The organism is Nocardia sp. NPDC050435 (assembly GCF_040655395.1).
In the GTDB taxonomy this organism is placed as follows: domain Bacteria; phylum Actinomycetota; class Actinomycetes; order Mycobacteriales; family Mycobacteriaceae; genus Nocardia.
Window position 1 is genome coordinate 115,344 of the sequence record NZ_JBFAJW010000009.1, and the last position, 56,066, is coordinate 171,409.

General features: G+C 70.0%; 55 protein-coding genes (2 of these 55 cut by a window edge). 27 read left to right on the top strand and 28 right to left on the bottom strand.

The window, feature by feature from the left end; all coding sequences use genetic code 11:
• The 5 genes from AB0I43_RS26390 to AB0I43_RS26410 all read right to left on the bottom strand — a co-directional run.
• On the bottom strand, window positions 1-1,368 hold the 5' portion of the coding sequence (locus AB0I43_RS26390; protein WP_356975159.1) for a carboxyl transferase domain-containing protein. 129 nt of this gene lie to the left of the window's left edge; 1,368 of the gene's 1,497 nt are visible here — the first part of the coding sequence; its start codon is at window positions 1,366-1,368; the stop codon falls past the left edge of the window.
• 91 nt (window positions 1,369-1,459) lie between these two features.
• A complete protein-coding gene (locus tag AB0I43_RS26395; RefSeq protein WP_356975158.1) occupies window positions 1,460-2,062 on the bottom strand; it encodes an ATP/GTP-binding protein in 603 nt (200 codons plus the stop codon).
• Window positions 2,043-2,417, bottom strand: a complete 375-nt coding sequence (locus AB0I43_RS26400) for a DUF742 domain-containing protein (protein WP_356975156.1) — start codon at window positions 2,415-2,417, stop codon at window positions 2,043-2,045. The genes AB0I43_RS26395 and AB0I43_RS26400 overlap by 20 nt, the downstream gene beginning before the upstream one ends.
• Window positions 2,418-2,424: 7 nt before the next feature.
• A complete protein-coding gene (locus tag AB0I43_RS26405; protein ID WP_011207200.1) occupies window positions 2,425-2,838 on the bottom strand; it encodes a roadblock/LC7 domain-containing protein in 414 nt (137 codons plus the stop codon).
• A complete protein-coding gene (locus tag AB0I43_RS26410; protein WP_356975155.1) occupies window positions 2,835-6,500 on the bottom strand; it encodes an ATP-binding protein in 3,666 nt (1,221 codons plus the stop codon). The genes AB0I43_RS26405 and AB0I43_RS26410 overlap by 4 nt, the downstream gene beginning before the upstream one ends.
• A 302-nt stretch (window positions 6,501-6,802) precedes the next feature.
• Here AB0I43_RS26410 and AB0I43_RS26415 point away from each other — a divergent pair, with 302 nt between their 5' ends.
• The 6 genes from AB0I43_RS26415 to AB0I43_RS26440 all read left to right on the top strand — a co-directional run bounded on the left by AB0I43_RS26415 (window position 6,803) and on the right by AB0I43_RS26440 (window position 12,598).
• The gene (locus AB0I43_RS26415) at window positions 6,803-8,806 is read left to right on the top strand and encodes an AMP-binding protein (protein ID WP_356975153.1); all 2,004 of its coding nucleotides are present in this window, start codon (window positions 6,803-6,805) and stop codon (window positions 8,804-8,806) included.
• Window positions 8,807-8,913: 107 nt separating this feature from the next.
• Window positions 8,914-9,297: a hemophore-related protein gene (locus tag AB0I43_RS26420; protein WP_356975151.1), complete on the top strand. Its 384-nt coding sequence runs from the start codon at window positions 8,914-8,916 to the stop codon at window positions 9,295-9,297.
• Window positions 9,298-9,344: 47 nt separating this feature from the next.
• Entirely contained in the window at window positions 9,345-10,043 is a 699-nt protein-coding gene (locus AB0I43_RS26425; RefSeq protein ID WP_356975150.1) for a response regulator transcription factor, read from the top strand.
• Entirely contained in the window at window positions 10,040-11,374 is a 1,335-nt protein-coding gene (locus AB0I43_RS26430; RefSeq protein WP_356975148.1) for a HAMP domain-containing sensor histidine kinase, read from the top strand. The genes AB0I43_RS26425 and AB0I43_RS26430 overlap by 4 nt, the downstream gene beginning before the upstream one ends.
• Before the next feature lie 39 nt (window positions 11,375-11,413).
• Window positions 11,414-12,115 (top strand): YafY family protein, encoded by a 702-nt coding sequence (locus tag AB0I43_RS26435; protein ID WP_356975146.1) that lies wholly within the window; start codon window positions 11,414-11,416, stop codon window positions 12,113-12,115.
• 105 nt (window positions 12,116-12,220) lie between these two features.
• Window positions 12,221-12,598 (top strand): VOC family protein, encoded by a 378-nt coding sequence (locus AB0I43_RS26440; protein ID WP_356975144.1) that lies wholly within the window; start codon window positions 12,221-12,223, stop codon window positions 12,596-12,598.
• Window positions 12,599-12,668: 70 nt separating this feature from the next.
• On the opposite strand, the gene AB0I43_RS26445 is transcribed toward AB0I43_RS26440, so the two are convergent.
• Window positions 12,669-13,790 (bottom strand): citrate synthase 2, encoded by a 1,122-nt coding sequence (locus tag AB0I43_RS26445; protein ID WP_356975142.1) that lies wholly within the window; start codon window positions 13,788-13,790, stop codon window positions 12,669-12,671.
• A 154-nt stretch (window positions 13,791-13,944) separates the two neighbouring features.
• Between AB0I43_RS26445 and pdxH the strand changes: the two genes are divergently transcribed.
• From pdxH to AB0I43_RS26465, 4 genes are all read left to right on the top strand, one after another.
• On the top strand, window positions 13,945-14,673 hold the full coding sequence (pdxH, locus tag AB0I43_RS26450; protein WP_356975140.1) for a pyridoxamine 5'-phosphate oxidase: 729 nt from the start codon (window positions 13,945-13,947) through the stop codon (window positions 14,671-14,673).
• A gap of 48 nt (window positions 14,674-14,721) precedes the next feature.
• Complete coding sequence (locus tag AB0I43_RS26455) at window positions 14,722-16,005, top strand: MFS transporter (RefSeq protein ID WP_356975138.1); 1,284 nt, start codon at window positions 14,722-14,724, stop codon at window positions 16,003-16,005.
• Between the two features lie 156 nt (window positions 16,006-16,161).
• Window positions 16,162-17,466 (top strand): citrate synthase, encoded by a 1,305-nt coding sequence (locus tag AB0I43_RS26460; protein ID WP_356975136.1) that lies wholly within the window; start codon window positions 16,162-16,164, stop codon window positions 17,464-17,466.
• A 38-nt stretch (window positions 17,467-17,504) separates the two neighbouring features.
• Window positions 17,505-17,864, top strand: coding sequence for an FKBP-type peptidyl-prolyl cis-trans isomerase (locus AB0I43_RS26465; RefSeq protein WP_356975134.1), 360 nt, complete (start codon window positions 17,505-17,507; stop codon window positions 17,862-17,864).
• A gap of 58 nt (window positions 17,865-17,922) precedes the next feature.
• Here the strand turns inward: AB0I43_RS26465 and AB0I43_RS26470 are convergent, their stop codons facing one another.
• Window positions 17,923-19,098: a hypothetical protein gene (locus AB0I43_RS26470; RefSeq protein ID WP_356975132.1), complete on the bottom strand. Its 1,176-nt coding sequence runs from the start codon at window positions 19,096-19,098 to the stop codon at window positions 17,923-17,925.
• Between the two features lie 64 nt (window positions 19,099-19,162).
• Complete coding sequence (locus AB0I43_RS26475; RefSeq protein ID WP_356975130.1) at window positions 19,163-19,816, bottom strand: hypothetical protein; 654 nt, start codon at window positions 19,814-19,816, stop codon at window positions 19,163-19,165.
• 105 nt (window positions 19,817-19,921) lie between these two features.
• On the opposite strand from AB0I43_RS26475, the gene serC reads away from it, so the two are divergent.
• The 3 genes from serC (at window position 19,922) to AB0I43_RS26490 (ending at window position 23,483) form a co-directional block, all read left to right on the top strand.
• The gene (gene serC, locus AB0I43_RS26480; protein WP_356975128.1) at window positions 19,922-21,046 is read left to right on the top strand and encodes a phosphoserine transaminase; all 1,125 of its coding nucleotides are present in this window, start codon (window positions 19,922-19,924) and stop codon (window positions 21,044-21,046) included.
• Window positions 21,047-21,267: 221 nt separating this feature from the next.
• Window positions 21,268-22,557 carry a septation protein SepH gene (sepH, locus tag AB0I43_RS26485; RefSeq protein WP_356975127.1) on the top strand — a complete coding sequence of 430 codons (1,290 nt, stop codon included), beginning with the start codon at window positions 21,268-21,270 and terminating at the stop codon, window positions 22,555-22,557.
• A gap of 179 nt (window positions 22,558-22,736) precedes the next feature.
• A complete protein-coding gene (locus tag AB0I43_RS26490) occupies window positions 22,737-23,483 on the top strand; it encodes a hypothetical protein (protein ID WP_356975125.1) in 747 nt (248 codons plus the stop codon).
• 2 nt (window positions 23,484-23,485) lie between these two features.
• Here AB0I43_RS26490 and AB0I43_RS26495 read toward each other — a convergent pair whose 3' ends face one another.
• Together AB0I43_RS26495 and AB0I43_RS26500 are read right to left on the bottom strand one after the other, a co-directional pair.
• Window positions 23,486-23,770: a DUF2537 domain-containing protein gene (locus AB0I43_RS26495; RefSeq protein WP_356975123.1), complete on the bottom strand. Its 285-nt coding sequence runs from the start codon at window positions 23,768-23,770 to the stop codon at window positions 23,486-23,488.
• Window positions 23,767-24,570, bottom strand: coding sequence for an RNA methyltransferase (locus tag AB0I43_RS26500; protein WP_356975121.1), 804 nt, complete (start codon window positions 24,568-24,570; stop codon window positions 23,767-23,769). The genes AB0I43_RS26495 and AB0I43_RS26500 overlap by 4 nt, the downstream gene beginning before the upstream one ends.
• A 109-nt stretch (window positions 24,571-24,679) precedes the next feature.
• Here AB0I43_RS26500 and AB0I43_RS26505 point away from each other — a divergent pair, with 109 nt between their 5' ends.
• On the top strand, window positions 24,680-25,888 hold the full coding sequence (locus tag AB0I43_RS26505) for a GNAT family N-acetyltransferase (protein WP_356975119.1): 1,209 nt from the start codon (window positions 24,680-24,682) through the stop codon (window positions 25,886-25,888).
• Between the two features lie 36 nt (window positions 25,889-25,924).
• Entirely contained in the window at window positions 25,925-26,335 is a 411-nt protein-coding gene (locus tag AB0I43_RS26510) for a YccF domain-containing protein (RefSeq protein WP_356975117.1), read from the top strand.
• Window positions 26,336-26,338: 3 nt separating this feature from the next.
• Here AB0I43_RS26510 and AB0I43_RS26515 read toward each other — a convergent pair whose 3' ends face one another.
• On the bottom strand, window positions 26,339-26,770 hold the full coding sequence (locus tag AB0I43_RS26515) for a MarR family transcriptional regulator (protein WP_356975283.1): 432 nt from the start codon (window positions 26,768-26,770) through the stop codon (window positions 26,339-26,341).
• Window positions 26,771-26,888: 118 nt separating this feature from the next.
• Here AB0I43_RS26515 and AB0I43_RS26520 point away from each other — a divergent pair, with 118 nt between their 5' ends.
• On the top strand, window positions 26,889-27,128 hold the full coding sequence (locus AB0I43_RS26520) for a DUF2530 domain-containing protein (RefSeq protein ID WP_356975115.1): 240 nt from the start codon (window positions 26,889-26,891) through the stop codon (window positions 27,126-27,128).
• Here AB0I43_RS26520 and AB0I43_RS26525 read toward each other — a convergent pair.
• Window positions 27,125-29,179, bottom strand: coding sequence for a neutral/alkaline ceramidase (locus AB0I43_RS26525; protein WP_356975113.1), 2,055 nt, complete (start codon window positions 29,177-29,179; stop codon window positions 27,125-27,127). The genes AB0I43_RS26520 and AB0I43_RS26525 overlap by 4 nt on opposite strands.
• Window positions 29,180-29,307: 128 nt before the next feature.
• On the opposite strand from AB0I43_RS26525, the gene AB0I43_RS26530 reads away from it, so the two are divergent.
• On the top strand, window positions 29,308-29,928 hold the full coding sequence (locus AB0I43_RS26530; RefSeq protein WP_356975111.1) for a TetR/AcrR family transcriptional regulator: 621 nt from the start codon (window positions 29,308-29,310) through the stop codon (window positions 29,926-29,928).
• A gap of 2 nt (window positions 29,929-29,930) precedes the next feature.
• Here AB0I43_RS26530 and AB0I43_RS26535 read toward each other — a convergent pair whose 3' ends face one another.
• Window positions 29,931-33,041, bottom strand: a complete 3,111-nt coding sequence (locus AB0I43_RS26535) for an ATP-binding protein (RefSeq protein WP_356975110.1) — start codon at window positions 33,039-33,041, stop codon at window positions 29,931-29,933.
• Entirely contained in the window at window positions 33,038-34,711 is a 1,674-nt protein-coding gene (locus tag AB0I43_RS26540) for a DUF3027 domain-containing protein (protein WP_356975108.1), read from the bottom strand. Before AB0I43_RS26540 ends, AB0I43_RS26535 begins: the two co-directional genes overlap by 4 nt.
• 47 nt (window positions 34,712-34,758) lie before the next feature.
• Between AB0I43_RS26540 and AB0I43_RS26545 the strand changes: the two genes are divergently transcribed.
• The 3 genes from AB0I43_RS26545 to AB0I43_RS26555 are packed head-to-tail and all read left to right on the top strand — an operon-like array spanning window position 34,759 to window position 37,940.
• Window positions 34,759-35,532 carry a glutaminyl-peptide cyclotransferase gene (locus tag AB0I43_RS26545; protein ID WP_356975106.1) on the top strand — a complete coding sequence of 258 codons (774 nt, stop codon included), beginning with the start codon at window positions 34,759-34,761 and terminating at the stop codon, window positions 35,530-35,532.
• Between the two features lie 58 nt (window positions 35,533-35,590).
• On the top strand, window positions 35,591-37,357 hold the full coding sequence (locus AB0I43_RS26550) for an MFS transporter (RefSeq protein ID WP_357432745.1): 1,767 nt from the start codon (window positions 35,591-35,593) through the stop codon (window positions 37,355-37,357).
• Window positions 37,350-37,940 (top strand): DUF2771 domain-containing protein, encoded by a 591-nt coding sequence (locus AB0I43_RS26555; RefSeq protein ID WP_356975102.1) that lies wholly within the window; start codon window positions 37,350-37,352, stop codon window positions 37,938-37,940. The genes AB0I43_RS26550 and AB0I43_RS26555 overlap by 8 nt, the downstream gene beginning before the upstream one ends.
• Here the strand turns inward: AB0I43_RS26555 and AB0I43_RS26560 are convergent.
• Window positions 37,927-38,706 (bottom strand): alpha/beta hydrolase, encoded by a 780-nt coding sequence (locus tag AB0I43_RS26560; RefSeq protein WP_357432746.1) that lies wholly within the window; start codon window positions 38,704-38,706, stop codon window positions 37,927-37,929. The two genes, AB0I43_RS26555 and AB0I43_RS26560, sit on opposite strands and share 14 nt — an antisense overlap.
• A 48-nt stretch (window positions 38,707-38,754) precedes the next feature.
• Between AB0I43_RS26560 and AB0I43_RS26565 the strand changes: the two genes are divergently transcribed.
• On the top strand, window positions 38,755-39,102 hold the full coding sequence (locus tag AB0I43_RS26565; RefSeq protein ID WP_357432747.1) for a MerR family transcriptional regulator: 348 nt from the start codon (window positions 38,755-38,757) through the stop codon (window positions 39,100-39,102).
• Between the two features lie 51 nt (window positions 39,103-39,153).
• Here the strand turns inward: AB0I43_RS26565 and AB0I43_RS26570 are convergent, their stop codons facing one another.
• The gene (locus AB0I43_RS26570) at window positions 39,154-39,579 is read right to left on the bottom strand and encodes a cold-shock protein (protein ID WP_356975281.1); all 426 of its coding nucleotides are present in this window, start codon (window positions 39,577-39,579) and stop codon (window positions 39,154-39,156) included.
• Between the two features lie 157 nt (window positions 39,580-39,736).
• Between AB0I43_RS26570 and AB0I43_RS26575 the strand changes: the two genes are divergently transcribed.
• Window positions 39,737-39,967: a hypothetical protein gene (locus AB0I43_RS26575; RefSeq protein ID WP_357432748.1), complete on the top strand. Its 231-nt coding sequence runs from the start codon at window positions 39,737-39,739 to the stop codon at window positions 39,965-39,967.
• A 384-nt stretch (window positions 39,968-40,351) separates the two neighbouring features.
• Window positions 40,352-40,969 carry a resuscitation-promoting factor Rpf1 domain-containing protein gene (locus tag AB0I43_RS26580; RefSeq protein ID WP_356975094.1) on the top strand — a complete coding sequence of 206 codons (618 nt, stop codon included), beginning with the start codon at window positions 40,352-40,354 and terminating at the stop codon, window positions 40,967-40,969.
• A 121-nt stretch (window positions 40,970-41,090) separates the two neighbouring features.
• Here the strand turns inward: AB0I43_RS26580 and AB0I43_RS26585 are convergent, their stop codons facing one another.
• A complete protein-coding gene (locus AB0I43_RS26585; protein ID WP_356975092.1) occupies window positions 41,091-41,279 on the bottom strand; it encodes a hypothetical protein in 189 nt (62 codons plus the stop codon).
• A 175-nt stretch (window positions 41,280-41,454) separates the two neighbouring features.
• Here AB0I43_RS26585 and AB0I43_RS26590 point away from each other — a divergent pair, with 175 nt between their 5' ends.
• Complete coding sequence (locus tag AB0I43_RS26590) at window positions 41,455-43,740, top strand: helicase-associated domain-containing protein (RefSeq protein WP_357432749.1); 2,286 nt, start codon at window positions 41,455-41,457, stop codon at window positions 43,738-43,740.
• Here AB0I43_RS26590 and AB0I43_RS26595 read toward each other — a convergent pair.
• Window positions 43,737-44,237: a hypothetical protein gene (locus AB0I43_RS26595; RefSeq protein ID WP_356975088.1), complete on the bottom strand. Its 501-nt coding sequence runs from the start codon at window positions 44,235-44,237 to the stop codon at window positions 43,737-43,739. The genes AB0I43_RS26590 and AB0I43_RS26595 overlap by 4 nt on opposite strands.
• A 283-nt stretch (window positions 44,238-44,520) precedes the next feature.
• Between AB0I43_RS26595 and AB0I43_RS26600 the strand changes: the two genes are divergently transcribed.
• Window positions 44,521-45,336, top strand: coding sequence for a hypothetical protein (locus tag AB0I43_RS26600; protein WP_357432750.1), 816 nt, complete (start codon window positions 44,521-44,523; stop codon window positions 45,334-45,336).
• 3 nt (window positions 45,337-45,339) lie between these two features.
• Here the strand turns inward: AB0I43_RS26600 and AB0I43_RS26605 are convergent, their stop codons facing one another.
• The 6 genes from AB0I43_RS26605 to AB0I43_RS26630 form a co-directional block, all read right to left on the bottom strand.
• On the bottom strand, window positions 45,340-46,734 hold the full coding sequence (locus AB0I43_RS26605) for a M1 family metallopeptidase (RefSeq protein ID WP_357432751.1): 1,395 nt from the start codon (window positions 46,732-46,734) through the stop codon (window positions 45,340-45,342).
• Between the two features lie 79 nt (window positions 46,735-46,813).
• Window positions 46,814-47,452: a LysE family translocator gene (locus AB0I43_RS26610; RefSeq protein WP_357432752.1), complete on the bottom strand. Its 639-nt coding sequence runs from the start codon at window positions 47,450-47,452 to the stop codon at window positions 46,814-46,816.
• A 47-nt stretch (window positions 47,453-47,499) separates the two neighbouring features.
• The gene (locus AB0I43_RS26615; protein ID WP_357432753.1) at window positions 47,500-48,168 is read right to left on the bottom strand and encodes a DUF3239 domain-containing protein; all 669 of its coding nucleotides are present in this window, start codon (window positions 48,166-48,168) and stop codon (window positions 47,500-47,502) included.
• Window positions 48,169-48,178: 10 nt separating this feature from the next.
• Window positions 48,179-49,837, bottom strand: coding sequence for a DNA repair helicase XPB (locus AB0I43_RS26620; protein ID WP_357432754.1), 1,659 nt, complete (start codon window positions 49,835-49,837; stop codon window positions 48,179-48,181).
• A 234-nt stretch (window positions 49,838-50,071) separates the two neighbouring features.
• Window positions 50,072-51,163: a 3-deoxy-7-phosphoheptulonate synthase gene (locus AB0I43_RS26625; RefSeq protein ID WP_357432755.1), complete on the bottom strand. Its 1,092-nt coding sequence runs from the start codon at window positions 51,161-51,163 to the stop codon at window positions 50,072-50,074.
• Between the two features lie 298 nt (window positions 51,164-51,461).
• The gene (locus tag AB0I43_RS26630) at window positions 51,462-51,932 is read right to left on the bottom strand and encodes a carboxymuconolactone decarboxylase family protein (RefSeq protein ID WP_357432756.1); all 471 of its coding nucleotides are present in this window, start codon (window positions 51,930-51,932) and stop codon (window positions 51,462-51,464) included.
• Between the two features lie 139 nt (window positions 51,933-52,071).
• Here AB0I43_RS26630 and AB0I43_RS26635 point away from each other — a divergent pair, with 139 nt between their 5' ends.
• A complete protein-coding gene (locus AB0I43_RS26635; RefSeq protein ID WP_356975075.1) occupies window positions 52,072-52,236 on the top strand; it encodes a DUF5993 family protein in 165 nt (54 codons plus the stop codon).
• Window positions 52,237-52,240: 4 nt separating this feature from the next.
• Complete coding sequence (locus AB0I43_RS26640; protein ID WP_357432757.1) at window positions 52,241-52,870, top strand: disulfide bond formation protein B; 630 nt, start codon at window positions 52,241-52,243, stop codon at window positions 52,868-52,870.
• Between the two features lie 22 nt (window positions 52,871-52,892).
• Here AB0I43_RS26640 and AB0I43_RS26645 read toward each other — a convergent pair whose 3' ends face one another.
• From AB0I43_RS26645 to AB0I43_RS26660, 4 genes are all read right to left on the bottom strand, one after another.
• Window positions 52,893-53,771: an oxidoreductase gene (locus AB0I43_RS26645; RefSeq protein WP_357432758.1), complete on the bottom strand. Its 879-nt coding sequence runs from the start codon at window positions 53,769-53,771 to the stop codon at window positions 52,893-52,895.
• A 13-nt stretch (window positions 53,772-53,784) separates the two neighbouring features.
• Window positions 53,785-54,915 carry an alpha/beta fold hydrolase gene (locus tag AB0I43_RS26650; protein ID WP_357432759.1) on the bottom strand — a complete coding sequence of 377 codons (1,131 nt, stop codon included), beginning with the start codon at window positions 54,913-54,915 and terminating at the stop codon, window positions 53,785-53,787.
• 157 nt (window positions 54,916-55,072) lie between these two features.
• Window positions 55,073-55,615, bottom strand: a complete 543-nt coding sequence (locus AB0I43_RS26655; RefSeq protein WP_357432760.1) for a class I SAM-dependent methyltransferase — start codon at window positions 55,613-55,615, stop codon at window positions 55,073-55,075.
• 48 nt (window positions 55,616-55,663) lie between these two features.
• Window positions 55,664-56,066, bottom strand: partial view of a GNAT family N-acetyltransferase gene (locus AB0I43_RS26660; RefSeq protein ID WP_356975065.1) — the 3' portion only. Its footprint extends 161 nt past the window's final position; only the last 403 of its 564 coding nucleotides appear in the window; the start codon falls outside the window, past its right edge; the stop codon is at window positions 55,664-55,666.

Here is a 56,066-nt window from a genome sequence, read left to right on the forward strand (position 1 = left end):
GACGGGTTCGTCTGCGGCGTCCGGGTTTTCCGGGACGATGCGATCCACGATGCCGTCGGCGAGCAGATCCGCGGACCGAATACGCTGGGCGGCAGCGAGATCTGGTGCGTGATCGGTGTCGCGGTAGACGATCGCGCTGGCGCCCTCCGGCGGCAGCGGGGCGAGCCAGGCGTGGGTCGCGGCGAGGACGCGGTCGGCGGGCAGTAGCGCCAGCGCTCCCCCGCCGGTGCCCTGGCCCAGCAGAACCGAGACGGTCGGGGTGCGCAGGGTGGTGAGATCGGCCAGGCAACGGGCGATTTCGGGAGCCAGGCCGCGCTCCTCCGCCTCCTTGGACAGAGCCGCGCCGACGGTGTCGATCACGAGTACCAGCGGAACCCGGAGTTCCTGCGCGAGAGCCATGCTGCGGCGGGCCTCGCGCAAGGCAGCCGGGCCCATGGTGTTCTCGCCCCGCTGGCCCGAGCGGTCGTGACCGAAGACGACGCAGGGCTGGCCGCGGAACCGGGCCAGGGCGTGCACCACGGTGCGATCGGCCTCGCCCTGTCCGGTGCCGCTGAGCGGAACCCGTTGCGTCACATGACGTAAGAGGTCACGGATGCCCGGCCGGTCGGGACGGCGAGAGGCGAGCACCGAGGTCCACGCCGGAACATCCTCCGGCGGAACCGCCGGAATTCGTTGGGCCGCAGGCTCACTCGGAAACGGAATACCGCCCAGTACGCTCAGCGCCCGGTGCGCGATACGCCGGAAGACCGAGATCGGCACCACGCCATCGATCACACCGTTGCGATACAGGTTCTCGGCGGTCTGCACACCTTCCGGAAAAGGCTTGTCGTACAACGCTTTATAGACGCGCGGACCGAGGAACCCGATCAGCGCCCCCGGCTGCGCGAACGTGATGTGCCCCAGCGAACCCCAGGACGCGAACACCCCACCCATGGTCGGGTCGCGCAGATAGACGAGATACGGGTGCCCGGCAGCCTTGTGCACCGCGACGGCGGCTGCGATCTTCACCATCTGCACGAAGGCGACGGTGCCCTCCTGCATCCGGGTCCCGCCGGAGGTGGGCGAGGCGACCAGCGGCAGCCCGAGTTCGGTCGCACGCTCCACGGCCGTGACGATGCGCTCCGCCGCCGCCACACCGATCGAGCCCGCGAGAAAGCCGAACTCGCAGGCGATGACCGCGACCCGGCGACCGCGCAGCAGACCCTCGCCCGTGCGCACCGCCTCGTCGGTGCCCGCCACCTCGGCAGCCCGGCGCAGCTCGCCGCGATACCGCGTCGAACCGGCCACCTCCAGCGGTGGCCGGTCCCAGCTGACGAAAGATCCCGCGTCGAGCAGCTGTTCGAGTAGTTCCTCGGCCGAAATGCGCACCGAGGGAGCGTACTCAGTACCCGATGGCGGTGTTCGCGACGCCCTGCATGGTCACGCCGCGCTACCACCTCCGGGCAACGAGCTCACACCGCTAGTACCCCTGCATCACCTTGCGCAGGGCGTACTCGGTGAGCGAGACCAGCGCCTGCTTGGCGGGCTCGCGGCGGCGGGCATCGATCGAGAGGATCGGCACGTCCGCGGAGACCGCGAGGGCCTGGCGGATGTCCTCGATCGGATACCGCGGCGCGTCGTCGAACTCGTTGAGCGCCACCAGGAACGGTAGGTTGCGCGCCTCGAAGTAGTCGACAGCCGCGAAACTGTCTTCCAGCCGGCGGGTGTCGACCAGGACCACGGCGCCGATGGCACCGCGGATCAGGTCGTCCCACATGAACCAGAACCGGTACTGGCCCGGGGTGCCGAACAGATACAGCACCAGGTCGTCGGCGAGACTGATCCGGCCGAAGTCCATCGCCACCGTGGTGGTCGACTTCATCGGAATGCCGGTCAGGTTGTCGATTCCCGTACTGGCGTTGGTGACCAAGGCCTCGGTGCGCAGCGGAACGATCTCCGAGACGGCACCGACCAGCGTGGTCTTGCCGACACCGAAACCACCCGCGACCACGATCTTCGCCGAGGTCGGCTTGCTGGTCCGAGTATCGACATGCGCCGTCGAATCATATACGCCGGAGTCCACTGAGAACCCTTTCGATCAGCTCGCGACGTTCATCGTCGCTGGAATCGTCTTTCAAAGTCGCCGATACGCGGACATGCCCGGCTTCGATCAGGTCGGCCACGAGAACTCGGGCCACTCCGATCGGAATGCTCAGACGCGCCGAAAGTTCGGCAACGGAGGGCGATTCTCTGCACAACTCCACGATTGACGTCTCGATGTTGGTCAGTTCGAACTGCCGCTCCAGGGCGACCGGATGCGACGCGACGAGAGCTTCCAAAGCCAACTCGACCGCCGGCCGGGTGCGGCCGCCAGTCAGCGAGTATGGGCGGACGAGGCTCGGCTCGGCGCTCCCCACGCGGTGATCTTCTATGTCCATCCCACCATCAGGAACCCATCGTGACGCGTGGCGTGGCCTGCACTGTCTGGCCCACACGCTCGACCAACAAGGCCATTTCGTAGCCGACCTGTCCGATGTCGCAGGACGTGTTGGTCAGCACCGCGAGGTAGGAGCCGTCACCAACCGCCATGAGCAGCAGGTAACCGTGCTCCATCTCGACAACCGACTGCAGCACGGTGCCGCCCTCGAACAGGTTCGAGACACCCACCGAGAGGCTGGCGAGCCCCGCGGTCACCGCCGAGAGCTGCTCGGCGCGGTCGACGGGCAGCTGTGCGCTCGCGGCCATGAGTAGGCCGTCAGCCGAAACCAGGACGGCATGGGCTACGCCAGGAACCTCGTTGGCGAAGTTCGAAACCAGCCAATCCAGTTGACGATTCGTACCACCTAGATCGGGGTTCATCGGTCTCCTTCTCCGGTTAGGGGTGCTTTCATTGAGCGGCCATCCCGGACGCCCTGCTGGTGACGACTCAAGCTGGACCTGATCATTTCCGGATCGCGACGGGGCGCCCGTTCCCTGGCGGCACCGGTGACACCGCCGGGGACCAGCCTTCCGCCCGGATCGCGTTGCGGCAACCCGGCAGCGGTCTTTTTCTCGGATTGTGCTTCCGCCGCCTTGCGGGCGGCCTGCCAGCCTTCGTCACCCGGTGATTCGAAGGCAGCGGCAACCTGGGACCGGTCCGGATTCGGATCCGACAGCCACGCCGACATCATCTCGGCGAAAATCGGGCTGTCCATCGTGGATCCGGTTTCGACCGCGGGCTGCAACCGAGTCTGGAAGAACGAGGCGGCCTTGGCCGGGTCGGACCGCATGCTGTGCTTGCCCGGATCCCGGGCGGGCGCCTGCGGGTCGATCGAGCCGGAGGACAGCGCGCTGTCCGCGACATCGGCCGCGCCCCGTTCCCGTTGCGGCAGACCGGCGGTGCGCTGCGGCAGCTCCGTGGAGGCGGCTTCCCGCCGGGACAGGCCACCGCCCAGCGGCGAGGCGCCGGGCTCACGCTGCGGCAGGCCACCGCCGAGCGGCGAGGTGCCCGGCTGACGCTGCGGCAGACCACCGGCCTCACGCTGCGGCAGCGCACTGGGTTCGCGTTGCGGCAAACCACCGGCCGCCGGATCGCGCTGGGGCAGGCCACCGGCCGAAGGCTCACGCTGCGGGAGACCACCGGCGGTCGGCTCACGCTGCGGCAGACCACCAGCGAGCGGATCGCGCTGGGACAGACCACCGGCCGAAGGCTCACGCTGCGGCAAACCACCCGCGAGTGGATCCCGCTGCGGCAGACCACCGGCCGTCGGCTCACGCTGCGGCAGACCACCGGCCAGCGGATCCCGCTGCGGCAAACCACCCGACGAAGGCTCACGCTGTGGCAAACCAGTGGCAGAGTCACGCTGCGGCAGACCGGACGGCTGACGCTGCGGCAGACCGGTCGACGCGGCCGGACGCTGCGGCACCGCGCCGGTGCCCGAATCACGCTGCGGCGCGGGCGGGTTCACTCGCGGCGGCGGCACCGTCGCGCCCTTCACCGTCGGGCCGTTCACGCCCGGCTCGCGCTGCGGCAGACCGCTGGCGGTGCTCGGCGTCGCGTCACGGGACGGCAGGCTCGGCGCCTGCCGCTGCGACAGGCCGGCCTCGGCAGGCCGCCCGGGTGCGCCGTTGGCGCCGGGCTGACGCTGCGGCAGACCGCCCGTGCCCGTGGGCTGGGGCGCGCCGTTGCCGCCCGGCTGGCGCTGCGGCAGACCGGCATTGGCGTCGCGCGGCGGCAGGCCGCCGGAAGCGCTGGAAACCGATGGCTCGGACGTACCCGGCTGACGCGGCGGCGGGCCACCCGCGAGGTTGCGTTTGGGCAGGCTCGCAGCGGCGAGCTTGCCGCGCTGCGGGCCGTTCTGTGCCTGGCCCGAGGCCGAGCGCAAGGTCGGCCCCGAAGGCTGGCCTTCCTGGCGCATGCCCGCGGCGGCCGCGGCCGAACCCGGCTGGCGCTGCGGCAGGCCGCCCGCGCCGGCGGGCGCGCTCGGCGGCGGGGCGTCGCGATTCTGGATCGGGCCGCTGACACCGGGATCCACCGTCACCATGACGTTGCCCTGCGGCGTCCGGGTGACCGAGCGCATCTGCATCGACGACGGGTTCGACGGACGCGGACGCTCGGCGGCCGCGGCGGGAACCGCCGGAGCCGCGGTTTGCTGGACGCTTGCTTTGCCGTGCACGATCAGGCCTACCGGGACGTGCACCGTCACCGTTACACCCGGATCGCGCGCGGTGTCGAAGGTCGGGCGCAGCCGCACGGTGAGACCGTGCCGCTCGGCCAACCGGCCGACCACGAACAGACCCATGTGACGGGCGGTGTCGGGGCCCGGCTCTGCCGTCTGCTCCAGACGGCGGTTGATCTCGACCATCTCGGCCGGCGGCATACCGATGCCGCGGTCGGCGACCTCGATCAGCAGACCCTGGTCGTGCGCCTGCGCGAAGGTGAACTTCACGTCCGTCTCCGGCGGCGAGGCACGCAGGGCGTTGTCCAGCAGCTCGGCGAACAGGTGCGCGAGGTCGGAGGCGGCGGGCTCGATCAGCGAACCGCGCGGCGTCGCGCCCAGTTTCACGCGCTCGTAATCCTCCACCTCGGAGATCGCGGCGCGCAGCACGTCGGCGATCTCGACCGGGGCGGACTTGGCGCGGCGCTGCTTGGTGCCGGCCAGAATCAGCAGGTTGTCGCCGTTTCGGCGCATACGCGCGGCGAGGTGGTCCAGCCGGAAGAGGTTCTCCAGCAGGCGTGGGTCCTTCTCGTCGTACTCCATCGCCTCGATCAGGCTGAGCTGATGGTCGACGAGCGACTTGGAGCGGCGTGCCAGCGTCTCGAACATGTCGTTGACCTGGGAACGCATCTGCGCCTGGTCACTGGCCAGACGCAGCGCCTGGCCGTGGATGTCGTCGACGGCGCGGGCGAGCTGACCGATTTCCTCGGAGCTGCGCACCGGCATCGGTTCCAGCGGCACGTCTTCCGGGGCGGCGCCGTTACGCAGCTGGGCGACCTCGTGCGGCAGGTCGCTCTCGGCGACGCGCAGGGCGGCCAGGCGCAGGCGGTGCAGCGGAACGATCATCGAGCGCGCGACGAACACGGCGAGCAACAGCGCCGCCAGGATGGTGGCGAGCACGACCGCGGTGTAGGTCCACGCGTCGGTATTGGCCTTGGACGACAGCCGCGACATGGCGGCGTCGATGTCCTTGGTGGCCTTGGCGATCACCCGGTCGTAGACGTCCAGGCTGGTCGTCATCGAGTTCTTGAGGTCGCCGATCGGGAGCTTGCCCAGCGCCACCTCGGGGCTGCTGACCAGCGAGACGCGGGTGTCGACACCGGCGCGCAGGTCGGCGATGGCCGGGTCGCCGTCGGGGAAGCGGTGCGCGAGCATGTTGAGCAGCTGACGCTCGGTGCTGGCGCTGGTGTAGAAGTTCGTCAGGGCGGTCTGCGAGCCGCGCAGGAAGTCGCTGAAGGCCGCCAGCTCGGGCAGCAGGGTGCCTCGGGTGTTGATCGAATCGACAAGGCGCAGCTTCGCGGCATCCATCGCCGGGTCGCTGACCTGCGAGACGGCGGTCTCCAAGATGGTGACCGACTCGTTGGTCGCCTTGTCGATCTGGGCTAGTGCCTCCGCCGTGTTGGGCGTGGGCGCCTTGCCCTGGGCCCGAGTGGCTTTCGCCTGGGTGATCATGCTCTCGAAGGCGGCGCGCGCCTTCGGCAGATTATCCAGGTCGCTCACCGAGCTCTCGGCTACGACCAGCGCTTTGTCCAGATCGGCCAGGTTCTGGTCGGTCACGATGGACGTGCCCGGAGCCAGCGAAATCAACTGCGAACCCACAACGGTGTTGTAGGTCGAACGTAACCCGGTCACCGCCGGGATGACCTCGATGTTCTCCGAAACGGCCTTCAGCCGACCGGCTTCGGAGAACTCTGAGGTAATCCTCGACACGCCGAGCCCGACCGCGACCGCCAGCGGCACGGCGAGGACCGCCGTAACCTTCCAGCGCAGGTCCCAATTGCCAAGCGCCCAGCGCTTCTTGCCGGACCTAGCGGCGTCACGCATCTCCCACTCACTTTCCAAACTGGCCCCAACCATGCGCCATCACATGCTGGCTCGACAGGCGAAGCTGGCCGAGAACTGCGGCTGGCCGAGAAATTGCGTCTATGACGGCCGAAATAAGTGACATCAGATTCTAACGGATCAATAACTTCTTGGGTGACTCCGAGGTGGACTACGGGCCTTGACCAGCCCATTCCAGGCAAAACCAAAGGTCACGACACCCACCCGGGTGTCGCGTGAAGTCTGCCACAATCATCCAGATCTATCGAGGCGGGTATCGAGGCGAGGGCTAGGGAGTCACAGCAGTGGGTGCGCAGAGCGACTACCGACGGGTCTATCAGACCAGCTTGGTGGATCCCGCCGAGTTCTGGAGCAGCGCTGCCACGGCCATCGACTGGGACGTGCCGCCGACCCAAATCGTCGACACCGCAGCCCGACCGGTACCCCGATGGTTCCCGGATGCTCGCCTCAACACCTCCTACAACGCCCTCGACCGGCACGTGCACGGCGGGAGCGACGACCGGGCGAACCAGACGGCCCTAATATACGACTCGGCTATGACCGACACCAGGGGTCAGTACAGCTACGCCGAATTGCTGGACGCGGTGGCCGAATTCGCCGGGGCGATGGCCCGGCTCGGGGTCGGGGTGGGCGACCGCGTGGTGATCTACCTGCCGATGATCCCCGAAGCCGTGATCGCCATGCTGGCCTGCGCGCGCATCGGCGCGGTGCACTCGGTGGTCTTCGGCGGCTTCGCCGCACCGGAGCTCGCGGCCCGCATCGACGACGCCGAGCCCGTGTTGCTCATCACTGCCTCCGGCGGCCTCGAGCCCGGTCGCAAGATCGATTACCCGCCGATCGTGCTGCAGGCGTTGGATCTTGCCGAGACCGCCGTGCCTCGTCATGTGATCGTCAAACAGCGGCCGCAGTTCCCGACCATGAAATTCGGCGAGTGGCAGGAGGCGACGGAGTCGCTGCCCGCCTCGGCCGCGACGGTCGCGGTGCGGTGGCTGGACTGGGACGACGCGGTGCGCGACGCGCCCCGCGCGGATCCGGTCGCGGTGGCCGCGACCGACCCGCTCTACATCCTCTACACCTCCGGCACCACCGGAAAGCCCAAGGGCGTGGTGCGCGACAACGGCGGGCACGCGGTGGCCCTGGCCTGGTCCATGCGCAATATCTATGACGTCGGCCCGGGCGAGGTGATGTGGGCGGCCTCCGATGTCGGCTGGGTCGTCGGGCACTCCTACATCGTGTACGCGCCCCTGCTGGTCGGCGCGACGACGCTGCTCTACGAGGGCAAGCCGGTCGGCACCCCGGACGCGGGCGCGTTCTGGCGGATCGTGGAGCAGCATCGGGTCAAGGTGCTGTTCACCGCGCCGACCGCGCTGCGCGCCATCCGCAAGGCCGACGCCGCGGCGACCCTGGCCCACCGCTACGACCTGTCCGGGCTGCGCGCGCTGTTCTGCGCGGGCGAGCGGCTGGACCCGGCGACCTACCAGTGGGCCACCGAGGTGCTGCTCGCCGGCCGCGCCGACTGCCCCGTGGTCGATCACTGGTGGCAGACCGAGACCGGCTGGCCGATCTGCGCCAATCCCCTGGGCCTGCAACAACTTCCGATCAAATCCGGCTCGGCCTCGGTGCCGGTGCCCGGCTACCGGCTGCGGGTGCTCGACGCCGAGGGCAACCCCGTCGCGGCGGGTGTCGAGGGCAATATCGTGATCGGGCTGCCGATGCCGCCGGGCACCCTGACCGGCCTGTGGCAGGACGACACCCGCTTCACGCGCTCCTACATGTCGGCCTTCCCCGGCCACTACCTGACCGGCGACTCCGGCTACTTCGACGAGGACGGCTACCTGTTCGTCCTCGGCCGCAGCGACGACGTGATCAACATGGCCGGGCACCGGCTCTCGGCGGGCAGCATCGAGGCGGCGATCGCCGGGCATCCCGCGGTCGCCGAGTGCGCGGTCGTCGGGCTGCCCGACGAACTCAAGGGCCAGCGGCCGATCGCGTACGTCGTGCTCAAGGAAGACGTCGCGGTGGACCCGGAGCGGCTGCGCGCGGAACTCACCCAGCGGGTGCGCGACCAGGTCGGCGCCATCGCGCAGCTGGCCGACGCGGTGATCGTGGCCGGGCTGCCCAAGACCCGCTCGGGCAAGATCCTGCGCAAGACGATCCGCCAGATCAGCACCGGCGACGACTACGACATTCCCTCCACGATCGAGGACCCGGCGGTGCTGGTGGCGCTCGCCGATCAGATCATCACCACCAAGGCCGACACCGGCGAATTCCCGCGCATCACACCCTGATCGCAGGCTCTCCTCAGAGGTTTCTCATCCTCGGCTAAGACACGGGCCAGAGCGGGGTAATAGCGTCGAGGGCGTCTCAGCAACCCTCGATTTTCGGGAGTGACTTCATGAAGCGTTTCTCTGCTCGCTCTGCTACCGCCCTGCTCGCCGGCGGTGCGGGCGCGGTAGCCGTGCTGCTCGCGCCGGGTGTGGCGAACGCGGGCCCGCTGGAATTGGCCGCGCCGCTGCTGAACTCGACCTGCACCTTCGCGCAGGTGGACGCGGCGCTGCACGACAAGGCTCCGGCCCTGGCCAACATCCTGGACAACAACCCGGCGCAGAAGGCCGAGCTGAAGGCCAAGTTCGATCTGCCGGTGGAACAGCGGCGCGCCGAATTCCAGCGCATCGTCGAGGAGAACCCGGACGCCGCCGCCCAGGCCCAGAACGATCCGCGGGCCGCCGGCATCGGCAACACGATCGCCGAGGTCGCGGCCGTTTGCCACAACTACTGATCCCGGCCTTGACCGATCCGGCCGAGTCGGCGCGGCACAATGACCCTGTGACGGCTAACCCCACGGTGCTTGTGGTCGACGACGACGAAGACGTGCTCGCCTCGGTCGAGCGCGGACTGCGGCTGTCCGGTTTCCGGGTGCTCGTCGCCCGGGACGGGGCAGCCGCCCTGCGCAGCGTGAACGAGCACGCGCCCGACGCCATCGTGCTGGACATGAACATGCCGGTGCTCGACGGCGCGGGCGTGGTGACCGCGCTGCGGGCCATGGGCAACGAGGTGCCGATCTGCGTGCTCAGCGCCCGCGCCTCGGTCGACGACCGGATCTCCGGCCTGGAGTCCGGCGCGGACGACTACCTGGTGAAACCGTTCGTGCTGGCCGAACTGGTGGCCCGGATCCGGGCGCTGCTGCGGCGGCGCTCGGACGCGCCCGTGCCGGAGACTCCCGGGGCCATCTGCGTCGGGCCGCTCGAGGTGGACGAGGCCGGCTACCGCGCGCTGCTGCACGGACAGGAAATCGAGCTCACCAAAAGGGAATTCGAGCTGCTGTCCACCCTGGCCCGCAACGCGGGCGTGGTGCTGAGCCGGGAGCGGTTACTGGAATTGGTGTGGGGCTACGATTTCGCGGCCGACACCAATGTGGTGGACGTGTTCGTCGGATATCTGCGCCGGAAACTCGAAATCGAGGACACCCCAAGGCTTCTGCACACGATCCGGGGCGTCGGATTCGTGCTGCGTCCGCCGAAATGAGGGCGTTCTCGCTGCGCACGCGGGTCGCGGCCGCGGCGGCGATGGGCGCGATCATCATCGTCACCCTGTTGAGCCTGATCAGTATTCGCGCGATCGAGCGGATCAATCTGCAGCAGAGCGACCAGCAGCTGCGGATGGCCTCGCGCCTGGTGCTGATCGATCCGGTGGTGGCGGTCCGGCTGATCAGCCTGACCGGGCTCAACAACGACATCGCCGTCACCGTGCGCGACAGCGGCACCGTGGTGGCCAGCAGCCAGGTCCGATTGCCCGAGGAGGCAACGGGTTTCCACACCGCCATGGTGGACGGCAGTTCCTACCGGCTGCTCACCACCACCGAAAAACAGCCCGCCGGGCGAGTCGTCACCCTCGGCATCCCGGCCGAAGAGGCCGCGCGCGCGACCGCCGAACAGCGCCAGTGGGTGCTGGGCGGCGCGCTCATCGCCATCGCCGCGGCCGCCGCGCTGGGCTGGTTGTTCGCCGGGCGCGCGGTCCGGCCGATCGTGCGCCTGACCCGGCAGGTCGCCGGGCGCAGCGGCTTCGCCGATCCCGCCAATCCGACCACGCCCGTGGACGGTTCGGGCGTGCGCGAGGCCGAGCAGCTGGCCGACGCGGTGAACACCATGCTGGACCGCGTCGACGAGGCGCAGGCCGAGACCGCGGCCGCGCTGGAGACGGCCCGCGATTTCGCCGCCGTCTCCGCGCACGAGCTGCGCACCCCGCTCACCGCCATGCGCACCGACCTGGAGGTGCTGCGCACCCTGGACCTGGACGAGGCGCAGCGCACCGAGATCCTCACCGACCTGCAACGCAGCCAGGGCCGGGTGGAGACCACCCTCGGCGCGCTGGAGCGCCTGGCCACCGGCGATCTCACCAACGAGCGCGATCACGTCGCCACCGACGTCGGCGACCTGTGCGATCAGGCCGCGCACGACGCCATGCGGCACTTCCCCGACCTGCGGGTCAGCATCGAATGCGACGCCGAGCTGATCACCCGCGGCCTGCCCGCCGGGCTGCGGCTGGCGGTGGACAACGCGCTGGCCAACTCGGTCAAGCACGGCCGCGCGAAGAACGCGCTCGTCTCCGCGCACCGCAGGCCCGACGGCCACATCCTGATCACCGTCGACGACGACGGCGCCGGTATTCCGGCCGACGAACGCGCGGCCGTGTTCGATCGCTTCTATCGCGGCAGCCAGGCCAGCAAGGGCGGGTCGGGGCTGGGGTTGGCGCTGGTGGCACAGCAGGCCCAATTGCACGGCGGGCAGGCGTATTTCGACGACAGTCCGCTGGGCGGCGCGCGGCTGGTGCTGGATCTGCCCGAACGGGAGCGCTGAGCGCCGGAAGTTGTCGGTGGGCAGGTCTACGGTGGCGGGGTGAACCGGACGGATCGGTTGTACGCGATCGTCGAAGAGCTCCGAGCCGTGGCGCCGCGCCTGCGTACCGCGCGCCAGCTGGCCGAGCGGCACGGCGTCAGCCTGCGCACCATCGAACGGGATATCGCCGCGCTGCAGCAGGCGGGCATCCCCATCTACGCCGATGTCGGCCGGCGTGGCGGTTACGCGCTGGAGAAGAGCATGTCGCTGCCGCCGCTGAACTTCACCCCGGCCGAAACCGTCGCGCTGGCAGTGGCTTTGGCGCGCAACAAGGGCGGGCCCTTCGATCACGCCGGCCGCAGCGCCCTGCACAAGGTGCTGGCGGCCATGCCCGAGCGCAACGCGGCGGCGGCCCGCGACCTGGCCGCCCGGGTGCGCCTGATGCGACCGCCCGGCGACACCGAGCTGCCGGAGCTGCCGCCGCTGATCGGGCAGGCCATCGAGCGCGGCGTGGTGCTGAGCATGGGATACCGGGATCAGTTCGGGCAGAGCAGTGAGCGGGCGGTGGAGCCGGTCGAACTCGTCAACGGGGCTCGCGGCTGGTATCTCATCGCCTGGTGCCGGTTGCGCGACGGGTTCCGCGTGTTCCGGCTGGATCGGATGAGCGCGCTCGCGCTGACCGATCTTCCGGCGCCGATCCGGCCGCGCGAGGGCTATCCGTGCGGGCCGTCGGATCAGGAGGTGCGGGCGATCGCGCTGTGAACCGTTCGGCGGCAAGAACTTCGGAAACACCGACACAGGGTTGTCGCCGGGCCGGGTGATCGTGGTGTCGCACAGCGATCCCGACTATCCGACCGGAGCAAACCCATGACGACCCCGACCATCAACACCGTTTCGTGGTTCCAGATCGGCACCGACCAGCCGGAGCGCGCCCACCGCTTCTACGGCGACCTGTTCGGCTGGAACTTCGCCGCCGACCCGAGCCTGCCCGGCTACGACCTGATCCGCTACCCGGACACCGAGACCCCCGGCGGCGGCGTCGCCCACACACCCGACGCCGGGGCCAATCACGCCATCTTCTTCGTCCTGGTCGAGGATGTCGCGGCCACCGCCGCGGCGACGGAACGCCTGGGCGGCAAGGTGGTTCAGCCGCCGACCACCGCGCCGGACGGCCTGGTCTTCGCGCACCTGCTCGACCCGAGCGGCAACCAGTTCGGCGTCTTCACGCCCGCCCCCAAGCCCTGACCCGGCGCCGGACCGAAACGAGCCGGGCACCGGAATCGCGATTCCGGTGCCCGGCTCGGGTATCGAGGGATCAGACGTGGGCGATGCTCGCCCAGCCCGCGACGTCTTCCGGCTTGCGCGGGCTCGGGCCGGTGTAGATGGCGGCCGGACGGACCAGCTTGCCCAGCTGCTTCTGCTCCAGGATGTGCGCGCACCAGCCGGCGGTGCGGCCACAGGTGAACATCGCGGGCATCATGTGCGCGGGGACCTCGGCGAAGTCCAGAATCACCGCGGCCCAGAACTCGACGTTGGTCTCGATGGCGCGGTCCGGGCGGCGCTCGCGCAGCTCGGCCAGCGCGGCCTGCTCCAGCGCGGCGGCCACCTCGAAGCGGGGCGCGTTGAGCCGCTTGGCGGTGGCGCGCAGCACGCGGGCGCGCGGGTCCTCGGCCCGGTACACCCGGTGACCGAAGCCCATCAGCTTCTCCTTGCGATCCAGGATGCCCTTGACCAGCGCCCGGGCGTCGCCGCTCTTTTCCACGGCCTCGATCATCGGCAGCACGCGCGCCGGGGCGCCGCCGTGCAGCGGGCCGGACATGGCGCCGATCGCGCCGGACAGCGAGGCCGCCACGTCCGCGCCGGTGGAGGCGATGACGCGGGCGGTGAAGGTGGAGGCGTTCATGCCGTGCTCGGCGGCGGAGACCCAGTAGGCGTCGATGGCCTCGGTGTGCGCCGGATCCGGGTCACCCTTCCAGCGGGTCATGAACCGCTCGGTGACGGTGGCGCACTCGTCGATCTTCTTCTGCGGCACGGCGGGCTGGTAGATGCCGCGCGCGGACTGCGCCACGTAGGACAGCGCCATCACCGAGGCGCGGGCCAGGTTCTCACGCGCGGTTTCGTCGTCGATGTCCAGCAGCGGCTCGTAGCCCCAGATCGGGGCGAGCATGGCCAGGCCGGCCTGCACGTCGACGCGGACGTCGCCGGTGTGCACCGGCAGCGGGAACGGCTCGGCGGGCGGCAGACCGCGGCCGAACTCCCCGTCGACCAGCAGGGCCCACACGTCGCCGAAGGTCACCCGGCCACCGACCAGGTCCTCGATGTCGACGCCGCGGTAGCGCAGCGCGCCGCCGTCCTTGTCGGGCTCGGCGATGTCGGTGGTGAATGCCACGACACCCTCGAGGCCGCTGACGAAATCACTGGGGACGGCGGTAGTCATGTTGGGACTCTCCTTGCACTTCGGATCCGCAGCGGCTGCTTGCAGGCCGCTCGAAATGGTCGCCATGGGTATCTCGTCGATGAGATGGCTCGCCGAGGCACATGCCGATCAGGAAAACGATAACTCCTTGCTACCGCGGAGTAACGTCTGGCCCATGCAGGCGGAGGACAATTTCCCGGCCGGCCGCAACCCGGCCGAAAACGTCTCGACCACGGATCTGGCCGCGATGCGCGTCGATTACGGCGCCTTGCATTTCGGCAGCGGGGAGGACACCGACCTGGACGAAACCTGGCTGGCCGGGGGCTGGGAACCCCTGCTCCGGCACTGGATCGAGCAGGCCACCGCGGTCGGCATCGCCGAACCGAACGCCATGGTGCTGGCCACCGTCGCGCAGGGCGCGAGCGGTCCGCGACCGGTAGCCAGAACCGTGCTGTGCAAGGGGCTCTCGCCCGCGGGTGTGACTTTTTACACGAACTACGATTCGGCCAAGGGCACCCAGCTGGCCGGGGTCCCGTTCGCCGCGGCCACCTTCCTGTGGCCCGCGCTGGGCCGCCAGGTGCACGTGCGCGGCCCGGTGGAGCGCACCCCGATCGAGACCACCACCGTCTACTGGCGCTCCCGGCCCCGGGAATCCCAGCTCGGAGCCTGGGCCTCGCAGCAGTCCCGGCCGGTGGGCAGTCGCGCGGAACTGGACCGGATCCTGGCCGAGACCACCGAGCGCTTCGCCGACGTCGACGACATCCCGGTGCCGCCGCACTGGGGCGGCTACCTGCTGCGCCCCGACGAGGTCGAATTCTGGCAGGGCCGGCGCGGCCGCCTGCACAACCGGATCGTCGTGCGCATGACCGACGGGACCACGCGCGTGCAACGGCTACAACCGTGACGAGTACAACACTGTCGGGCGGCTGAGCCGCTCGCTACGCTGCGGCCGGTGAAACTGCTCGCCGACACGACGCCGCTGCGCTATCCCGACTATCGGCGGCTGTGGACCAGCAACATCGTCACCGTCATCGGCTCGCAGCTGGCCGTGGTGGCGGTGCCGCAGCAGATCTTCCAGATCACCGGCAGCTCCGGCTATGTCGGCCTGGCCGGACTGTTCGGCCTGGTGCCCCTGATCGTGTTCGGGCTGTGGGGCGGCGCGCTGGCCGACGTGATGGACCGGCGCACGCTCATGCTGATCACCAACGCCGGCACCGGGCTCACCGCGCTCGCCTTCTGGGCGCAGGCCGCGAGCGGCCTGAACAACGTGTGGGTGGTGCTGATCCTGTTCGGCGTGCAGCAGGCGCTGTTCGCGGTCAACCAGCCAACCCGCAGCGCCGCCATCCCCCGCCTGCTGCCCGCCGAGCACCTGGCCGCCGCCAGCGCGCTCAGCATGACCGTGCAGCAGTTCGGGGCCATCGCGGGCCCCGTGCTGGCCGGGGTGCTGATCCCCGTGGTCGGGCTGTCCACGCTGTATCTGATCGACGCGATCGCCCTGCTCGCCACCGTGTGGGCGGTCTGGCGACTGCCCGCGATCCCGCCGACCGGCACCGCCCGCTCGGCCGGATTGCGCACGGTCCTGGACGGATTCGTGTATCTGGCCCGGCAGCGCATCCTGCTGGCGTCCTTCGTGGTCGACGTGATCGCGATGGTGTTCGGCATGTCCCGGGCGCTGTATCCGGAGATCGCGCACGAGACCTTCGGCGACCCGGCCGAGGGCGGCGTGGCGCTCGGCCTGCTGTTCGCCTCGATGTCGGTGGGCGCGGTGCTGGGCGGCGTCTTCTCCGGCTGGATCTCCCACGTCCGGCGGCAGGGCCTGACGGTGCTGGTCTGCATCGCGCTGTGGGGTCTGGCGATGGTCGGATTCGGGCTCGCCGTCGGGTTCACCGGGCACGGCCTCGGGGTAGGGCTGGGCCTGTCGATCGCGCTGGCCTGCTCGGCCTTCGGCGGTGCGGTCGACATGGTGTCGGCGGCGCTGCGGATCGCCATGCTGCAAACCGTCACCACCGACGAGATGCGCGGGCGCCTGCAAGGCGTCTTCATCGTCATCGTCGCTGGTGGGCCTCGGATCGGTGATGTTGCACACGGTTTCGCCGCGGCGAGCCTGGGTACCGCCGTCGCCGCGGCCGGCGGCGGCGTGCTGGTCGTGGTCGGCGTGGTGCTGGCCGCTCTGGCATTTCCCGCGTTCCTCCGATATCGGGTGGCCAGGACACACCCGGTGCCGCAAGTGGCCTAGCGGGCAAACCTCACGCCTTCACGCGAGGTTTGTGAGGTTCTCCGGTGGGCACCCTCGTTCTCGGGCCGCGTGGACAGCGACTAGCGTCTAGGTAATCGCACCGCCGTGCCGACCGCACTCCGATGCCGACGGTCCTAGCCTGAGAGGGATCCTTCCGTGCCCGAAAACGACCACATCAACGACGCCAAACCGGTGCTCAGCTACCCAGGTGGCGAGTACCCCATGACGATCGCCGAAGCCAAAGAAGGCAACGACGGCGTCGACCTGGGCAAAATGCTGGCCAGCACGGGGTACGTGACCTACGACCCGGGCTTCATGAACACCGCGTCGACCAAGTCGGCGATCACCTACATCGACGGTGAACAGGGCATCCTGCGCTACCGGGGCTACCCGATCGAGCAGCTCGCCGATTCCTCGACCTTCATCGAGGTCAGCTACCTGCTCATCTACGGGGAGCTACCCACCCAGTCCCAGCTCGAGGATTTCACCGACAGAATCCGCCGGCACACCCTGCTGCACGAGGATCTGAAGAGATTCTTCGACGGCTTCCCGCGCAACGCGCACCCGATGCCGGTGCTGTCCTCCGCGGTGAACGCGCTGTCGGCCTACTACCAGGATTCGCTGGACCCGCGCGATCCCGAGCAGGTCGAGCTGTCCACCATCCGACTATTGGCGAAGCTGCCCACCATCGCGGCCTACTCCTACAAGAAGTCGGTCGGCCAGCCCTTCCTCTACCCCGACAACTCGCTGTCGCTGGTGGAAAACTTCCTGCGCATGACCTTCGGTTTCCCGGCCGAGCCCTACGAGGTCGACCCGGAGATCGCCGCCGCGCTGGACATGCTGCTGATCCTGCACGCCGATCACGAGCAGAACTGCTCCACCTCCACCGTTCGCCTGGTCGGTTCCTCCGACGCGAACCTGTTCACCTCCGTCTCCGGCGGCATCAACGCGCTGTGGGGCCCGCTGCACGGCGGCGCCAACCAGGCCGTGCTGGAGATGCTGGACGACATCAAGGCCGCCGGCGGTGACGTCAAGGAATTCATCCGCAAGGTCAAGAACAAGGAAGACGGCGTGAAGCTCATGGGCTTCGGGCACCGCGTCTACCGCAACTACGACCCGCGCGCCGCGATCGCCAAGAAGCACGCCGACGCGATCCTGCAGAAGCTGGGCGGCGACGATCAGCTCTTCGACATCGCCAAGGCGCTCGAAGAAGCCGCGCTCACCGACGAGTACTTCATCTCGCGCAAGCTCTACCCGAACGTCGATTTCTACACCGGCGTCATCTACCGGGCCATGGGCTTCCCGACGCGCATGTTCACCGTGCTGTTCGCCATGGGCCGTTTGCCGGGTTGGATCGCGCACTGGCGGGAAATGCATTCCGAGCCGTTGAAGATCGGCCGCCCGCGCCAGATCTACACCGGTTATGGTGAGCGCGATTACCAAGTCATCAACAATCGCTGAGCAACCCCCCAAATCACCTATCGAAGGGTATTGACCGAATGTCGAAGCCGGAGATCGAATTCCAGGCGGGCCCCGCGCCCACCGAGCTCGTGATCAAGGACATCATCGAGGGCGAAGGCAAGGAAGCCGTGCCCGGCGGCACCGTCGAGGTGCACTACGTGGGCGTCGAATTCGAGTCCGGCGAGCAGTTCGATTCCTCGTGGGACCGGGGCGAGTCGATCTCCTTCCCGCTGCGCGGCCTGATCCAGGGCTGGCAGGACGGCATCCCGGGCATGAAGGTCGGCGGCCGCCGCCAGCTGACCATCCCGCCGAAGCTCGCCTACGGCGAGGCCGGCGCCGGCCACCACCTCTCGGGCAAGACCCTGGTCTTCGTGATCGACCTGCTCGACGCGCAGTAAATCGCTTCCGCACCGCGGCCCGTGTTCCCTGGGGAACACGGGCCGCGGTCGTTTCGGCTCACTCCCGGACGATTTCGACGGGGTCGGTGAGGGCCAGGGCGAGGGCGGATTGCTGGGCGGTGCTGCGGAGCGGGAGGGCGGCCATGGCCTTGCCGGTGTTGGTGTTGAGGTTGTCGACGATGGTTTGGAGTTGGGTGACGCCGGTGGTCAGCTGGGAGATGGCGCTGGTGACCATGGCGCCGCCCTGTTCGGCCAGTTGCGGGAGGCCCTCGGCGAGTTTCGCGCCCTCGTTCAGTTGGGCGCTCGCGCCCTGCAATCGGCCGACGACGGTGCGCAGCAGGGTGCCCAGGTCGGTGTTCGGGTCGACGGCGCCGCCGACGAGCAGGTCCAGGCCCGCCAGCTGGGTTCCGGCCTGGCCGGAGACGGTGCGTAGGCCGTCGAGCCGGGCGATGATGTCGGCCACCGCCGGGTCGCCGGCGAAGGGCAGGGCGCGCAGCATCGGCAGGATCTGGTCCAGGCCGGTGCTGACCGCGGTGGCCGACTGCTGGACCTGGCCGATGGTGACGCCCGTCGAATCCAGGGCGGCGGCGAGCTGATTCGCCTGCAGGGCGGCGCCGTCGACGGTGTCGTTCAAGATCTGGATAGCCGAGGTCAATTGCGCGGACCCGGATTTGGCGTATTCCAGGAATCCGAGCATTTCCTGCGCGCCGGACCCGAATTGGTCCGCGCTCGCGGCCGCGGAATTCACCCCGGCGGAGAGCAATTGAGCGGTGAACTGCACGCTGGACAGCTGGGTCCGGGCCTGTGCGACAGCGGCCAGCGCGGCATCCACGCCGGTCGCGCCGATCAGCCGCGACACCTGTGTGGCCGCGCCGTCGACCAGGGCGGAGTCGGCGTCCTCGTGCGCCGCCACCGTCACCTTCGCGCGGGTGGGCTGTGCGCCCGCGAGCGACCCGACGGCGGTGGTGAGATCGGCGGGCAGGGTGATGACGGCGGCGTAGTCCGCGGTATCGGCCGCGCCCGGCGGCGCCATGGTCCAGGTGTAGCCGCGACCGTCCTGTTGCAGCGCCTGCACGACGCGCGCGCCGGTGGGACCGGTGTCGGCGTTGATCAGCGCGATACCGGTGGGCGGGTCGCCGTCGAGCAGGCCGCAGGCGGTCACCGTGCCGCCGAGCGCACCCGCGCCGAGCACGGAAATCACGAGAACGGCCAGGCGGGAACGTTTTTGACGCACGGACGAACGGTAAGAGCCCGAATTAAAGGCGGTATGGGCGTTTCGGTAAGAATTCGCTGTGGCGCTATTCCTCCCCCAGCGACGCCGCCCAATCCACGGCCACCGTTTCCCCGTGATCCACGGTGAAGAACGCCACCTCGAGATGCTGCCCCAGATCGATCAGCCCGATCGCGCTCAGCGGGACCGGCTGGATGAGGCGCACATGCCACGGTTTCGGTTCGTCCCAGGCCCGCAATTCCAGATCCAGGCGCAACACCGGGTCGGCGCGGCCGCTGTAGTCGGCGGCCACCGGCGCGGCCGAGAGCACGGTGGCATCCGCGCGGCGCCCGTCGGCGAGGATCTTCGAAACGCTCACGCCGGCGGGGGTTCCGGATTCCGGGACATAGAGCACCAGACGGTCCGGGTCGCCCGGGTCGACGCGGCAGCACACCACCTCGTCGGGTTGCAGCGCCGCCAGCTCCTCCGGGCGCACCCGCTGCCGCACCCGGGCCTCGTAGGGCGCGGTTCCGTCCAGCTGCACCCGGACGGTGATGGTCCACTCCGGTTCCGGTCCGGCGGCCGAACTCTGGCGCAGCCCCAGCACGGTCGCGGTTCCGGCGGCTCCGTGTAGCAGCAATTCCCGCCGGGCGCTGTCGGACAGGGCGGTGCCCCGTCCACCGAAGCCGCGGGAACGTCGGGCGCGCAGGAGCCACCCGGAATTAGCCGACGCCAGGTTCATGGGCCGCTACGTTAGCTCCAGGGGTTGCCAGCCGGCGCAGCCGGCGGGGTGGGTAAGCCCAGTGTGGTAGGCGACACAGCAATACCACCATCTACTCTGTTCGCCATGACCACTGCGCTCCCGACCATTCCCGCCGACCTCAAGCCTGCCGACGGACGGTTCGGCTGTGGCCCCTCCAAGGTGCGCCCGGAACAGCTGCAGTCTCTAGTCGACACGGGCGCTTCGGTGTTCGGCACCTCGCATCGTCAGAAGCCGGTCAAGGACGTCGTGGCGCGGGTGCGCGGCGGCCTGCGCGAACTGTTCCAGCTCCCCGAGGGTTACGAGGTGGTGCTGGGCAACGGCGGCACCACCGCGTTCTGGGATGCCGCGGCCTTCGGCCTGATCCGCGAGCGTTCGCTGCACCTGACCAACGGTGAGTTCTCCTCGAAGTTCGCCTCGGTGGCCAAGGGCAACCCGTTCATCGGCGACCCGATCGTGGTGAAGTCGGAGCCGGGCAGCGCCCCGGAGCCGACCTCGGATCCCTCGGTCGACCTGATCGGCTGGGCGCACAACGAGACCTCCACCGGTGTCGCCATCCCGGTGCAGCGGCCCGCGGGCTCCGAGCACGCCCTGATCGCCATCGACGCCACCTCTGGCGCGGGCGGACTGCCGGTGGACATCGCCGATTCCGACGTCTACTACTTCGCACCGCAGAAGTGCTTCGCCGCCGACGGCGGCCTGTGGGTGGCGCTGATGAGCCCGGCCGCGCTGGCCCGCGTCGAGGAGATCAAGGCGTCCAACCGCTGGACCCCGGAGTTCCTGTCGCTGCCGATCGCGATCGACAACTCCACCAAGGACCAGACCTACAACACCCCGGCGCTGGCCACCCTGCTGCTGTTCGCCAACCAGATCGAGTGGCTGAACGGCAACGGCGGCCTGGATTGGGCGGTCAAGCGGACCCTGGATTCCTCCTCGCGCCTGTACGCCTGGGCCGAGGCGAGCGAATTCGCCACCCCGTACGTGGTGGATCCGGCGCACCGCTCGCAGGTCGTGGGCACCATCGACTTCGCCGAGTCGGTGGACGCGGCGCAGGTCGCGAAGGTGCTGCGCGCCAACGGCATCGTCGACACCGAGCCGTACCGCAAGCTGGGCCGCAACCAGCTGCGCGTGGGCATGTTCCCGGCCATCGATCCCGAGGACGTCTCGCAGCTGACCCGCAGCATCGACTGGGTTGTCGAAAACCTCGCCTAGCGGAATTCGCGCAGTAGTGCACGGTTGATCTGCTGCGACACACCGGAATTCGACACGCCGTAGATCGAATTTCCGACAGTCGAACAGAGCAGATTAGCGGGTGTGACGCGGTTTGGGCCGACATTCGGCCCGCGTGTCTTGCCGCGAGAACAACAACTGTGCACTACTGTTTCGCAAGAGCAGTGGGCGGTGTCGCGAGCCGACGCGATAAGGAGGTAACGGTGCGTGAACTTCGAGTGATCGGGGTGACGCCCGACTCCACGCACATCGTGTGCATCGACACCGAGACCGGCACCAAATACCGGCTGCCCGCCGACGACAAACTTCGAGCCGCCGCCCGCGGAGACCTTGCCCGATTCGGCCAGATTGAGATCGAGATGGAAGCAACTATGCGTCCCCGCGATATTCAAGCTCGTATCCGTGCCGGGGCCTCCGTGGAACAGGTCACCGAAGAGTCCGGCATGCCCGCCAGCCGGGTCGAACGTTTCGCCTACCCGGTGCTGCTGGAGCGCGCCCGGGCCGCGGAGCTGGCGCAGAAGGCGCACCCCGTGCGGCCCGACGGTCCCGCCGTGGAAACCCTGATCGATATCGTCACCGCCGCGTTCACCGAGCGCGGGCACACCCTCGACAACGCCGAGTGGGATGCCTGGAAGGACGAGAAGGGCTACTGGGTCGCCCAGTTGCAGTGGCAGAACGGGCATTCCGAGATCGCCGCGCACTGGCGCTACCAGCCCGACGCGCACGGCGGTTCGGTCTCCCCGCTCGACGATCCCGCCGCCGACCTGGTCGATCCCGATTTCGGCCGGGCCCTGCGCGGGCTCGCGACGATCCTGCCCGCCGCGGCCGAGGTCGAAGCTCCCGCTCCGGAGCCGGAACTGCCCCCGGTGGTGGAGTCCAACCGGCCCGCCGAGACGCGCCCGGCGACGCGCGAGGCCACGGTGCCGCCGCGCCCCGTCGCCCGGCAGACCGCGCCCGCCGTGGACGAGTACTACGAACCGCAGCGCGCTGTCGCCGCGGGTGGCAGCGCGGCGGCCGTGCCCGCCGCGAGCACCACTCCCCCGGCGACCGTGCCCGCTGCGCACACTCCGGCGGCCGCGCAGCCTCCGGCCGCGGCGCACACTCCGGCCGCGGCGCAGCCTCCGGCAGCCGCGTCGGCCCCGGCTGCGGCCACCCCCGCCGCAGCGGCGGCGTCCACCGTCACGGCGGGCGGGAATGTCCCGGCTGCCACCGTCGGTACGGGCGCCCCGACGGTCGGCGCGGGCGGCAGCACGCCCGCGGCGAGCAATACGCCGACGGTCAACGCGGGCTCCGTGCCGCCCGCCGAGCCGCAACCGGCCACGCCGAAGCCGAGCAGCACGCCGGCCGCGCCCGCCGCCGCCCAGACTCCCGCTCCGGCGGAGAAGAAGACCGCCAAGCCCGCTCCGGCCAAGGCCACCCGCAACAAGCGCGGCAAGGCGCCGATGCCCTCGTGGGAGGACGTCTTGCTCGGCGTCCGCAGCTCCGGGCACTGACAGCGCCTCGCGGTTGCTGACAGCTATCTGAAACTCGAATATTTGAGTCCCGCTGGCGTGTTCGCCGTCGAACCCGCGGCATCGACCGATTTGGACGGGTAGATTTCTCTGTGAGTCGCCGACACACATGTCGGTGGCGGGCAGTTCGCTGGGTGCAACCATCGGGAGGTGGCCGTCAAATGCTGTCCAAAGCCTCGACTCTCTGGTACGTCGACGCCTCCGACCCGCTGGCGGTGCTGCGCGATCACCGCGACCCGGACCCGGAAGCCGCGCTGGCTCTGGCCAAACAGCTGCACCCCGAACGCGACGTCCTCCCGAGAGCGATCGGCACGCTGGCCGAGTGCGCCGGCCCGGCCGTGAACGAGGTGTACATCGGCTGCTATCCCGGCGTCACCGTGCTGTGCTCGGCCCAGGCCGCGCTGGTGCGCCCGACCGCGCTGCCGGACTTGCTGGTCCGCCCGCTCGCCTCCGAGCACACCTACCTGATCGCCTTCGACTCCGCCTATGCCTGGGGCGCCTACGCGCACTGGGAGCGCGGCGAATTCCGCCGCGCGTTCAGCTCCACCCGGGTGAACATCCTCGAGGACGAGGGCCTGCCGCTGGTCTGGGAGCGGCCGTACTGGGCCGGGGAGCATCCGGTGCGCTGGCGCGCCGGAGAGTTACCGGATCCGCAGATGCTGCCGTTCGACCCGCCGGAATTCTCCGACGCCGCCAACCACGAGTGGCTCGGGTTCCGCTACCGCGCCGCGGCGCACGCCGAGGCGGTGCTGCCGCGCGATATCGCGGTCTGCGGCTTCACGCTCTACCCCAAGGGCCAGGCCCCCGACCCGGGCGCCCTGCCCCTGCCGGCCGAGCCCGATCTAGCCGTGCGGCCCGCGCGCCGCAGCATCCTGCACTGGATTCGCGGACGCGATCGCGTCTCCTGACCTCAGCCGAACACCAGTCCGAGCAGCAGCGCGAACCAGGCCAGCAGCACTCCGGCCGCGACGCCCGCCACCACCCACCTGACCACCGGCGTGAACCGCCAGCGCCAGGCGGAGGGCGCGGCGCCGCCGGCCGCGATCAGGTTCACCGCGATCGACAGCAGCGGATGCACGCGGGCCAGCGCGTCACCGAAGGAGAAAACCGCCGCCGCGGTCAGCAGGGCGACCAGCACCGTGACGGTGATGCCCGAGGCCCACGGGGTCGGCTCCCGGAGTTCTCCCGGGTTCACGATGTCCTCACCCGTTCATAGAACGCCATCGCGGCCGCCGTCGCCACGTTCAGCGAATCGGTGCCCGGCGACATCGGGATGCGCGCCCGGATGTCGGTGGCCCGCATGGCCTCCTCGGTCAACCCCGGCCCTTCCGCGCCCAGCAGCAACGCCACCCGCTCCCCCGTCATCGCGGTGGCCAGATTCACCGCCGCCGAATTGGGTGTCAACGCGATGATCTGAAACCCCTTGTCGCGCAGCATATCCAGGCCGCCCGGCCAGTCCGGAACGGTGGCGAACGGCACCCGCAGCACGTGCCCCATCGAGACCCGCACCGCGCGCCGGTACAGCGGATCCGCGCAGCGCTCGCCGAACAGTACGGCGTCGGCGCCCAGGCCCGCGGCGTTGCGGAACATCGACCCGAGGTTCTCGTGGTCGTTCACACCCTCGAGCACGGCCACCGTGCGCGCCTCCGCGAGCACCTCGTCCAGACGCAACTCGGCGGGGCGCGGCGCGACCGCCAGCACGCCGCGATTCAGATGGAATCCGACGATCCGGGCCATCACGTCGGCGTCGGCGCGGTAGTACGGCACGTCCACCCCCGCCAGATCCGCTGCCAGCTGCTCATATTTCCTGCCCACGCCGAGCAGCGCACTCGGCGCGAACCGCGAGTCCAGCATGCGCTGTACGACAACCACCCCCTCCGCGATCACCAGCCCCTTCCGCCCCGGCAGGTCCGGCCTGCGGTCGGCGGAGGAGAGATCGCGGAAATCGTCGACCCGCGGATCCGCGGGATCGCCGATATCGATCACTTCAGCCACGGCCCATATCCTGCCCGGTCACGCGGAAGACCACCGACACCACCCGGTCGCCGCTGGCGTGGCCGCCGGAATTCGGATGCGGGCTGAGCGCGATCCGTGGGATCGTCGGATGATGACGATCGGATCCGAGATCACCATTCGCCCGGCGACCGCCGCGGACGCGGAACAGATCTGGCTGCTGGGCGCGACGGCGTTCACCTGGCCCTCCGACGCGGCCTACCGGCAGCGAGCGGCGGAGTTGTTCGTACCCGAGGACGCCATCGTGGCGGTGGACGGCGACCGGGTGGTCGGCCACACCAAGTCCCGCACGATGACGCTGACCGTGCCGGGCGAGCGCACGGTCGAGGCCACCGGCATCGCCGGGGTCACGGTGGCGCCGCAACACCGCCGGCGCGGAATCCTGCGGGCGATGTACACCGAACAGCACCGGCGCACCGAGGCGGCGGGCGTGCCGCTGACCATCTTCACCGCCAGTCAGGGCGCCATCTACGGGCGGTTCGGCTACGGCCCGACGATCCGGGAGAGCCGGGTCACCATCGATCGGCGCTTCGCCGAGTTCCGCTCCACCGCGCCCGACCCGGGCGGCGTCGAGCTGTCCACCCTGCCCGCGTCCGGCGAGCAGATCAAAGCGATCTACGACCGGTTCCGGCGCCTCACGCCCGGCGTGCAGGCCCGCCCGGACGCGTCCTGGCAGATCCGGTTCAGCGATCCGGAGGGCTGGCGCGGGGGCGGCACCCAGCTGTTCGTGCTGCTGCACGCCGACGGCTACCTGCTCTACCGCTACCACCACCGCGACAGCGGCACGGAGGTGGAGGTGGTGGAAATGCGCACGGTGACCACCGACGCGCACGCCGCGCTCTGGCGGACGCTGTTCGGGCTGGAACTCGTCACCCGGATCGAGGCGACGCTCAGCGAGCACGATCCGCTGCCCTGCCTGCTGACCGACCTGCGGCTGGTGCGCACCGAGGCCCGCTACGACACCCTGTGGCTGCGGCTCATGGACGTGCCCGCCGCGCTGACCGCCCGGTCCTACAGCGCCGACCTGGATACCGTTCTGGCCGTGCACGATCCGTTCCGCGAGGCGGGCGGCACCTTCGCGCTCACCGTGCGGGACGGGCACGCCGAATGCGCGCCCACCACCCGTCCCGCGGAGGTCGAACTCGGCATCGACGTGCTGGGCAGCCTGTACTTCGGCGCCTATCCGGCGCGGTTGTTCGCGGCCGCGAATCGGTTGCAGGTGAAGGATTCCGCGCAGTTGCCGGCGCTGGAGCACGCCTTCGCGACCGAACGGGACGCGGAGCTGGGCTGGCATTTCTGACACCCCCGTCCCAGAATCCCGCCGTATCCTGGGAGCATGAAGCCGATTCAGCTGGTTCTCAACATCCTCTGGCTCATCTTCGCCGGGTTCTGGATGGCGGTCGGCTACCTGGTAGCCGGCGTCATCTGCTGCATCCTGATCATCACGATTCCCTGGGGCATCGCCTCGTTCCGGATCGCGGCCTACGCGCTGTGGCCGTTCGGGCGCACCGCGGTGGAGAAACCGGGGGTGCGGCCGGGCTCGATGATCGGCAACATCATCTGGTTCGTCTTCGCGGGCTGGTGGCTGGCGCTGGGGCATCTGCTGACCAGCATCCCCCTGTTCGTGTCGATCATCGGCATCCCGTTCGGCTGGGCGAACCTGAAGATGATCCCGCTGTCGCTGTTCCCGCTCGGGCGCGAGATCGTGGACAGCGATCAGCCCTTCGCGCAGGAATACGCCCGCTGAGCCCTACTCCGACTCGGTGACGATCTGCTTCATGATGCCGACGGCCCTGGTCAGGGTGACCAGCTGTTCGTCGGTGAGCTGGGAGAGCTGATCGGTCATCCAGGCCTCGCGGGCGCTGGCCTCGTCGTCGATCAGGGCGCGGCCCGCGTCGGAGAGCGAGACGATGATCTGCCGGCCGTCGGTGGGGTGCGGTTTGCGCTCCACCAGTTGCAGGTCGGTGAGCGAGGCGATGACCCGGGTCATCGACGGCGGCTGCACCCGCTCCTTCGCGGCCAGCGCACCCGGTGTCATGGCGCCATCGCGGTGCAGGGTGGCCAGGGCCGACAGCTGGGTCAACGAGATCTGTGCATCGGCGCGGCGGCCCCGCAGATGTCGCGTCAGCCGTACTACGGCGAGTGAGAGCTCACCGGCGAGGGCTCGAACATCCGATGGCATGGTCACAAGGGCAAACGATACGGGACCTGCGCAGGACGGGCAGGGGGTTCTCACAGCATCGCGCCGGCGATTCCGTGGGGGGTGGTGGTCGGGCGACGGGTGGGCCTAGGCTTGGCCGGTGACTCAGCAAGTGCCGCAGATCCCGCCGCGCTTCACCGATCCACGCCCTGTGCTGGCGGTCGGTAGCGCCCTGTGGCTGATCGCCACCGTCGTCGTGTGGACCAGTGGGGACCGCTGGGAGTCACTGCGGCCGGTGTGCCTGATGGGGCTGGCGGTCGGGTTGCTCGGCACCACCATCTTCCTGATCCAGCGCCGGGGCGCGCGCCGCGGTGACAAGGGCGCGCAGACCGGGCTCTAGCCGAGCGTGAACTCGGCGCTGGTCCCGGTGAAGGGACGCAGTGCGCCGTCCGCGGCCAAGCTGTCCGCGAAGTGCACGAACCGGTAGGTGCCCGCGGCCTCGGCGGGAGCATCCCAGGTGAAGCGGGCCACGGATTCGGCACTGCCGCGTTTGCTCCAGTGGTAGCGCACCGCCCATTCGCCCTCGTTGGCCACCCGCGCCCAGCCGCCCGCGCCGTCGCGGCGCTGCACCTCCAGGAAGGTGCCGTTGCGGCGCGGATTGTGTTTCGGATGCGCGGAGACGAATTCGACCTCGACCCGGGCCCCGCGCGGGTAGGCCGGGGCGGGCTGGGTGAGCACGTCGCCGAACGCGCGCCCGGCCGGGGCGGCGTCCGGGCCGGGCGCCGGAACGAAATTGGGCTGCATCGCCGAGACGTCACGCGGCGCGGGACCCCGGCCGATCGGCTGCCGGGCCGCGAAAGCCGTTGCCAAGCGGGTGAATTCCTGCAGGTAGGCGGGCAGGGTGTAGCGGCCGAACAGCGTCGAGCCGCCCTCGTACTGCTGGGCGTCGTATTCCTCGGGGGTGGTGACGTATTCGTGGTAGGTGTTCGCGTAGCCCTGCATGAGCACCTGCTCCACCGGCACGCCCAGCGCCGCGGCCACCGCCCGGCGGACGCGCAGCCCGGACATGATGGTGAACTCGCCGCCGGCGGCGGCCAGGTACAGCTCCCCGATCCGCATGATCTGGATCGGCACCACGCTGGGCACCCAGGCCGCCGGCGGCAGCAGCCCGAGCGGCGCCACGATCGCCTTGGGGGCCTGGGCGTCGGCGAGCCAGCTCGGCGTGGGCTGCCGGGGGTCGCCGAGGGCGTCCACGAAGGGGTTGCGCACGCCCTCGGGGATCGGGACGCCGGGTAGGCCGGGCCCGTCCTCGACGCTGCCCGCGATCAGCGCGACACCGGCGGCGGCCGGCGAGGTGCGTCCGGGCTGCCCGTCGGGGGTGAAGCGGCCGTCGACGGCGATGTCGGCCAGGTCGATGTAGCAGAGCAGCGCGTCGACCGCGCCCTCGATCGGCCGCGCCTGCGCCAGCGCCGTTTTCGAGGCCAGGTACTGACGTTCGCCGATGATGCGGGTGTTCTCGAACTCGTCCTCGGTGGGCCCGGAGGTGGGGCGCAGGTTCAGGTTCGGTGACATGTCACCGGCGTTGGTCTGCGCGAACGCGGCCACGAAATCCGGGGCGCCGTCCAGGTATCGGACCCCGCGCTCGGTGTGCTCGTGCGCGAACGCGGCGTAACCCTTGTTGTCGGAGCTGATCAAGCGATTCTTGTTGCTCATCGAGGTGTTGTGCGTGGCGAACCAGGTGATCGCGCCGACCTGCTTGCCGCCCTTGCTGATCGAGAGCGCGGTCACCGCCGGGTCGATGGCGGTGGGCGGGAAGTACGCGCGGTCGGCGGCCGGATTGCGATCGAAGGCCACCCGCGACCGGTTGACGCTCGCGTCGTGCAGTTCGCCGCGCCCCAGCGCCAGCGTGCCGGGGCTCAGGTCGGCGTGCGCGGCGGCGACGGCCTCCACGATGCCGGCGACCTCGGCGTCGTAAACCTGTTGCTGGAAGCCCAGAATCGCGAGGTTGTAGGCGTAGTCGTGGCTGGATCCGCCGCAGGTGGCGTGCGAGTGGGTCGAGGTGAGCAGCACGTTCTGCTCGGTGTAGAGATCACCGAAACGGCTTGCGAGCTCCAGCATTACACCGCGATGCACGGATCCGAAGATCATGCCGTTGTCGGCCACCACGAACGCCACCCGCTTATCGCCGGCGGCGACGATGTAGGCGCGCACCCTGGGGCGCAGGTGAATTCCCGCCGTGGTCTGCTCCAGCTGGGAGTAGCCCATCATGCCGCACTCGGCGGCCGGACCGGTGATGTCGGAGATGCCGAGGCCGACGAGGTAACCGCCACCGGGGTCGGCCGCGGCGGTGGCGCCTCGGACCCCGGGCACGCCGCCGGTCGCCGCGACGGCGGCCAGGGCGGCCGACCCCGCCACGGTTCCAGCGAGAACGGACCTGCGCGACAACGACATACGGGTACTCCTTAGTGCTCCGAAGGCAGCGAACCACAGAGTTGGACGCACGTCCAGTGCAAGTTTTTATCGCCAGCGAATTGACTGCACGCGCCACGGGCGCTTAACTCCCTGGGGTGTCCTCCCGATTGAGCGTCGAAGAACGACGGGCCCACCTTATCGAGGCGGCTATTGGGCTAGCCGAGAAAAAGGGCGTTGCCGGTGTGACCACGCGTGATGTGGCACAGGCAGCAGGGGTCTCGCTCGGTGTGGTGCATTACTGTTTCGAAAATAAGGATGCGCTGATGACCGAGCTGGTCAAGGCGCTGTCGATGGAATTGCGCGATTCTGTCGACGCCAATGAAACGGTGTGGCAAGACGTCGGAAGTGGAAAAGAAGCGCTTCAAAAATTGGTGCGCGCGGCACTCGAACTCATGTGGCTCAACATTGAAGCCACACCCGAGCGGCAACTACTCACCTACGAAACCACTACTTACGCGCTGCGGGAAGGTGAGCAAACCCCCGCGAAACTCGCAATCGCGCGCGAACAGTACGCGTTCAACGACGCCACCGTCGCCGACATCCTCGATCACGCCCGCGACGCCACGGCCACCCAGTGGACGGTCCCGGTGCAGTCGCTGAGCCGGTTCCTGCTCGAAGTCATCGACGGCATGGTGCTGCGGTGGCTCGTCGACAACGACAGCGCCGCGGTGCGCACCCAGCTCGATCTGCTCAGCGAAATGCTCACCGGGTACGCGACGCCGCGCTGAACTCAGCGCACCTCGGGCAGCCGCAGGTGCGTCGTCTCCCCCTCGCGCCACCAGGGCACCTCGACGGTGCCCTGGGCGGCGCCGTCCAGCCGCACGCGCAGCTCGTCGTGCAGCACCAGATCACCGTTTCGCGTTGGCAGCGTGAACATTTCCCGCAGCACCGCGCCCAGCGGCGCAGCCGCCCAGGTCGTGCGGCGCCCCGGGCCCAGCACCTCGGCGCGCACCGCCTCGGAAGCGCGCGGCAGATCCAGCAGGGTCGCCAGCGCGGCGGCGTGCTCGGTGTCGCCGAAGACCACGCGCTCGGGCGGCAGCGCGAAGGCGAACCAGGGCTGGTCCAGGACCACGGCGTCCGCCGGGTCGATCACCGCGCCGGACAGGGCTCGCACCCGCGGCGGGAGCTCCAGCTCGGCCACCTCTAGGCGGCCGGCGGTAACGGCGGCGGCCAGTCGGCCGTGGGTACGTGAAATCGTTTCGGGGGCGGGGGTTTTCGCGGGATCGGCGAGGGCTTCGAGCAGGGCGGCGGCCAGCTCGGGCGGCATCGCCGCCGGGTCCGCGAAGACCGCGCGCAGCGCGTCGAGATCGGTCGGGGCGAAGCCCTCGAACGCGAATTCGTGCAGCAGACCGGCGAATTCGGTGTCGTCCGGGTGGCGCAGCAAGCCCAGCGGAGTGCCGTCGATGTGCGCGTGGCGGCGCAGCCACCAGGCCGTGTAGCCGTCGCGGTCCCGCAGCAGGCGGCGGGTGGCGGGCTCGGAAACCAACTGGTGCAACGCATCCGGCCAGGCGATCTCGTCGACCAGGTCCAGATCGCGGACCGCGCGCAACTCCGGCGGATCGGACGCCAGGCCCGCCCACCACTGCTCCTCGTCGTCGAGGTCGTGATCGGGGCCGGTCGGGTCCGCTTCGGTGACGATGGCGAAATCCCAGCCCACGCCGATCGCCCGCAACGCCTCGGCGTCATAGGCTTCGGCGAAAGCCTTGTCCAGGGTGCCGAACGGGGCATCTTCGACCAGCAGCGGGTACAGCGGGGCGTCCGGCAGCAGCAGCTCGTCGGCGGGGCGCGATTCGCCTGCGCTGTCCGGCAATTCGAGCATGCCCAGCCAGGGCGGCAGCAAGGCCGGATTCGCGTGCGAGGCCAGCCGCAGTACCGCGTCGACGATGTCCGCGTCGTCCGGATGGTCTTCCAGTTCGGCGCGCAGGCCCGGATCGTTCAGCAGGTCCTCGGCCGTCGCCGAGCGGGCGCCCAGGCGGGCCAGCAGCGGGTGGGCGGCCACGGGGTGGGCCAGGCGGGACCAGTGCACCGGAATCGGTTCGGCGAGTTGGTCGTCCAGGACGACGGTGCGCGGGCCGGTCACCACACGGCCGTCGGCCAGCGGGACCGCCAGCGCGCCGAGTTCCTCCGCCGAGAGCGGGTCCACCACGAAGGGTTCCAGAGCGGTGTACAGGCGGTGCCACCAGTGCGGGCCGCGTTCCAGGCCGCCCGAGACCTCCGCCAGGCGCGCCAGACCCAGACGGGGCACGTCCAGGACGTTCAGGGCCTCCGAGTGGGCGCGGTCGGACAATTCGGGGATCACCAAGGGGCCGATGACGTCGTCCAGGAGGTCGGCCAAGTCCTGGGTGAGGCCGGTGAAGACGGTGGCGCGGGTGGGTACGGCGGTGTCACCGGAAGGCTCGGGCCGCAGGTGCGGATCGTCGAGCAGTGGGTTTGTCGGTGGAACGTGCGCCATGGGGTCCGGGGCCGTGGTGTATCCGGTTGTGCCGGTGCTCGCCGCCTGATCGAGATCGCCCCGGCCCGAATCGGATCCGAGTGTCGCCGCGCCCGGGCCTGGTGCTCGATCGAGGTCGGCCAACGGGGCGGCGGATTCACGCGTCGCGACGGCTGCGCTTTGACTCCGTGCGCGATCGGCTGCGGGATCGTCCCAACCCGAGCCGGATTCGAGCGGGGTGTCCGTGGTGGTTGCGGGGTTGGTGACGATCGGCAGCCAGGAGTGGGTGCGGAGTTGCTCGATCAGGGCTTCGCGGAGGAGGCCGTCGACCTCGCTGCGGGCGAAACCTGGGCGTGGGACCAGGACCAGGCGGTCGGCGGGTGGGAGGGCGCGGGCGAAATCGGCGTATCCGGCGGCTAATTCGGCGACGCGGGCTCCGGGCAGGAGCCGGCGGCGGTCCGGCTGCATGGGGATGGTGGCGATGAGGATCGCGGGCAGGGACAGTTCCTCGTCGGATCTGGTCGGGGCGCGCAGCACATCCTCGCCCGCCGGGACCGGCCTGCCCGCACGCACCGGCAGCAACCAGCGCGCTCGAGTCGTGGTGAACTGCCACCAGATCCGGCGGTCGAACCCCGGGCCATCGATCCGCAGCTCTTGCAGGCCGTTCCCGAGTTCGGTGCGCGCGCTGACGATCTCGTCGTCCTCGATCCGGATGCCGTGCAGTGCGGGAAGTTCCAGCAGGAGATCGGCGGCCTCGGCACGCATACCCGCCAGCAGGGCCGCCGTGTCCACGTCCGCGCGCAGCCGCAACACCACCTCGGTGTCCGCGCCCGGTTCGGGGGCGGTGTCGAGAGGCCAGGCCAACCGCAGAGCCGGAGGGGCGAATTGCCGCGCGCCGTCCGGTGGCGGACTCGGCGCGGTGCCGCCGGTCGGCCCGCTCTGCTCGGCGCCGACGTTCGGGAGGCGAATTCCGTTGTCGTGCAGGGCGGCCGAGGTCAGATCGCGGGAGAAGTGCAGTGAGCCCGTGGTAGAGCGCACTTCGAGGTCGTCGCTGACCGAGAGGACGGCGGTGAAGCCGACGCCGAAGCGGCCGACGGTGGCGTCGTCCTTGCCCGAGGCACGCAGCGCGGTCAGGGCGTGCACGCCGGCGAGATCCAGCGGCGCGCCCGTGTTGCTGACGTGCAGGGTGCGCCCGGCCAGCCGCACGGTCATGCGCCCGGGCACACCGGCCTTCGCCGCGGCGTCGGCGGCGTTCTGCGCCAGCTCGGTCAGCAGCCGGTCACGGTAACCGGCCCGCACCAGATCCGCCTCGGTGGCCGCGTCCTCCCGCAGCCGCGTCGGCGAATCACGCCAGGCCGCAAGAACTCCCGCACGCAACCGCCCGGTATCGAACGGATCCGCGGCACTCACCGGTGCGATGACCCGGACTCCGACTCCGCGAGCCCCGCCGCCCCGAGCATCTCGACCTGCTCGGCCGCGACAACCTCACCGCGACTATCCGCCACATAGGTCACCGGCTCCTCCGCCGCTTCCGAAGCTTCCTCCGCGACGACATGCGCGTCCACCGTCTCGGCCCCGGACGCCTCCGCCCGCACCGCGACCTCCCCCTTCGCCCGCACACTCACCGCCGCAGACGCCTCCGCCTGCCCCACACCATTCTGGGCAGCAGCCTCAGGCGCTCCGTGAGGCTCAGCCCCACCTCCGCTGACACCGGACTCGGCCGCAGCAGTCCCCTGCCCGCTCGGAGCCTCGGCATCGACCTCGGGAGCAGCCTCCGCGATATCAGCAGCGGTCTCCGCCGCAGCCGCAACAACCTTGTCCGCCCCACTCGGCTGCTCGGCCGGAGCCCCGCCCCCGGGCGTGGATTCCGCGATATCAGCAGCGGTCTCCGTTACGGACGCAACGGATTCGGTGCCGGGCTCCGCCGTATTCGGCTGCACAGCAGCCACTGCGTCGCCGCTCGCCTGGCCCACCGACGCGACCGCCTCGTCAGCCGAGGTATTGCCTGATGCTGCGGCGGTGCCATCAGCCGCCGCCCCTTCCGAGGCGTCGACCTGGGGTGCGGACTCCGCGATATCGGCAGCGGTTTCCGTCCCGGGCGCAGCAGCTTCAGCCGTGCTCCGCTGCGCGGCGGCGCTGCCGGTGGCCACGGTGCCGTCGCTGGCCGGTGCGGTTTCCGTGGCGGGAGCGGCCACCGCGCTCGACTGAGCCCCGGCAGGATCGGTGCCTTCCTGATCGGCCGACACCTCCGGCGCGGCCTCCGCGATGTCGGCGGCGGTTTCAGCCTTGACCGCAGCAGCGGATCCGGACTCCGTGGCGACTGTGGCCGTAGTCACAGAGGTTTCCGCGTCCGGCGTGCGGAGCGACTCGGCGGGGATGACGTCGTAGGCGGCGTCGTCGTAGGCCTCGTAGAGGGGGGAGCCGTTGCCGGAGGGGGCTTCGACGTCGGAGTGGGCGCCGCAGCCGTATTCGGTGTGGACTACGCGGCCGTCGGCGCCCATGGCGTTGGCGCAGACGCCGAAGGCGGCGCGGAGGGCGCCGGCCAGAGGCAGGTAGAAGCCGCAGAGGCCGCAGGTGGAGGGGGCCGCCTTGGCCATGTCGGTGTCGGGGCCGTGCTCGAGGTACCAGCGGTCGGCGGCTTCGGCGCGACCCTCCAGGCTGAGCACCTGGGTGCGGCCGAGGCCGACCTCGTAGGCCACCTCGTCGACGACCGGGTCGCCGGTGACGACGTAGCCGGGGACCAGGCGCGGGTCGTTCGCGGGCGGGGCGAGCAGATCGCCGGGCGCCAGATCGCCGGGGCGGACACGCTGATCCCACGGGACGAATTCGGGGGCGACCAGGGCATCGGGGCCCGGCAGCAGCGCCGACTCGCTGACCGTCACATAGTCGGCTCCCGGGGGCGCCGCCACCACGACCGCCCACTGCCAGCCGCGATAGCCGCCCAGGGTGGCCTCGAAACGATGGGTCGCCGCGCTCTCGTCCTCGGCGGACACGCCGAGATGGCTGCCGACCGCCGACGGTTCCAGCTCCAAGAGCGCACGGCGGGCCACGTCCACGGCATCGGCCAGCAGGGGCCTCACGCCGGGCTCCGAAACACTTACTGCGCTCACGGCCTACATTTTGCCGTATGAAACGCAATCCGCGTTCGTTGGCCGTCACTGTTCTGTTCTCTCTGCTCGCGATGAGCAGCTGCGGCGGCGGGGACGGCGAGCCGATCCGGCTGCGCGTCGAGGTCCTGAACACCCGCGCGCACGACCCGCGGGCGTTCACCCAGGGCCTCGAGGTGCACGACGGCGTGCTCTACGAGAGCACCGGTCTCACCGGCGCCTCCTGGGTGCGCGCCAGCGACCTGGCGACCGGCGCGGAGCTCGCGCACGCGACGGTTCCCGGCGATTTCTTCGGCGAGGGCATCACCCGGGCGGGCAGCACGCTGTGGCAGCTGACCTGGAAGGAGCGCACCGCCTACGCCCGCGACCCGGACAGTCTCGCGGTGCGCGGGCAAGCCACCTACGACGGTGAGGGCTGGGGCCTGTGCACCCGGGCCGGTCGACTGGTGATGAGCAACGGCACCGGCACGCTGACCTTCCGCGACCCGGCGAGTTTCGCGGTGACCGGCTCGGTCGACCTGCGCGGCTACCGCGGCGCGCGGCTCAACGAACTGGATTGCGCGCCGGACGGATCGGTCTACGCGAACAACTATCCGACCGACCAGATTCTCCGCATCGATCCGGACTCCGGGCGTGTCCTGGCGGTGATCGACGCGCGCGGACTGCTCGGCCCGGCCGAGCGCGCCGACGCCGATGTTCTCAACGGCATCGCTCACCTGCCCGGCACCGACCGTTTCCTGATCACCGGCAAGTACTGGCCGACGATCTTCGAGGTGCGTTTCGTGCCGATGTGAGGCATCGAACCGGGCGGCCTGGAAGCCGCGCCGTTGCCGATCAGTCAGAATTGAGCGTGTGACTACTCCTCGTGATCCCACCGGTCCCGACCGTGGTCCCTGGGATGGCGCGGAGGAACCACCGATCCATCGGCACCCCGGGTTCGACCAGTATCCGCCGCCGGACCGGCGGGCCCCGCTGCCGCCGCTGAGTTCCGAACTCGGTGGTCATCCCGGTAAACGCGCCCCGCGCAAGGTCTTTCCGCGCGCCGACCCGCCCGCGCCGCCGACACGTCCGCTGCCGGACACGCGCCCGGCCACGCGCCCGCTCACCGAACCGCGCGCCCTCCCGACCGACCACACGCCGCCGCCGGAACCGCCCACCGAGCAGATCCCACCGGGCCAGCAGCGGGTCCCGCGCAAGCTCACCGTCACTCGCGTCGCGGTGATGCGCGGGCGCGAGCTGACCGAGAAGGGCTTCGCCACCTTCCAGCGCGCGGCCAAGGCCGACGGCGCCGACAAGTCCGGCCTGACCGCGCTCACCTACGCCACGATGACGAACTTCGCCCTGGACGCGGCGATCGCGGTGGCCCTGGCCAACACCCTGTTCTTCGCCAGCGCGACCGCCGAGAGCAAATCCAAGGTGGCGCTCTACCTGCTGATCACCATCGCCCCGTTCGCGGTGATCGCGCCGCTGATCGGCCCGCTGCTGGATCGCCTGCAACGCGGCCGCCGGCTGGCGCTGGCGACCTCGTTCGCGGTGCGCGCGGTGGTCGCGGTGGTGCTGATCTTCCAGTTCGACAATGTCGCGCTGTATCCGCTGGCGTTGTGCATGATGATCGGCAGCAAGTCCTTCGCGGTGCTCAAGAGCGCGGTGACGCCCCGGGTACTGCCACCGGAGATCGACCTGGTGCGCACCAATTCCCGGCTCACCGTCTTCGGTCTGGTCGGCGGCACCATCGGCGCGGGCGCGCTGGCCGCGCTGGCGGCCTATATCGCGGGTTCGGACGGCGCGCTGGTGCTGGCCGTGCTGATCGCGGTGGCGGGCACCTATCTGAGTCTGCGCATCCCGAGCTGGGTGGAGGTCACCGAGGGCGAGGTGCCCACGACCCTCGGCTATCACGGCGAGCAGGCCCGCACCGAGGAACTGCACGAGGTCCCCGACGTCCCCGCGCGGCGGCGGCGCCAGCCGCTGGGCCGCTCGGTGGTGACCGGGCTCTGGGGCAACAGCGCGATCCGGGTGCTGACCGGCTTCCTCACCTTCTATGTGGCCTTCGTCGCCAAGGCCACCGAGCATCGCCCGGTGCAGCAGGCCACCATGCTCGCGATCGTCGGCGCGGCCGCGGCGATCGGCAACTTCACCGGCAACGCCACCGGCGCCCGGCTCAAGCTGGGCCGCCCGTCACTGATCGTGGTGGGCTGCACCGCGGCCTGCACGGTGGTCGCGATCTTCGCGATCATCGCCGACAACCTGCTGGGCGCGGCCATCGCCACGCTGATCGCCTCGGCGGCGAGCGCGCTGGCGAAGGTGTCGCTGGACGCGGCCATCCAGGACGACCTGCCGCCGGAGTCGATCGCCTCCGGTTTCGGCCGGTCGGAGACGGTGCTGCAGCTGTCCTGGGTGATCGGCGGCGCCGCCGGGGTGCTGCTGCCCACGGAGTGGTGGAAAGGGTTCGCGGTGGTCTCGGCAATACTCGTCGTGGGTCTGACCCAGACCTACCTCAGTTACCGCGGCCACACCCTGCTGCCCTTCATGAGCGGCAACCGGCCGCAGCACGTCGAGCAGAAGGTGCCCGGCAAGACCACGTTCATCCCCCGACCGACTGGAGATCCCCTCAGTGAGTGAGCGACGCAGGCTCAGTGGACGCACCATTCTCGCCTTGCTCGCGGTGGCCGCGGTGGTCGTCGTCGGCGTCGCGGCGGTGGTGACCGTCGCCGCGATCCGCAACGCGCCGAAGCAGGCGCCCGAGCTCACCGCCTACGCGCACGGGACCACCGTCGACGTCACGCCGTTCGCCTACTGCGCGAAGACGATGCGGGACTGCCGGGTGCTGCCGCAGAGCGCGACCGACATCGCGGGCACCGTCTTCGAGGGGCTGCCCTGCGAGTCGTCCGGGTGCGAGAAGGGCCGGACCGTGTCGCTCGAGGTGCCCACGGGCTACCCGTTGCAGCTGTCGCTGCCCGCGCAGATCGTGGACGCCCCGTGGGTGGCGCAGATCCTGTACGCCACCGAGGACAACCAGCTGGTGCCCGCCGAACTGAGCTACAACAAGTATCCGAAGGGCACCCGCGCCATCACGATCGATTCACAGCCGGTTCCCGAACTGCGCCTGATCGGCGTGGAGTTGCAGCTGCTGATCCCGGCGCGGGACGAGACCGGTCGCGAGTTCTACGTGCCGCACGCCGCCTGGTCCATCAACGCGATGTGAGCTCCGGCAGGAAATCGAGCACGGCCGCGTGCCACGGTTCGGGCTGTTCGGCCATGACGACGTGCCCGCCCGGAAGTTCGAGGTACCGGGCCCCCGGGATCGCCGCCGCCTGTGCGCGCGCGTTGGCCGGATCGACCAGCAGGTCGCCCGCCAGCCCGATGACCAGCGTCGGCACCGTGACGCGCGGTAGGTCCGCGGTGACGTCCACCGTGGCGGCCAGCGCGGCCTGAGCGGCGGTGCCGCCCGGGACGGTCGCGGCCATCTGCTCCAGCAGACCGGGAAGTCGTTCGGCCGGAATGGCGTTCACGAAGTCCGCGCCGAACCCGCTCAGCAGCGTGACTCGGGCGAACGAGGCCCGGTCCCCGGCGGCCAGCAACCGCTGCCACAGTTCGAGATTGGCGCGGGCCCGGTTGTCCACCCGTGCGAATCCGGCGGTGAGCACCAAGCGGCGCACCCGATCCGGGTGCCGGGCCGCCGCGCGGACGGCGACCGCCGTGCCGAGCGAGTAGCCGATCATCGTGAACTCCGCCGCGCCCGCCGCGACGGCCGCCTCGACCAGCGCGTCCGCGAGCGAATCGATGTCAAGAGGCGTGTCGTCGCCGGGGTAGTCGGAGCCGATGACGGTGTGATGTTCGGCCAGCAGCGGGATCAGCGCGCCGAAGTTGGCGTCGATCCCGCCACCGGCGCCGTGCGCGAGCACGACCGCGGGGCCGGAACCGGTGATCGTGGTGGCGAGTGTCGGAGCGGGACCGGAAATGTTTGGCATGGCGGCGACGTTAGGGATTCACATGGGTGTGAACGTCAAGGCCGGCGTGTGGCAGGTCACATGCTGATCGGCGAGTTGTCCCGGCGCACGGGCGTGCCCACCCGCCTCCTGCGCTACTACGAGGAGCAGGGATTGCTGGTCCCCCAGCGCGATTCGAACGACTACCGGATCTACGACGACCGCGCCCCGGCGACGGTGCTGCGGATCCGGGAGCTGCTGGGCACCGGCCTGTCCACCCGCGCCATCCGCGAACTGCTGCCGTGCGCCACCGAGGTCGGCATCCAGGGCTGTGCGCGATCCCGCGCGGTGCTCGCCGAAGGGCTGTCCCGGATCGACGAACGGATCCAGGACCTCACCCGGCGCCGCAGCGCGCTGATCGACATACCCCTCACCTAGGCGAAAGGAGCCCGGCCGCGGGGCCGAGCTCCTTTACCGAGGCGCGGGGTTCTAGTGGTCGAGCTCACGGGCGACGGCCCGGACGACCTCCGAGATGCGCTGTGCCATCTTGCGATCCGGGTACTTGCCCTTGCGCAGATCCGGCTGCACCTTCGTCTCCAGCAGGGTGATCATGTCTTCGACCATGCCGTGCAGCTCGTCGGGCGTGCGGCGCGGTGCGGCCGGATCCTTGCGGGGGCCGCGCTCGCGCTCCTGGCCCTGGCGCACGGAGGGCGGGGCCTCCAGCAGCTTCAGGCTCAGCGCCTGCGGGCCGCGGCGGCCGGCGGCCATGCCGAATTCGACGCGCTGCCCCGGCTTGAGGGATTCGATGCCCTGCGGCAGCGCCGAGCTCCGGACGTAGACGTCCTCCCCCTCATCCTGGGAAAGGAAGCCGAAGCCCTTTTCGACGTCGTACCACTTCACCCTGCCGGTCGGCACTGCGCTCACCCGTTCATCATCGACACTCGGAACCCCAACGGCCCGAGCAAATTTTCTGCTTGCGAAAAGAACGCGCCCCACAAGCTTGCAGGACGCGACTGCCCCCGAGTCTACCCCGGTGGGTATGCCCCGGGCACACCAGTTTTACGGTCGACTTGTGACGAACCCTTCCGCCCCGCAGCCGTCGCGTCCGCGCCGCGACGGGTTTCTGTATGTCGTGCTCGGACTGTTCGCGCTCGGGTTGCTGGCGATCATCGCCATCTTCCTGACCCCGATCCTCAGCGACAGCACTCCAGGGCTGTGGCTGTACCTGATCGCGATGCTCGCACCGCTCGGTTTCATTCTCGGTCTGGGCTACGCCCTGTGGTCGGGCCGACGCGCCAGGTGAGGTACCCGAGCCCTCCGTTACCGAACCCTGGATGTGATCCTGATCACATCACGGACCGATAACGGGGCGGCATCGAACCGTTACAGGGCGGTGCGAGCGGCTTCTAGCTGCGCAGAAGCACTTTCACGCCACCGCACCCCCTGCGGAGACCTTCGCAAACGCGCCGGTTACCAAATAGTGATTTTTCGCGGCGATCGTCGTACCGTCTATTCCAGCCGGGGCACCCCGGCACCACCGGCCCGCCGCACCGAGCCTCACCCCGCGGGTACCGGACCCCGACTGGAACAGGGGTGAGGGCGGGACGGACGACCTCTCAGTCCGTTTCCGAGCGCTGGATCTTATTAGAGACGCCTCGCAGGTGCGGACGAGAGGAAGACACCGGATATGAGTGGACGCCATCGCAAGCCGACCTCCACCGGCCGCACCGTAGCCAAGGTCGCCGTCACCGGCGCCATCTTCGGCACCGCGGGCGTGGCCCTGGCCGGAAACGCCAGCGCGGCACCCGACTCCGACTGGGATCGCCTCGCACAGTGCGAAGCCGGCGGCAACTGGGGCATCAACACCGGCAACGGTTTCCAGGGCGGCTTGCAGTTCTCCCCGAGCACCTGGAAGGCCCACGGCGGCCAGGAATACGCACCCGCCGCGCACCAGGCCAGCCGCGAAGAGCAGATCGCCGTCGCCGAGAAGGTGCTCGCCTCGCAGGGCTGGGGCGCATGGCCCTCCTGCTCCTCCTCGCTCGGCCTGCGCAGCGCGCCGACCCCGCGTGAGGTCCCCGCCGAGCCGTCCCTCCCGAAGTGGGCTCCGACCCAGGTGCAGGCCCCCGATACGCACCAGGAGATCTACCAGGCCGTCGACCGCGCCGTCGCGCTGGTGCAGCAGCAGGGCGTGCAGATCCCGCAGCCCGCGCTCGATTTCTTCAACGCCGCCAAGGGCAACGGAGTCAAGCTCGATCCGGCCATCGTGAACTTCTACGAGGCGAACAAGGGTCTGCTCCCCTCCTGACCCGTTCGTCGACGAACAAGGCCCCCGCGTCACTGCCGATGCGGGGGCCTTGTCGTGTCCGGAACCCGGCTGCGCCGGGTGGGGGCCCGCGCCAGGGCGCGGGCCGTTTCCGATCCGAAAGTCAGCGGTTGATCACCGTATGCGGGTGCATGTACGGCAGCTGCTCGACCGGGACCGGAAACTCGGTGTCCTCGCCGAACGGCGAGAGCCCACCGGAGCGGGTCGACGACAGTTCGGTGACGGCGTGGTCACCCTCGGCCAGCTTCGGCCAGCCATTGTCGACATACGGTTTCTTCGATTTGTTCACCACGGCCACATGCTAGCTGGAACGCCCCGGGCAGCGCACGGCCTGTGGCGCGTTCCTCGCGAACCGGCGGGCAGTATCCGATCCGCACTGCTCACCGGGCCCGGCGTGGTCACGCTGCGCTACCGCCTCCGGGCCCTGAGCTCGCACCGCAACGACCCAGCACCGTAGGCTGGATCGGATGAGCGCGACCTCTCTGGCCGGGTGGCTGGGCGCCCGGACCGATGCCCAGCTCGTGGCGTTGCTGCAGTTGCGGCCCGATCTCGCGGTACCGCTGCCCTCCTCCATGCAGGTGCTCGCCGGCCGAGCCGAGCAGCGGGCGTCGGTGCTGCGCGCCACCGACGATCTGAACACCCTCGAATTCGCGATCGTGGAAACCCTTGCGGTGCACAAGTCCTCGACCGGCGCCCGGCTGACCCGCAAAGCCCTGCAGGCGCAGTTGAAGGGCCGGGTCACCAAGACCGCGCTGGACGCCGCCCTGGAGCGATTGAGCGCCCGCGCGCTGGTCTGGCCGGACGGCGACGAGCTGCACCTGATCCCGGCCACCGCCGAGGCGCTACCGTGGCCGATCGGATCCACCACCGAGATCCCCGACGCGCTGACCGAACCCGAGGTGGTCAAGGCCCTGGAGGGCCTGCCGCCCGCCGCGCGCGGCCTGCTGGACAAGCTGGCCACCACCAGCCCGCTCGGCCGCACCAAGGACGCCGCGCCCGGCACCCCAGCCGACCGGCCGGTGCAGCAGCTGCTGAGCCGGCGATTGCTGCACTACGTCGACGACGAGACCGTCGAGCTGCCGGTCACCGTCGGCCAAGTGCTGCGGCGCGAGCCGGTCAGCCATCCCCATGCGCTCACACCCCCGAAGCCCGAGCCGCGCAAGCAGACCCCGGCCGAGGTGAACGCGGTCGCCGCCGGCGAGGTCGGTGAGCTGCTGCGGCACTGCGAGGACGTGCTGGCCGCGCTCGGCCAGGGCCCCGCCCCGGCGCTGCGCGCCGGTGGGCTCGGCGTGCGCGAACTGCGCCGCGTCGCCAAGCAGACCGGCGTCGACGAGACCCGCGCCGGGCTGCTCGTCGAGTTGCTCGCTGCGGCGAAGCTGGTCGCCAAGGGCCTGCCCGAACCCGAGCCGGAGTACGACAACGCCGAGGACTACTGGGCCCCGACGCCTGCGGCCGACGGCTGGCTGGACTCGCCGCCGGCCCGGCGCTGGACCGCGCTGGCGCTGGCCTGGCTGGAGCTGGACCGGATGCCGTGGATGATCGGCATGCGCGACGCCAACGACAAGCCGCTGGCCGCACTGTCTTTCGAGTTGCGCATGCCGAACGCGCCGCGCGACCGCCGCACCATTTTGGCGCTGCTGGCCGAGTTCCCGTCCGGCACCGCGCTCGACGCGGCCGATATCGGCCGGCTGCTGGCGTGGCGGCAACCGCGCTGGCGCAGGCATTTCCGGCTGGAGGCCGTGGAGCACACGCTGCGCGAGGCGGCCGAGCTCGGCCTGATCGGGCGCGGCGCGCTGGGTTCGGCGGCGCGGGCGCTGCTGCACGCCGCGCCGACCAGCGCCGCCGATGCCGAGGCCGAGATGGAGGCCGCGCTGCCGGAGCCGCTGGATTACGTTCTGGTGCAGGCGGATCTGACGGTGATCGCGCCCGGTCCGCTGACGCCGGAATTGCAGCAGCGGGTCGCGCTGGCCGCCGATGTCGAGTCCGCGGGCGCGGCCACGGTGTACCGGATCGGCGAGAACTCGGTGCGACGGGCGCTGGACGCCGGATTGACCGCCGCCGAATTGCACAGCCTCTTCACGACGCATTCCCGCACGCCGGTACCGCAGGCGCTGACCTATCTGATCGACGACGTGGCGCGCCGGCACGGGCAGCTGCGGGCCGGAATGGCGCAATCCTTCGTGCGCAGCGACGATCCCGCGCTGCTGGCCCAGGTGCTGGCAGCGCCGGTGGCGAGCGAACTGGCCCTGCGGGCCATCGCGCCGACCGTCGCCATCGCCCAGGCTCCGCTGGGCGAACTGCTGGAACGGTTGCGCGCCGCGGGTTTCGCGCCCGCGGGCGAGGATTCCTCCGGCACCATCGTGGACCTGCGCCCGCGCGGCGCTCGAATCACGGTGCGCCCCAATGCCCGTGCCCCCTACCGGCCGACGCCGCCGAGCACCGAGCAGCTGGAGTTGCTGGTCGCGGAACTGCGCGCCGGGGACCGCGCGGCCAGCGCGAAGTCCGGCCAGTCGGTGCGCGCCGACGGCACCCGCACCAATACCGCCGCGACCTTGGCGCTGCTGCAGCTGGCGGCGCGGGTCCGGCGGCCGGTGAACATCGGTTACGTCGACGCTCAGGGCGTCGCCTCACAGCGGGTGGTGGAACCGCTCAAGGTCGGCAACGGGCAGCTCGACGCGCTCGACCCGGTGACCGGCGCGGTCCGGCACTTCACGCTGCACCGGATCGCGTCGGTCGCCTTACTGGACGCTTAGGCGCTCGGCTTGCCCAGGCAGAACAGGGCTTTCGGGTCCGGCACCGTGATGAAGGTCTCGGTGGTGTCGGGGCACTGCATCTCGTCGGAGCTGCCCTCGACGCGCTGGAGCACCTTGATGGTGGCGTCCGGGGCGGCGCAGTCGGCCCACTTGAGGGCGCCGCTGCCGTCGTTGTAGCAGGAGTCCTGCTTCAGGTTCGGGGCCAGGCACATGAAGGTGGTGCCGCCGCTGGGCCGCTGCTCGGTGTAGGTGGTGTAGTCCGTGGTCGGGCAGGCGGTCTGGTTGTCGAAGGTCTGGAAGACCTTGTAGACCGCCTTGGGCGAGGAGCAGTCGATCGACTCGCCCGCAGGATCGTTGGCGTCGTTCTTGGTGATGTTGATGCAGTCACCGACCTTGGTCTTGGCGACGTCGGACTTGCTCGCATTGTCGACCGCGGAACAGCCGGTCACCGCGACCGCGATCGCGGCCACCGCCAGGAAGGCGCCTGGGAACTTCACGGATAGAACCTCTCTTACCGAACATGCCCACGTGATCGTGAACGCGGTGAGGATACCGTCAGGCAGGCGGTGGCCGCACCTGCTTACCAGCGCGTCAGAGCGAGCCCATGCCCCACAGGGCCAGCAGCGAGAAGCCGAGCAGGCGAGGGGCGAGTCCGAGCAGCAACTGAGTACCAAAGTTATTCACTAGCAATGCCTTCCACAAGGTCGCCCACTTCGTGGACGATCGTCCAATTCAGGGAGTCTGTCGCTCGGCGGCCTCGAGTCGTTACGCTTGGCGAGTATGACGGTCGACGACGTTGCCCGCGACTTGTACGGGCTGCCCCCGGCGGAGTTCGTGGCGGCGCGGAAAGCGCGCGTCGACCAGGCCAAAGCGGCCGGAGACAAGGCCCGGGCCACGGCCATCGGCAAGCTGCGCAAACCCACCGTCACGGCGTGGACGGTCAATTTGCTGGCCCGCTCGGCACCCGAGGATGTGGACGGGCTGCTGCGACTCGGCGCGGCCCTGCGCACCGCCCAGCGCGAGCTGTCCGGCGCCCAGCTGCGCACCCTCACCACCCAGCGCCAGCAGGTGGTCAACGCCCTGGCCAAGCAGGCCGGCGCGCTGGCCGCCGAGCACGGGCACCCGGTGAGCGAGGCCGTGCTGCGCGAGGTCGGCCAGACCCTCACTGCGGCGCTCGCCGACGACGCGGTGGCCGAGCAGGTGCACACCGGAACCCTGGCGACCGCCGCCGCCTACGAGGGCTTCGGCCCGGAGGGCCCGGCGCTGGTCGCCGTCGCACCGCACACGGCGCGCAAGATGCCCGAGCCGCCGCCCGCCGACACCGCGCGCCAGGAACTCGACGAGGCCCGGGCGGCGCTCGAAACCGCCCGCGCGGCACAGGATTCCGCCCAGCAGGCGAGCGAACGAGCCGAAGGCCGCCTGGCCGACGCCGAAGCCCGCATCACTCGGCTGCGGGCCGATCTCGAGCACGCCGAGCACGAGAAGCAGTTCGCGAAATCCGCCGAACGCACCGCGCACGAAGAACTTCGGGCCGCGCAACGCCAGCTGAACCGCGCCGAACGCCGGGTCGAGCGGGCCCGTGACGGCCTCGACTGAGGCTCAGACCCGCAGCGCGCCCGGAAACAGGTACTCGTCGGCGGGCGGCTCCTCGGTGTCGAGCCACGCGCGCAGGAAGCCGGTCAGATCGGTGCCCGACTTCGACTGCACGAACGTGCGGAACTCCAGCATGGACGCGTTGCCGTAGGCGTGCGCGCGCAGGAATTCCTTGACCGCGCCGAAGAAGACCTCGTCGCCGAGTTGCTTGCGCAGTGCGTGCAGGAACAGCGGCCCGCGATAGTAGACCGAGGTGAATTCCCTTCCCGCGCCGGGATTATCGAGCGGAATCGACCAGAACTTCGGGTCGTCCAGGTATTTCGCGACCTTCTCCCGATACTGGGCGTCGACGTCGACGCCCTCCTTGCGCTCGCCCCACAGGTAGTCGGCGGTGTAGCTGGCGAAGCACTCGTTCAGGCAGATGTCGGACCACTGCCGCACCGAGACCGCGTCGCCCCACCACTGGTGCGCGATCTCGTGCACCACCGTCTCCAGATCGGTCCAGGGGGCGTAGATCGGTCGGGTCTGGGTTTCCAGCGAGATCTCCAGTTCGGCGTCGACGTAGATGCCGCCCGCCGCGTCGAACGGGTAGGGGCCGTAGAGGCTCTCGGCGAAATCGAGGATCTCGGGCAGGCGGCGCTCGGTCTCCCGGTTGTCCTCCGCCTGCGGCGCGAACGCGCTGAGCAGCGGGGTGCCGTCGGGACGCTGCTGCTCGAGGAAGCTGAACCGGTCGATGGCGACGGTGGTCAGGTAGCCGAGCACCGGGTGCTTGGATTCCCAGCTGACGATTCGCTTGTCCCCGCGCACCTCGTTGCGCGTGCGCCGGCCGTTGGACATCACCTCCCACTCGGCGGGCACCGTGGTGTGCAGGGTGAATGTCGCCTTGTCCAAGGGGGTGTCGTTGAGCGGGTACCAGGTCGCCGCCGAGTGCGGCTCGCCCGCCACGAACGCGCCGCCGCTGGGCGAGATGGTCCAGCCCGCGCCCATCTCGTCGCGCGCGGGGCCCGCGTAATCGACGAGGGCGACGAACGGCAGCCCCGGCAGCAGGGGCACCGAGGGGGTGATGGTCAGCTCGTGCTCGCCGTTGCGGTCCCAGGCCGCGGGCAGCCCGTTCACCGTCACCATCCGGACCTCGGGCCCGTCGAAATCGAGATTGAACGCGCGCAGCGCCTGCGTCGCCCGCGCCTCGATCCGGGCGCTGCCGGCCAGATGGCGGGTGGGCGGGTCGTAGTCGATGCCGATCTCGTAGTGCCCGACGTCGTAGCCGCCGTTGCCGTCCAGCGGATAGTAGGGATCACCCAGCCCGGGGGCGCCGAGGAACGGATCCGCCTGCGCCACACCCGGCGCGGCGAGGACCAGTACGCCGGCGACGACGACACCGCACAGGCCGGACAATCTCATACGAACCAACCGCCTCTCTCGATCACCTCGGACTCGGGATCGTGCCGGCGAACATTGGCACTGCGGCGATGGTAGTCGGTTATTTCGCCGCGCCGCTGAGCGCAACCGACGCGCCGAGGCCGACGATCATCGCGCCGCCGGTCGCGCCGACCGCCTCCAGCCGGCGCGGGGAGCGGGCGAACCAGCCGCGCGCCGCCGCAGCGCCCAACGCCCACGCGCTGTCCGAGATCAGCGCGATGACCAGGAAAATCGCGCCCAGCACCAGCAGCTGGAGAACGTAGGACCCGGCCGCCGGATCGATGAAGTGCGGCAGCACCGCCGAGAAGAAGATGATCGCCTTCGGGTTCGTGATCCCGACGATAACGCCTTGGCGGAGCACCCGCGTGTCCCGCTGCGCCGGCGCCTGCGCGTCCAGCGCCGCGCGCAGCGACTTCCGGTCGCGGATGGCCTGCACGCCGAGGTAGATCAAGTAGAGCGCCCCGCCGAACTTCACGAGGGTGAGGGCCAGGGCCGAGGCGGTGAGAATGGCGCCCAGCCCGATCGCGACCAACAGCAGCGAGACCAGCACGCCGACCGCGTGGCCCAGTACCGAGAGCAGGGCGGCCCGGCGGCCGAGGGCGAGCGCGCGCCCGATGGCGAACAGCACGCCCGGACCCGGGACGACGATGATGACCAGGGCGGCGACCGAGAAGGCCAGCAGATTTGCGACCGGAACCATCTTCCGAGTCTATGCACCCCGGCAAGGGGATATCGGGGTATCGGAACTCAGGCCCCGAGGTCGTCGGGCAGCTGCTGCGGATCCAGCAGCAGCCGCTTGGCCGAGCTGCGGCGGACCTTGGCCGCCAGCCCGAGATTGTTTGTCAGCAAACGCCATTCGGCCTCGCTGATCGCGGCGCGGGCGCGCTCGATGACGGTGCCGTCGGTGGTGCCCCAGGCGATCGGCATCGGATTGACCGTCTGCCAGCGCTCCCCCACCTGCCGCGGCGCCCGTTCGTTGCGCACCGCGACCGAGGGCACCCGCTCCCCCGCGCGCCGCTCGTGCCCGGGCAGATCCCGCACCTTGCGGATGACCAGCGCGTAGAGCGGATCCGCGGCGGCCGGCTTCGCGACATCGACCAGCGCGAGCAGCACCACGCCGCCCGGATGCGTCTCCGAGACCACCGCAGGCACCAGATCGCCGGTGGCGTAGAGCTTGTCGATGCTGAACTTGCGGGGCGCCCACACCGTGATCCAGAGTGCCACCACCGCGCCCAGCACGAACGCGATCGCCAGCAGGTAGGACCAGGCGTGGCCCAGCCAGATCAGGTAGGCGGCGATCACCCCGGCGACGACGGCGCCCGCGATCGCCAGCACACGCAGGCGGCGCACGTCGGCGAGGACTTCGTTCACCGCGTGGGCGTGGCTGTGATCGACCGGGAAATCGAAGCGTCGCACGTTTTCTTCCTTATCCGATGGCCGGCCCCAGCAGGTCGTCGGCATCCGTTATGCGGTACGCATACCCCTGTTCCGCCAGAAAACGCTGCCGATGCGCGGCGTACTCGGCATCCAGCGTGTCACGCGCGACGACCGAATAGAAGTGGGCTTGGCCACCATCGTGCTTCGGCCGCAGCAGCCGGCCCAGTCGCTGGGCCTCCTCTTGCCGAGACCCGAAGGTGCCCGAAACCTGCACCGCCACCGAGGCTTCCGGCAGATCGATGGAGAAGTTCGCGACCTTGCTGACCACCAGCACCGGGATCTCACCGCGCCGGAACGCGTCGAAGAGCTCTTCGCGCTCTTTGGTTTTGGTCGACCCCTGGATCACCGGGGCGTTCAGGGCCGCGCCCAACTCGTCCAGCTGGTCGAGGTAGGCGCCGATCACCAGGGTCGGCGCGTCCGGGTGCTGGGCCAGGATGGATTTCACGACCGGAATCTTGGTGCGCGCCGTGGAACACAGCTTGTAGCGTTCCTCGGGCTCGGCCGTCGCGTAGGCCATGCGCTCGGCGTCGGTGAGGGTGACCCGGACCTCCACACAATCGGCCGGCGCGATCCAGCCCTGCGCCTCGATGTCCTTCCACGGCGCGTCGTAGCGCTTGGGGCCGATCAGCGAGAACACGTCGCCTTCGCGGCCGTCCTCGCGCACCAGCGTCGCCGTCAGCCCGAGACGGCGGCGGGATTGCAGATCGGCCGTCATCCGGAAGACGGGCGCGGGCAGCAGATGCACCTCGTCGTAGACGACCAGGCCCCAATCGCGGCTGTCGAAGAGCTCCAGATGCTTGTATTCACCCTTGGTGCGGCGGGTGATCACCTGGTAGGTGGCGATGGTGACCGGGCGGATCTCCTTGCGCTCACCGGAGTACTCGCCGATCTCGTCCTCGGTGAGCGAGGTGCGAGCCAGCAGTTCACGCCGCCACTGCCGCCCCGCCACGGTATTGGTGACCAGGATCAGTGTGGTGGCCTTCGCCTTGGCCATGGCGGCCGCGCCGACCATCGTCTTGCCGGCGCCACACGGCAGCACCACCACACCCGAACCGCCGGCCCAGAACGAATCCGCGGCCAGCTGCTGGTAATCGCGCAGCTCCCAGTGCCCGCCCTCGTAGTCGAGGTCGATCTGGTGCGCCTCGCCGTCGACATAGCCCGCGAGATCCTCGGCGGGCCAGCCGATCTTCAGCAGCATCTGCTTGATCCGGCCGCGCTCGGACGGGTGCACGACCACGGTGTCGTCGTCGATGCGCGCGCCCAGCATCGGTGCGATCTTCTTGTGCCGGAGCACTTCCTCCAGCACCGCGCGGTCCAGGCTGTTGAGCACCAGGCCGTGCGCGGGATGCTTCATCAGCTGCAACCGGCCGTAGCGGGCCATGGTGTCGACGATGTCCACCAGCAGCGGTTGCGGCACCGCGTACCGGGAGAAGTTCACCAGCGCGTCGACCACCTGCTCGGCGTCGTGCCCGGCCGCCCTGGCGTTCCAGAGCGCCAGCGGCGTGACGCGGTAGGTGTGCACGTGTTCGGGGGCCCGCTCCAGTTCCGCGAACGGCGCGATGGCCTGGCGCGCGGCGCCGGCCAGCTCGTGATCGACCTCGAGCAGCAGCGTCTTGTCACTTTGCACGATCAACGGACCGTCGGTCACAGATCTCTCCCTTGTCAGCGGCGGCTGGACCCTCCCGGTCCGATCGCTCGCGCGCGGTCGCCCCATTCTCCCCGAACCCACCGACAACCCGCAGGCAGCGGCACTCGGACTCGGTACTTCAGCGTCCGGACCACCGATTTTGTTCCCCTCGGCGGAACGGGCACGCCGCCCCGCCCGGCGGACGGCCGGGACGGGCGGCGGGTGCACCGGCGAAAGACCCTGTGCGCGAGCCGGTCAGCTCTCGCGACGCTGCTGTACCGCCTCGGCGAGACGATCCAGCTGCGCGGCCGTGGTCTCCCAGTCGAGGCAGGCGTCGGTGATGGACTGGCCGTAGGCCAGCTCCCCGGGCCGGCCCAGCGTCAGATCCTGCCGGCCCGCGACCAGGAAGCTCTCCAGCATGACGCCGACCACGCCCGGCTCACCGGCGGCCAGGCGGCCGGCGATATCGGTGACCACGTCGACCTGACGATTGTGGTCCTTGTTGCTGTTGCCGTGGCTGGCGTCGACGACCACGCGCTCGGCCAGGCCCGCCTTCTCCAGGCGCAGGCAGGCCTCGGCGACCGAGGCGGCGTCGTAGTTGGTGCCGGTGCTGCCGCCGCGCAGGATGACGTGGCAGTCCGGGTTGCCGCTGGTGCGGATCAGCGCCGAGCGGCCGTCCAGGTCGGTGCCCGGGAAGACGTGGCTGGCCGCCGCGGCGCGCACGCCGTCGACCGCGACCTGCACGTCACCGTCGGTGCCGTTCTTGATGCCGACCGGCATGGACAGCGCGCTGCTCAGCTGACGGTGCACCTGGCTGGCCGCGGTGCGCGCGCCGATCGCGCCGTAGGAGACCAGATCGGCGATGTACTGCGGGGTGATCGGGTCGAGGAACTCGCACGCCACCGGCAGGCCCAGGCCGGTGATGTCCACCAGCAGCTTGCGGCCGATGCCGAGGCCGGTGTTGACGTCGAAGGAGCCGTCCAGATGCGGGTCGTTGATCAGGCCCTTCCAGCCCAGCGTGGTGCGCGGCTTCTCGAAGTACACCCGCATCACGATGTGCAGGCGGTCGCTCAGCTCGGCGGCCTTGGCGGCCAGCAGTCGCGCGTATTCGATCGCGGCGGCGGGATCGTGCACCGAGCACGGGCCGACGATCACCATCAGGCGGTCGTCGGCACCGTTGAGCACGTCGACGGTCGCCTTGCGGCCCGCACGCACGGTGTCGGCGAGGGCATCGGTGATCTGGTGCACGCGGCGCACCTCGGCCGGCGAGCGCAACGGGCTCACCGACAGGGTGCGCTGGTCGTCCAGATCCGAATGCCGCGCGTCGACATCAACTGCGGTGGTCATAGTGTGGGTTCCTTTTCGTCAGGCCGACCCACGGAATTTCGAGAACCCGTCGAGCCGGTCGTCATCCGGCTCGGGGTGGAGGTTGGTCAGCGCAGGCACATGCCGCAGACCGGCCCACCCAGGGCCGGCTTGCTAAACCAGAAATATGCGTGCTGCACGTCGCCGACTGTAGCAGGGACAAACCAGGCCTCATCCGCAGGGCGCTCAACGTCACATCCGGTACCTCGAGATTATCGAGCCGGACGCCTTTTGTGGGTCCTACGTCCGGCGGCCGGAGCGGATCCGGCCGCCGGGCCGCTCACCACTGACCGGGCTGGTAGTCCCCGGCCGGGACGCCGGCGAGGACGTTCATCCGGTTGTAGGCGTTGATGAGGGCGATCAGCGAGATCAGCGCCGCGATCTGATCGTCGTCGTAGTGCTTGCGCACCTGGGTCCAGGTGTCGGCGGTGACGCCGGGGTGGGCGTCGGCGAGCCGGGTGCCCTCCTCGGTGAGGGCCAGCGCGGCGCGTTCGGCGTCGGTGAAGACGGTGGCTTCGCGCCAGGCCGCCACCAGGTTCAGGCGCACCGCGGTCTCGCCGGCGTGCGCGGCGTCCTTGGAATGCATATCGACGCAGAAACCGCAGCCGTTGATCTGGCTGGCGCGCAATTTCACGAGTTCCTGGGTCGGCCGGGGCAGTGTGGAATTGTCCACGACCATTCCGGCGTTTCCGATGCGCTTGACGAACTTCGCGCCGTTCTCGTTGCCGTGGTAATCGAACCGAGCGTCCATGATGTGCCTGCCTTCGTGATCGTCTGTTGGCTTCACAGAGAGGACGACGGCACCGCCGCGAGTGTGACATTCGTGCGGCGCGGGATTCACCAGAGTGTCATTCCCGCAGGTAGAGGACGGAGCGAGTAGCGTCCGAAACATGGACACGCTCATCTTCGGCGGGTTGCTCTTCGTGCTTTTCGCGATCTTCACGCAGCGGTCCCGGCGGGTTGTTCTGCTCGCCTGGTGGATTGTGCTGATCGCTTCGCTGATACTGCTGCGGCATCACATCACCAGCGGTCTCGGCCTCGGATTGACGTGGTGAGGCGATGACCGAGAATGCGAAACCGGATTTCGCGGGGCAATTACAGTACTGGCTCGCCTGCATTTTCGTCGTCGGCTGGACCGGCGTCATCTGCGGCGGCCTGGCGGTGCAATTCGGCTCCTGGGATTACCCCTGCCCGCTGTGCATGCTGCAGCGGATCTTCATGGCGCTGACCGCGCTCGGCGCGGCCCTCATCGTCCGCAAGGGCATGCTCGGCGTCGTCACCGCCCGCGATTACATGACCGGCTGGGGTCTGGCCGTACTGGGCTGCCTCGCAGGCGGTTTCACCGCGTGGCGTCAGACCATGCTGCACATCAACGACTGGCAGAAGCCGGACGGGCCGGTGGGTTACGGCGGCGCGGTGCTCGGCCTGCACCTCTACGTCTGGGCATGGATCCTGTTCGTCGCCGCGATCTTCGCCATCGGCCTGGTGCTCGCCTTCGGGTACCGCACCGCCGCCGCGCGCTTCACCCCGACGGGCGCGCATCGCGGCATCGGTCTGTTCGCGCTGGGCTTCCTGGCGCTGGTGCTGGTGATCAATCTGGTCTCGGTGTTCTGCCTGGCGGGCCTGCACTGGTTCCTGCCCGACGATCCCGATCGCTACCAGCTGTTCTACGACCTGGGAATTCTTTGAGCGGACCCGCTGGAGGCCGGCGTCACCCCGCGAATCGATAGCTGACGCCGGTCAGCTTCTCCGAAAGTTCCCACAGCTCCGCGGCTTTGCGCTCGTCCCGCGCGGCCTTGCTGGAGCCGCAGCGCACCGGGTATCCGCGCAGTCCGCCGATGCCGTGCGGGCCGTAGTAGCCGCCCGGCTCCACGGGCGCGGTCGCCGCGAAAAGCTGCGGCAGCGCGCCCTTTTCGGCGCTCTGGGCGATGGTGTTGTCGCCGATCGACAGCAACCGGTCCATGACGGATTCGGTGTGCGTGGTCAATTCGGTGGCGGCGTAGCCGGGGTGCGCCGCGGTCGCGAGCGTGGCCGAACCGGCCGCCGTCAGCCGGCGCTGCAATTCCGCGGTGAACAGCAGGTTGGCCAGCTTGGACTGGCCGTAGGCCAGCCAGCGGTCGTAGCGGCGGCTTTCCCAGTTCGGGTCGCCGAGATTGATCCGGCCGAAGCGGTGGCCCCAGCTGGACACCGTCACCACGCGATCGGTGATCTTGTCCAGCAGCAGGCCGGTCAGCGCGAAGTGGCCGAGATGATTTGTCCCGAACTGCATTTCGAAGCCGTCGGCGGTGCGCTTGGCGGGCACCGCCATCACCCCGGCGTTGTTCATCAGGACGTCGACCCGGTCCACGGCGGCCGCGAACTCGCGCACCGAGGCCAGATCGGCCAGATCGAGGGCGCGCACCTGCGCTCGCGCCCCGATCTCGGCCGCCACCGGCGCCGCCTTCTCCAGATTGCGGCAGGCCAGGATCACCTCGGCGCCGGCCGCGGCCAGCGCCGATGCCGCCGCGGCCCCCAATCCGCTGTTCGCGCCGGTGACGATGACTCGCCGCCCGGTCTGATCGGGGATGTCCGCAATGTCCCAGCCGCTCATGGCCGCAGTCTAGTTAGAGACTGCCGCCCCCGCCGATCAGCCAGGGATTGAAGGCGCACACCAGATCCGGCTGCGCCGCCGGGTCCAGCGCGCGCAGCGCGATCGATACCGCCCGGGGCGAATACATCATCGTCAGGTGATCGGAGAAGTCCTGCTCGCAGCCGTCCTGCAGGGTGATGTTGTCGACGGTCGCACCGGGCCCGGCCGCGAGGAAGGTCAGCTGGTAGGGGTTGGTGACCTCGTCGTAGCGCGATCCGACGACGGTGTAGGCGACACCGGGCACGGTGTCGCCGTCCTTGCCCAGCGCGCGCACGAACGGCGAGCCGACCGTCTGCTGGATATTGGCGTGGCCGACGAAGAGTTCGTAGAAGCCCAGGATGTCGATGCCCGCGTCGGTGATCATGCGGCCGAGCGTCGCCAGCCCGAGCAGCGAGGTGCCGTGATGGGTGGCGCCGAAGGTGATGAGCCGCTGCACTTTCGGCGCACCGTTCTCGAACTTCAGATACTGGTTGGCCACCGTCCCGCCCTGCGAGTGACCGATGAGGTCGACCTGTTCCGCGCCGGTGGCGGCCAGCACCTGATCGACGAAGCGCGCCAGCTGCCGGGCGGAGTCCTCCATGTACGCGACACCGTTGCGGCCCGGCAGCAGTGGCCCCAGGCCGCCACCCTCCATGGGGTTCGCCTGCCCGTGATTCATGGCGAAGACGCAGTACCCGGCGCGCGCCAATCGCGGTGCGAGATAGGCGAAGCCGTCGTAGGCGTTCATCCAGGTGCCGTGCACCAGCAGCACCGGGCGCGGGTGCTCCGGGCTGGGGCGGCAGTTCCAGTCGTTGGCACCGGCCGGGGCGGCGTTGGGGTGCAGCAGCCCATACCCGAAAGCGGCCAGCGCGGAGCCGAATTCGGGCCCCGCGCCGAGCGCCACCGTGGCATGGCTGCCCGCGGATCCGGAGCTGCTGCCGGAGTCGGCCACCGCCGCCGGGCGCCGGCCCTGGTTGATGGCGTCGGCCAGGGCCTGCGCGGTCGGGGCCTGCGGTTCCTCCGCGACGGCGAGCGGGGCTCCCACCCCGATCGCCAGTGCGGCGGTCGCTGTGAGCACGGCACTGACCAGTGCGCTGCGCGAATATCGGCCGGTACGTCGTGTCATCCCGTGAACCTCCTCGAACGCCACCATTGGCGATGCGAAGGAAACCTAACGGCGTTAGCCAGCGGAATCGCCCGAAGCGGGCACGGCTCTGGGACTTTCCCTCAACGCAGATGGCCGCGATGTGGCCAATGCACAACGGGTGCCGAGAAATTCCGCCTCACTCGGCCGTCGCGACGACGCCGAAGAGATCGCCCGCTCCGACCGTGCGCGCGGTGAAACCGGACGCCGCCAGATAACGGGTCAGCTTGTCCCCGGGCGGTTTCGGACCGGCCGGCGCGGCCTCGGGACCGCCGTAGCCGTAGCAGAGGGTGAGCGTGCCGCCGGGGACCAGCAGCTCCCGGATCACCGCGAGCTCCGCCGCGGGTGATCTGGTCCAGAACAGGTTGACGTTGATCGCCAGCACCTTGTCGAAACTCGCGGCCCCGAAGTCGATTCCGCCGACCACACTCCCGGCGCTCAGCTCTTCCAAGCCGGCCCGCACCAAGCGGACACGCCCCGACGCGACCAGCGCCGCGTGCCGCTTGGTCGCACGGTCGATCGCCGTGGCGGAGCGGTCGATCCCGACATAGTGACCGCCGTTCAGGGCCGAGGCCAGACAGGCGATGGAGGCACTGGACCCGGGCCCGATCTCCAGGATCCGGTCCCGCGGCCGCACCGCCATCGTCGCCACGATCCACCGGAAGCGCGCGTCGTCGGTCATCCTCGCAATGTAGGACGCCGTGCGCCCCGGAGCCGCGGATTCCGGCGATCAGATCGGCCATTCGGCGGCAGGCTCGCCGGGATCGGTGACCAGCCGGCCGGCCACCCAGGTGTCGCGGCGGACGCCGCGCTGCAGGCTGCCCAGCCGCTGCATGCCCTCGTAGCGGAATCCGTTGCGCCGCGCGACCGCCGCCGAGGCGTGGTTGCCGACGAAGGCGCGCCAGGTGATCCGCTGCAAGCCCAGCGTCTCGGCGTCGAATCCGTAATCGCAGACCAGGCCCAGCGCGCGCGTCATCAGCCCGCGCGACCGATGGTCCGGCACCAGCCAATAGCCGACCTCGGCGGCCGAGGGGTCCAGCGCCTCCAGCCCGATCATGCCGATCACCGGGCCGTCCTTGTCCGGCCGCAGCGCCCAGGTCGGGCTGCGCCCGGCCCAGCCCGGCCGCACCAGA

Excerpts from the sequence above, each read along its gene's own strand:
- AB0I43_RS26400 (WP_356975156.1), bottom strand. The coding sequence starts at position 2,417 with ATGGACATAGAAGATCACCGCGTGGGGAGCGCCGAGCCGAGCCTCGTC.
- AB0I43_RS26405 (WP_011207200.1), bottom strand. The coding sequence starts at position 2,838 with ATGAACCCCGATCTAGGTGGTACGAATCGTCAACTGGATTGGCTGGTT.
- AB0I43_RS26410 (WP_356975155.1), bottom strand. The coding sequence starts at position 6,500 with ATGCGTGACGCCGCTAGGTCCGGCAAGAAGCGCTGGGCGCTTGGCAAT.
- AB0I43_RS26420 (WP_356975151.1), top strand. The coding sequence starts at position 8,914 with ATGAAGCGTTTCTCTGCTCGCTCTGCTACCGCCCTGCTCGCCGGCGGT.
- AB0I43_RS26430 (WP_356975148.1), top strand. The coding sequence starts at position 10,040 with ATGAGGGCGTTCTCGCTGCGCACGCGGGTCGCGGCCGCGGCGGCGATG.
- AB0I43_RS26440 (WP_356975144.1), top strand. The coding sequence starts at position 12,221 with ATGACGACCCCGACCATCAACACCGTTTCGTGGTTCCAGATCGGCACC.
- AB0I43_RS26445 (WP_356975142.1), bottom strand. The coding sequence starts at position 13,790 with ATGACTACCGCCGTCCCCAGTGATTTCGTCAGCGGCCTCGAGGGTGTC.
- pdxH (WP_356975140.1), top strand. The coding sequence starts at position 13,945 with ATGCAGGCGGAGGACAATTTCCCGGCCGGCCGCAACCCGGCCGAAAAC.
- AB0I43_RS26465 (WP_356975134.1), top strand. The coding sequence starts at position 17,505 with ATGTCGAAGCCGGAGATCGAATTCCAGGCGGGCCCCGCGCCCACCGAG.
- AB0I43_RS26475 (WP_356975130.1), bottom strand. The coding sequence starts at position 19,816 with ATGAACCTGGCGTCGGCTAATTCCGGGTGGCTCCTGCGCGCCCGACGT.
- serC (WP_356975128.1), top strand. The coding sequence starts at position 19,922 with ATGACCACTGCGCTCCCGACCATTCCCGCCGACCTCAAGCCTGCCGAC.
- AB0I43_RS26490 (WP_356975125.1), top strand. The coding sequence starts at position 22,737 with ATGCTGTCCAAAGCCTCGACTCTCTGGTACGTCGACGCCTCCGACCCG.
- AB0I43_RS26505 (WP_356975119.1), top strand. The coding sequence starts at position 24,680 with ATGATGACGATCGGATCCGAGATCACCATTCGCCCGGCGACCGCCGCG.
- AB0I43_RS26510 (WP_356975117.1), top strand. The coding sequence starts at position 25,925 with ATGAAGCCGATTCAGCTGGTTCTCAACATCCTCTGGCTCATCTTCGCC.
- AB0I43_RS26515 (WP_356975283.1), bottom strand. The coding sequence starts at position 26,770 with ATGCCATCGGATGTTCGAGCCCTCGCCGGTGAGCTCTCACTCGCCGTA.
- AB0I43_RS26525 (WP_356975113.1), bottom strand. The coding sequence starts at position 29,179 with ATGTCGTTGTCGCGCAGGTCCGTTCTCGCTGGAACCGTGGCGGGGTCG.
- AB0I43_RS26545 (WP_356975106.1), top strand. The coding sequence starts at position 34,759 with ATGAAACGCAATCCGCGTTCGTTGGCCGTCACTGTTCTGTTCTCTCTG.
- AB0I43_RS26560 (WP_357432746.1), bottom strand. The coding sequence starts at position 38,706 with ATGCCAAACATTTCCGGTCCCGCTCCGACACTCGCCACCACGATCACC.
- AB0I43_RS26580 (WP_356975094.1), top strand. The coding sequence starts at position 40,352 with ATGAGTGGACGCCATCGCAAGCCGACCTCCACCGGCCGCACCGTAGCC.
- AB0I43_RS26590 (WP_357432749.1), top strand. The coding sequence starts at position 41,455 with ATGAGCGCGACCTCTCTGGCCGGGTGGCTGGGCGCCCGGACCGATGCC.
- AB0I43_RS26600 (WP_357432750.1), top strand. The coding sequence starts at position 44,521 with ATGACGGTCGACGACGTTGCCCGCGACTTGTACGGGCTGCCCCCGGCG.
- AB0I43_RS26605 (WP_357432751.1), bottom strand. The coding sequence starts at position 46,734 with ATGAGATTGTCCGGCCTGTGCGGTGTCGTCGTCGCCGGCGTACTGGTC.
- AB0I43_RS26610 (WP_357432752.1), bottom strand. The coding sequence starts at position 47,452 with ATGGTTCCGGTCGCAAATCTGCTGGCCTTCTCGGTCGCCGCCCTGGTC.
- AB0I43_RS26625 (WP_357432755.1), bottom strand. The coding sequence starts at position 51,163 with ATGACCACCGCAGTTGATGTCGACGCGCGGCATTCGGATCTGGACGAC.
- AB0I43_RS26630 (WP_357432756.1), bottom strand. The coding sequence starts at position 51,932 with ATGGACGCTCGGTTCGATTACCACGGCAACGAGAACGGCGCGAAGTTC.
- AB0I43_RS26635 (WP_356975075.1), top strand. The coding sequence starts at position 52,072 with ATGGACACGCTCATCTTCGGCGGGTTGCTCTTCGTGCTTTTCGCGATC.
- AB0I43_RS26640 (WP_357432757.1), top strand. The coding sequence starts at position 52,241 with ATGACCGAGAATGCGAAACCGGATTTCGCGGGGCAATTACAGTACTGG.
- AB0I43_RS26645 (WP_357432758.1), bottom strand. The coding sequence starts at position 53,771 with ATGAGCGGCTGGGACATTGCGGACATCCCCGATCAGACCGGGCGGCGA.
- AB0I43_RS26650 (WP_357432759.1), bottom strand. The coding sequence starts at position 54,915 with ATGACACGACGTACCGGCCGATATTCGCGCAGCGCACTGGTCAGTGCC.
- AB0I43_RS26655 (WP_357432760.1), bottom strand. The coding sequence starts at position 55,615 with ATGACCGACGACGCGCGCTTCCGGTGGATCGTGGCGACGATGGCGGTG.